Genomic DNA, 45,017 nt, shown 5'->3' on the forward strand with positions numbered 1-45,017 from the left:
AGCGGGGGTAGCCCGTACCGCCGGGGGGAGCCTGAGCGCGGGGCGGGAGTAGCCCGCACCGCCGGGGGCGGGGGGCGAAGCCGTAGCGCGGGGTGCGGGGCGCGGCCCGCAGCGGGAGGCGCAGCCCACAGCCGGAGCGGGGGTAGCCCGTACCGCCGGGGGGAGCCTGAGCGCGGGGCGGGAGTAGCCCCCACCGCCGGGGGCGGGGGGCGAAGCCCCCAGCGCGGGGTGCGGGGTGAGGAGCGGTGCCCGCGGCCCACAGCGCGGCCGGCGCATGAACCAAGCCCGCACCGCCGGAGCCCGCAAGGGGCGCGGGCGGGGGGCGGAGCCCGCAGCGCAGGGGGGCAAGGCCAAGCCCGCACAGCGAGAGCCGTGACCGTGGGAGGCGGGGGGCGGAGCCGACAGCGCAGGGCGGAGCCCACAGCGCGGGGGGCGGGGTGGTGTCCGCAGCCCGCAGCGTGGGGGTCGAGCCCGCACCGCGGGAGCCCGCAAGCGGTGGGGGCGGAGGGCGGAGCGGCAGCACGGGGGCGGAGCCCGCAGCGGGGGGCCGAGGCCGCAGCGTGGGAGCCGTGAGGGGAGGGGTCGGGGGTCGGAGCCCGCCTCGCGATGGGCGGGGCGTGACCGCCCCCGAGCGTGCGGACGGCCCACCGACACACGTCGCGGCGCTGGGACGGCACGGGGGTCGCCAGCTGCGTGCGAGCGGGTGAGCGCTCCCGTGGGAGCAGAACCGCCGGTGCCCCGAGCCCCCCGCGAACGCGGGACGCCACCCGGCCCACCGTCCCCCGCGGAAGCGGAAGCGGAAGCGGGAACGGGAACGCGCCCCGCCGGCCTCCGCAGGAGCGGGACAGGCCCCTTGCCGCCAGGCCCCCCGCGGAAGCGGCCGCGGACCGCCCCGCCGGGGCACCGTGGGAGCGGGACGGACCCCTCGGCGCAGCCAGTCCCCCGCGAAAGCGGACCGAGTCCCGGCAGCTGCCGGTCCCCCCGCAGGTGCGGGAGCGGGACCCGCGCCCCGCCGGGCCCCCGCGCGAGCGGGACAGACCCCTTGGCGGCACCGTCCCCCCGCGGAAGCGGACCCCGGCAGCCACCGGCCCCCGCGGAAGCGGGAACGGGAGCGGGACCGCGCCCCGCCGGGCCCCACAGGAGCGGGACAGGCCCCTCGGCGCCGCCAGTCCCCCCGCGGAAGCGGGCCCCCTGGCAGCCGCGGGTCCCCCGCGGGAGCGGGACGGAGCCCGGGGGAGCCTGGCCCCCGCGGGACTGGGTCCCGGGCACCGCCGGATCCCCCCGCGGGAGCGGGATCGCTTCCGCGGGGGTGAGGGCGTTAGCCCTCGAGGTCCGGGCGGTGGGTTATTCGGAGGGTGTTGATCAGGGACTTGCCGGTGAGTTCCACCAGGCGGAGGTTCAGTTGGCCGTCTGTCACGGTGATCGTGAAGGTGCGGTCGTACGCCTTGTACGAGCCGCCCGCCTCCAGGGCCACGTCGACGTTCGCGAGCTTCTCCGTGCCCTCGGCCATCACGTCGAAGACGCGCGCACCCGGCTTGGTGCCGCTGATCTCCGCGAAGCCGAGCTCGACCTGGTAGACGCCGTCCGCCAGTCCGTCGAAGCGGTACTCGAGCGCGCCCGTGCGGGCGGTGCGGTACAGCTCCTGCTCCGAGGTGCCGGCCACGGACTTCGACGTCCGCAGCAGACCCGCGTTGCCCACGTAGCCGTACGAGCCCGCGGCGTACGCGGCGTCCGACGTCCACGTGTCACCGAGGCCGTCGGTCCGCGGCACCACGCCCTCCGCGCCCGTGTCGAGCGCCGCCTGGTACGCGGGCACGACCACGGTCACCGGCAGCTCCTGGACCGGCGCGCGACCGCTCTCGGAGGTCACCGCCAGCGTGCCGCGCAGCACCGACCCGGGAGCCGCGCCCGCCGTGTCGAAGGTGAGCGTCACCTGCTGCGAGGCGCCCTTCGCCAGCGAGCCGGAGGCGGGCGCGGCCGTCAGCCACGGGGCCCCGCCCTTCTCGGCCACCGAGAAGGAGGCCGCCGACCCGGTGTTCGACAGCGTGAAGGTGCGGGTGCGCTGCTGGCCGGCCGGGATCGCCAGGGTCAGCGCCGGCAGCGCGGACGCCTTGACGACACCGGTCTTCAGCACCGTCCCGGCCCGCGAGACGCCCTGCGGCTCGACGTCCGCGGTGCGCGCGCCCGGCTCGTAGTGCGCGGCGGAGACCGCCACGTCGTACGACCCGGCGGACGTCGCCGGCACCTGGACCAGATAGGCGCCGGAGGCGTCCGTGGTGTCGGTGCCGGCGGTGACCCCGTCGCTGCCGACGGTGACGGCGGCGCCGGCGACCGGCAGCCCGTCGTTGTCGTCCGTGACGGTGCCGGAGACCACGGCGCTCTTGGTGGTGCGGAAGGAGATGGACATGCCGTCCTTCACGGCCGGCTGGTTGTAGGAGTACAGCAGCGCGTCCGTGCCGGTGGCGTTCTCGGTGCCGATGGTGGCCGCGGAGCCGTTCTCGTAGCTCCCCTCACCGATGTCCTTGTAGTGGTAGGAGTACGTGCCGTCCTCGCCGATCACCACGGAGAAGGTGACCCGCTGGGTCGAGGCCAGCGAGAAGACCGCGTTGCGCCACTCCACCACGACCTCGCGGTGCGGGGCGGTGCCGCGCTGGGACCAGTAGACGCCCGCGGAGGCGTCGACCGACATGTTGTCCCAGAACGGGTACAGCGCGCCGTTCGGCGTCCCCGTCGAGGGCAGCGAGACGTTGGAGGAGCTGGTGGAGCTGGTGCCGAAGGCCAGCACGCCTTCCGTGGTGGCGGTGGCGGTGCGGTAGGTGCGCCCGTACAGCGCGACGGGGAACGGCAGCGGGACGCTGCCCGAACCGGTCGTCGTACTGCTCATCGTCACCTTGGTCTCACCCTCGGGGAACGCCCCGCCGGTGCTCTCGCGGCAGCTGGTGCCGGCGGTGTCGAGCCGGTCCGCCAGGTCGATGTCCTGGACGGCGTCCGCGGAGAGCTTCACCGAGACGGTGGTGGGCGCCGCGCACCGGCCCGCCGGGGTGATGTTCAGCTCGTACGCGCCGAACGGCAGCGTCATCGCGTACGAGCCGTCGGCGCCCGTCGTGGCGGACACGGGCGTGCCCTGGGCGACGAGCTTCGCGCCCGCCTCGGGGCCCGCGCCGGAGCGCACCACGCCGGTGAGCCTGCCGCTCGGGGCGGCCTCGACCGCGATGTCCCGGGTGGCGGTCTGGCCCTCGAGGATCGTCACGGACGCCTCGGCCGGCAGATAGCCGTACTTGGTCACGCTGACCGTGTAGTCGCCGACCATGACCTTGGGCAGACCGTACGTGCCGTCCGCCGCGGTGGTGAGGGTGGCCTGCATCGGGCCGGAGAGCTTCACCGTCGCGTCCGCGAGCGGGGTGCCGCCCGAGGTGACGGTGCCCCCCACGGCGCCGAGGGGGCCGCGCGGGGTGGCGTTGACGGCCGCGAAGGCGTCGAGCTTGCCCTCACCCCACACGTTGTTGTTGGCCGCGGTGCCGCCGCAGGTGGTGTCGCCCGTGTCGACGGCGGTCTGGTTGAGCAGCGCCTCGGTGGCCGCCACGTCGCCGCGGATCGCGGGGGACGCGGACCACATCAGCGCCACGGTGGCGGCGGTGTGCGGGGACGCCATCGACGTACCGGACTTGGAGCCGTAGCCGCCGGGGATGGACGAGCGGACGTTCTCGCCGGGCGAGGCGATGTTGGGCTTGATCCCGCCGCTCTCACCGGTGCCCCGCGAGGAGAACGAGGCGATGGCGCCGCTGCTGTTGAAGGCGCCGGAGGAGTACGAGTTGACGTACGAGCCCGGGGAGCCGGAAGTGTTGCAGCCCGGGCCCGCGTTGCCGTTGGAGAACGCCGGGAAGATGCCGGCGTCGCGCCAGGACTGGACGGTCTGCTTGTACCAGGTGTCCAGGACGTTGGCGCCCCAGGAGTTGTTCACCACGTCGGGCGAGAGGTCCGGGCGGGGGTTCTGGCCCGCGGAGTCCGTGGGGGCCACGACCCACTGGCCGGAGGCGAGCAGCGATTCGCGGGAGCAGCTGCTGGTCTCGCAGCCCTTGGCGGCGATCCACTTGGCGCCCGGGGCCACGCCGACCTGGTTGCCGGCCCCGTCGTCGCCGACCATGGTGCCCATGGTGTGGGTGCCGTGGCTGTTGTTGTCGCAGGGCACGCCCCCGGCGCAGACGCTCGCGGGGTCGAACCAGTTGTAGTTGTGGTCGTAGGTGCCGTCGGACTTCAGCCCGCGGTACTTGGCGGCCACGGCGGGGTGGTCGAAGGCCACACCCGAGTCGATGTTGGCGACGACGACGCCCTCACCGCGGACGCCCAGCTCGCTCCAGACCCGCGGGGCGTTGATGCGGTCGACGTTCCACTCGACGCCGTCGACCGTGGGCTCCTCGTCGCTGGGCAGCGGGTCGGGGAGCTCGACCGGGTCGTCCGCCTCGAGGGAGGCGACGTCGGAGCGGGCGGCGATCTTCTCGGCGAGCGCCTTGTCGGCGGTGACCTTCACGGTGTTGGCGACCCAGAAGCTCTTGTAGCGGGCGCCGGCCTTGTCGAGCAGGGCGCGCAGCCCGGCCTGGGAGCGTTCGGCGTGCGCCGTCTCGGCCTGGTAGACGGCGCGGGCCTTGGCCGTCTTCCCCTTGGCCGCACGGGCCTTGGAGGTGTCGGCGGTGGAGTCGAGCTGGACCCAGAAGGTGACCTCGTCCTGCCGGTCGAGCTGTCCGAGGACCTTGCTCTCGGCCTTGCTCTGCAGGGTGGTGGCGGTCGGCGGGGTGCCGGCGAGCGCGGGAACGGTTCCCAGGGCAGTCATGCTCATGACAGCCGAGAGGCCGACGGCAAGGGACGCGCGCCGTAATGCGTGACGTCTGGACACGAACTCTCCTTCGCGGGAGGCGGGGATCGCCCGCCGGAACGGGGGAAGGAACCTGAAGCGCCCGTGCGTTGGACAACGCTCATGCCGCCGGCGCCCGTGGAGTGGGGGGTGCGAGCCGCGGTGCGAGCGAGGTGGTTGGAGTATGCAGGAAGCGCTTGTGGCGCGGTAGGCCACCGGCACATCGCGCGCGGGGCGGCAAAGGCGGGGCAAAGAACGGTAAGCGGAAGGCAATGTCGGCCGCCGCGCGTCCCGTCATCCCCCGCGGGGACCGGGAAGCGGAACCGACGGCTCACCGGGCGCGACGGCCTCCGGGGGGCGGAAGTGGCGGGAATATGCCATGTCGTCAAACCGCCAACTCGACTTGTCAGCCCGACACTTGACGCGGGCGCGATGGGGGCACGGGCGCCGGCGGCGGCACACGCTCACCCTGCCGATCGGCGGCTACCACCTCGAGCCCGCCCGGCGGGTCGTTCGCCGGACGGGCTCACGGGGCGGTCGGCTGGCCGCTATCCGAGGTGCGTCACCGCAGATCGGGCCGCTGGGTCACGCGGATCGAGTTGACCAGCGTCTGTCCGGTGACGGCGGCGAACTCCACGTTCAGCTGACCGTCGGTCACCGTGACCGTGAAGGTCTTGGTCAGCGCCCGGTAGGGGCCGCCGGCCTCCAGGGCGATGTCGACGTTTGACACCTTCTCGGCGCCCTCCGCCAGCACGTCGAACACCCGGCGCCCCGGCTTGGCGCCGCTGAGCTCCGCGAAGCCCAGCTCGACCTGGTACACGCCGTTCGGCACGTTGTCGAAGCGGTACTCCGTGGCGCCCAGCCGGCCGGTGCGGAACAGCTGCTGCTCGGTGGTGCCCGCGATGTCCTTGCTGGCCTCGCGCCATTCGGTGCTGCCCACCTGGCCGTACGAACCGGCGGTCCACGGCTGGTCCGTGGTCCAGGTGTCGGCGGCGGCGTCGAGGACCGGCTGGGTGCCGTCCGGGCCGGCGTTGACCGCCGTCCGGTACGCCGGGACGATCACCTTCAGCGGCAGTTCGGTGGTCGGGGCGCGCCCGCTGGCCGAGGTCACCACCAGGGTGCCGGTCAGCACGGTGCCGGGCGTGGCGTTCGCGGTGTCGAAGGTCAGCGTGACCTGCTGCTTCGCGCCCGCGTCCAGCCGGCCCGCCGCCGGGGTGGCGGTGAGCCAGGTCCGGCCGCTCTTCTCCTTCACCGTGTAGTCGGCGGCGGAGCCGGCGTTGGAGAGGGTGAAGGTCCGCTGCCGGTTCTGCCCCGGCGGGACCACCAGCGTGAAGCCCGCGGTGTTGTCCGAGGTGACGACCCCGGTGCGCAGGGCCGCCGCCGTCCACAGCACGGACAGGCCCTGGAGCGTGGCCGTGCGGGTGACGGGCTCGTAGTTCGGCGCGGCGATCCGCACGGTGTACTCGGCCGGCTCGCTGACCGGGAGCTGCGTGAGGTACGCGCCGTCCGCGCGGGGGGTGAGAGTCGCGACGGTGGTGGTGCCGCGGGTGACGGTGACGGTGGCGCCCGGTATCGGCTTGCCGTCGTTGGCGTCGGCGACCGTGCCGGAGACCGCGGCACTGCGCTCGGGGCTGAACTCCACCGACATGCCGTCGCGCAGCGACACCTGCTTGAAGGAGTACTGGAACGCGTCGGTGCCCTCGCGGTTCTCGGCACCGACGGTGGCGAAGGCGCCCAGCTCGTCGTCCAGACCGCCGGCCTCGACACCCTGGTAGTGGAAGGAGTACGTGCCGTCCTCACTGATCACGGCGGCGAAGCCGATCCGGCGCTCCGGGGTGCGGCTCACCATCATGTTCCGCCACTCGACGACGAGTTCGCGGTGACCGGCGGTGCCCCGGGTGGACCACAGGACGGCCGAGGCGTCGTCCATCCGCAGGTCGTCCCAGAAGGGATAGAGGGTGCCGTTGGGCGAGCCCGTGGTCGGCAGCGGGCCGTTCGCACCCGTCAGGTTCGGCAGGTCGAAGGTCAGCATGCCGTCCACGGCGACGGCGGCCTTCTGGTAGGTGCGGCCGTACAGGGCGATCGGGAACGGCAGGTCGATCGAGGCGTAGCCGCCGTACGGGCTGGACATCGCCAGCACGGTGCCGCCGGTGGGGAACGGATCGGCGGTCTGCCGGCAGGTCGTGCCGAAGGCGTCGGTGCGGGAGGTCAGGGCGAGGTCCTCGGCGCTGCCGGCCGTCGTCATGCCGACCGCGAACTGGGTGCCCGCGGCACACTTGTTGCGGGGCGTCGCCGTCACCTGGTAGTCGCCCACGGGCAGGGTGAGGGTGTACGTGCCGTCGGCCCGCGTGGTGGTCCTCGCCGGGGTGCCCTCGGCCCGGATCACCACGTCGGCCTCGGCGCCGGAGGCACTCGTCACCTTGCCGGTGAGAGTGCCGGTCGGGGCGACGACGAGTGCGGTGTCGCCGTTCGCCGTCTGGCCGGTGGTGACGGTGACGGTCCACTTGGCGGTGGTGAAGCCGAACTTCGCCACCGAGACCGTGTAGTCGCCGGCGATCACCCGCGGCAGCGTGTACGTGCCGTCCTTCGCCGTGCGCGCCAGCGCCTTCGCCACGCCGTCCAGGCGCACCTCGGCATCGCCGACCGGCTCCCCGCCGGACGTCACGGTGCCGGTGAGGGAGCCGAGCGAGGCGCGCGGGGCGGCGCTGACGGCGGCGTAGGCGTCGAGCCGGCCGTCGCCGTAGACGTTGTTGCGGGCCGCCGTGCCGCCGCAGCCGGTGGCGTCCACGTCGATCGCCGTCTGGTTGAGCAGCACCTCGGTGGCCGCCACGTCGCCGCGCAGCGAGGGGGACGCCGACCACATCAGCGCCACGGTGGCGGCGGTGTGCGGGGACGCCATCGACGTACCGGACTTGGCCTCGTAACCGCCGCCGGGGACCGCGGAGCGGACGTTGACGCCGGGGGCGGCGATGTCCGGCTTGACGGTGCCGTTCTCACCGGGGCCGCGGGAGGAGAACGGTGCGATCTTGTTGGCGATGTCGAAGGCGCCGCTCGCGTAGCTGTTGGTGTACGCGCCGGGGGCACCGGCTCCGTCGCAGGTGGGGCCGAGGTTGCCGTTGGAGAAGGCCGGGAAGATCCCGGCGTCCCGCCACGCCTGCACCATGGCCTTGTACCAGGTGTCCAGGGTGGCGCCGCCCCAGGAGTTGTTGATGACGTCGGGCGCCAGGTCGGGGCGCGGGTTGCGGCCGTTCGCGTCGGTGGGGGCGAGCATCCACTGGCCGGACGCCAGCAGGGCGCTCTGCGGGCAGTTGTCGGTGCCGCAGCCCTTGGCGGCGATCCAGGTGGCGCCGGGGGCCATGCCGATGCGGTTGCCGGCGCCGTCGTCGCCGACCATGGTGCCCAGGGTGTGGGTGCCGTGCCCGGCCGGGTCGCAGGGGTCACCGCCGCCCTGTTCGGCGCAGACGCCGGTGGGGTCGAACCAGTTGTACGCGTGGTCGACGGTGCCGTCCGACCTCAGGCCCCGGTAGCTGTGCAGCAGGGCCGGGTGGTCGTGGTCGACGCCGGTGTCGATGCTGCCGATGACGACGCCCTCGCCGCGGTCGCCGAGTTCGTCCCACACCTTGGGGGCGCCGACCCGGTCGATGTTCCACTCGATCCCGTCGACCTTCGCCTCGTCGGTGCCCGGCAGCGGGTCGGGCAGCTCGATCGGGTCGTCGGCCTGGATGGCGGCGACGTCGTCGCGGGCGGCGATCTTCTCGGCGAGCGCCTTGTCGCCGGTGACCTTGACGGTGTTGCTGATCCAGTACGACTCGTAGGGCGCGTGGGCCTGCTTCAGCAGCGCCTTCAGCCCGGCCTGGGACCGCTCGGCGTGCTCCTGCTTGGCCTGGAGCACCGCCCGGCCCTTGTCGGCCTTGTCCTTCTGCTTCCGGGCCGCGGAGGTGTCGGCCTGCGAGTCCAGCTGGACCCAGAACGACACCCGCTCCTTCGCGGCGAGATCCGCCAGGACCCCGCTCTCCGCCTTCCTCTGCAGCGCGCTCGTCTCCACCGGGGCGGAACCCGCGTAGGCCGGAACGGCCCCCAGCAGGGGCACGCCCAGGGCGGCTGCCAGTACGGCCGCGAGTACCACTCGCTGCCGCGAACGGCGTCTGTTCACCGTGAACTCCTCTTTCCGCCGGGCAGGGGTCGCCCGCCCGGTTCGCTCTGTGATGGTTCGGTCGCCGGACCGGCGCACCGGGTGCCGGTGCGCCGGTCGCGGGTCAGCCGGCGAGGTCCGGCCGCTGGGTCACGCGTACGGCGTTGACCAGCGTCTTTCCGGTGTGGGCGACCAGGCGCAGATTGAGCTGGCCGTCCGTGACGGTGACCGTGAAGGACTTCGTCAGGGCCCGGTAGCCGCCGCCGGCATCCTTGGCGATGTCGAGGGCGGTGATGCGCTCGGTGCCCTCGGCCATCACGTCGAAGACCCGCTGCCCGGGCTGGACGGAGCTGATCTCGGCGAAGTCCAGCTCCACCTGGTAGACCCCGTCGGGCAGGGTGTCGAAGCGGTACTCCACGGCGCCCTGCCGGGCGGTCGTGAACAGCGCCTGGTCGTCCGTGCCTTCGATCGTCTTGCGGGTGCTCGCCTTCACCGCGTTCCCGAGGTAGCCGTACGAGCCGTCGGTGTACGCCCGGTCGCCGCCCCAGATGTCGCCGGGCCCGTCGGTGTACGAGACGTCCTCGGCACCAGCGTCCAGCGCCGCCCGGTAGGCGGGCACGGCGACGGTGACCGGGAGCTTCAGCTCCGGCGCGCGGCCGCTCTCCGAGGCGACGACGACCGTGCCGCGCAGCACGGTGCCGGGGGCCGCGCCCGCGGTGTCGAAGGTCAGCTCGACCTGCTGCCCGCCCGCGGCGTCCAGCCGGCCGGCGGCCGGGGTGGCCCGCAGCCAGGCGGCGCCGCCCGCCTCGGTGACGGTGTAGTCGGCGGCGGAGCCGGTGTTGCCCAGGGTGAGGGTGCGCTTGCGGGTCTGGTCCGCCGGGACGATCACCGTCAGCGGTGCGGTGGGGGTCATGGTGACCCGGCCCGTGGTGAGGGTGGTGTCGGCCCGGTCCGCGGTGCGGGCGGCGAGCGTGGCCGTGCGGGTCCCCGCCGTGTAGTGCGGCGCGGCGACGGTGATGTCGTACCCGGCCGGGTCCGTCGCCGGGACCTGCACCAGGTACGTGCCGTCGGGGCCGGCGTTGCCGGTGGCGACGGCGGTGCCGCCGCGGCTGACGGTGACGGCGCCACCGGCGACCGGCTTGCCGTCGTTGGCGTCGGTGACCAGGCCGGAGACGGCGGCGGTCTTCCCGGGCCGGAAGACGAGGGCGGTCCCGTCGCTGATGGACGCCTCGTTGAGGGAGTACTGCAGGGCGTCGGTGCCGTCGGCGTTCTCCGCGCCGATGGTGGCGCCGAGGCCGAGGGCGTACTGGCCGCCGGTGGCGTTCTTGTAGTGGTAGGAGAACTCGCCGTCCTCACCGATCACGGCCGCGAAGGTGACTCGCTGCGTGCGGGCGTTGCTCGGCGCCATGTTCCGCCACTCCACGACGAGTTCGCGGTGCGGGGCCGCACCCCGGGTGGACCAGTAGACGCCGCCGTCGGCGGTGGCGAGCTGCAGGTTGTCCCAGAAGGGGAAGAGGGAGGCGTTGGGGTAGCCCGTGTAGGGCAGCGAGTGGTTCGTGGAGCTGTTGACGAAGGTGCCGAGGGAGAGGTAGCCCTCCACGCTGACCGAGGCCTTGCGGTACGTCTGGCCGTACAGCGCGACCGGGAACGGCAGCTGTATGGAGGCCGAACCGGCGTACGGGTCGACGACGTTGAGCTTGGCGGCGCCGGTGGGGAAAGCGGCGTCGCGCGTCACCCGGCAGGCGGTGCCGAACTTGTCGCTCCGGTCGGGCAGGGCGAGGTCGCGGCTGTTGGCGCCGGCCTCGATCCCGACGGTGTACGCGCCGACGGCCGCACACCGCGAGACGGGTGTGACGGTCAGCTGGTGCGTACCGGCCGGCAGTTCGAGGGTGTACGTCCCGTCAGCGCCGGTCGTGGTGGTCAGCGGCGCGCCGGACACCTCGATCCGCGCGCCGGCCTCCGGTTCGCCGCCGTGGCTGACGGTGCCGGTGACGGTGCCCAGGGGCGCGCGCTCCAGGCTGAGGTCGCGGGTGGCGGTGACGCCCTCGGTGACGGTGGCGGTGGTCTCGGCGGTGACGTAGCCGAACTTCGACACCGTGATCCGGTAGTCGCCGACCATCACCTTGGGCAGCGCGTACGTGCCGTCGTCGCGGGTGGTGGCCGTCGCGTACATCGGGCCGCGAAGCTCCACGGTGGCGCCGGCCAGCGGCGCGCCGCCGGAGGTGACGGCGCCGGTGAGGGCGCCCAGCGGGCCGCGGGGGGCGCTGTTGACGGCGGCGAAGGCGTCGAGCTTGCCCTCGCCGTAGACGTTGTTGTTCGCGGGCGTGCCGCCGCAGGTGGTGTCGTCGGCGTCTGCCGCGGTCCGGTTCAGCAGCTGTTCGGTGGCCGCCACGTCGCCCCGGACGGCCGGGGACGCGGACCACATCAGCGCCACGGCGGCGGCGGTGTGTGGGGACGCCATCGACGTACCGGAGTTGAGGGCGTAGCCACCCCCGGGCACCGAGGAGCGGATGTCCACGCCGGGGGCGGCAAGGTTGGGCTTCACGCCGCCGTCCTCGCCGGTGCCCCGGGAGGAGAAGTACGCGATGTGACCGTCGCTGTCGAAGGCGCCGCTCGCGTAGGTGTTGGTGTACGCGCCGGGGGCGCCGGCGGTCGCGCAGTCCGGGCCGGCGTTGCCGTTGGAGAAGGCCGGGAAGATCCCTGCGTCCCGCCAGGCCTGCACCATCGGCTTGTACCAGGTGTCGAGGGTGCTGCCGCCCCAGGAGTTGTTCACCACGTCGGGGGCGAGGTCGGGCCGGGGGTTCTGGCCGGAGGAGTCGGTCGGGGCGAGGATCCACTGCCCGGCGGCCAGCAGGTCGTCCTGCTCGCAGCCCAGCGACGTGCACGCCTTGGCCGCCATCCAGCGGGCGCCGGGGGCGACGCCGATGCGGTTGCCGGCGCCGTCGTCGCCGACCATCGTGCCCATGGTGTGGGTGCCGTGGCCGTGCTCGTCGCAGGGCGCGGCGCCGTCGCAGCTGCCGGTGGCGTCGAACCAGTTGTACGCGTGGTCGACGGTGCCGTCGGACTTCGTGCCCCGGTAGCTGTGCAGCAGGGCCGGGTGCTGGTACTCGACGCCGGTGTCGATGCTGGCGACGACGACGCCCTCGCCGCGGACGCCCAGCTGGTCCCAGACCTCGGGGGCGTTGATCGCGTCGACACCCCACTCCACACCGGCGGCGGTGGGCTGGGCGGTCGCGGGCTGCGGGTCGGGGAGTTCGACGGGGGTGTCGGCCTGGATGGCGGCGACGTCGTCGCGGGCGGCGATCTTCTCGGCGAGCGCTTTGTCGCCGGTGACCTTGACGGTGTTGCTGATCCAGTACGACTCGTAGGGCGCGTGAGCCTGCCTGAGCAGCGCCTTCAGCCCGGCCTGGGTGCGGTCGGCATGCTCCTGCTTGGCCTTGAGTACCGCCCGGCCCTTGTCGGCCTTGTCCTTCTGCTTCCGGGCCGCGGAGGTGTCGGCCTGCGAGTCCAACTGGACCCAGAACGACACCCGCTCCTTCGCAGCGAGGTCCGCCAGGACCCCGCTCTCCGCCTTCCTCTGCAGCGCGCTCGCCTCCACCGGGGCGGAACCCGCGTAGGCCGGAACGGCCCCCAGCAGGGGCACGCCCAGGGCGGCTGCCAGTACGGCCGCGAGTACCACTCGCTGCCGCGCTCTGTGTTGCCTCACGTACGGACTCGCTTTCACTTCATCAGGGGCGAAAGGGGTCTCCCGCCCGTCGGGCGGCCGGCGGTGCGCCGTCGCACCACCGGCCGCGTTCGGGGGCGTGCTCAGCCGGCCAGGTCGGGCCGGTGCGTCACGCGGAGGGTGTTGACCAGGGACTTGCCGTCGGTGCTGACCAGGCGGACGTTGAGCTGCCCGTCGGTGACCCGGACGGTGAAGGTCTTGGTGAGCGCCCGGTAGGTGCCGCCCGCCTCCAGGGCGATGTCGACGTGCCGGAGCTTCTCCGCGCCCTCGGCGAGGACGTCGAAGACGCGCTGGTCGGGCTTGGTGCCGCTGATCTCGGCGAGGCCCAGCTCCACCTGGTAGGTGCCGTCGGGCAGTCCGTCGAAGCGGTACTCGTACGCGCCCTGCGTGGCGGTGCGGTACAGCGTCTGCTCGTCCGTGCCGGCGACCGTCTTGTTGGTCCGCAGCACGCCCGAGCGGCCGAGGTAGCCGTACGAGCCCTCGGTGTACTCGCGGTCGGGGACCCAGGCGTCGCCGAGCGCGTCGGTCGCGGAGGTGTCGGCACCGGCGTCGATGCCGGTCGCGTACGCCGGGACGACGACGGTGACCGGCACCTCGACCGTCGGGTCGCGGCCGCTGCGGGAGGTCACGACGACCGTGCCGCGCAGCACGCTGCCGGGGGCGGCCGTACCGGGGTCGAAGGTGAGCCGGACGTCCTGCCCGGCGCCCTTGTCCAGCGTCCCCGACGCGGGGTCGGCCTTCACCCAGGCGGCGCCGCTCTTCTCCTTCACGCTGTAGCCGCTCTGGTAGCCGTCGTTGGCCAGGGTCAGGGTGCGGGTACGGGTCTCGCCCTTCGGTACGACGACGGTGAACCCGCCGGGTGCCGCGGTGACCCGGCCGGTCTGCAGGACGGTGTCCGTGCGGTACGCGGCGCCCGGCGCGAGGGCGATGGTGCGCAGCTCGGTGACGTAGTCGGTGGCGCTGGTGTAGAGCTTCCAGTCGTTCGCGGGGCTGACGTTCGCGACCTGGACCAGGAACGTGCCGTCCGCCGCGGCGACACCGCCGCCGTTGCCGGGGATCCCGCGGTAGACGGAGATCAGGGCGTACGGGACCGGCTTGCCGTCGTTGGCGTCGGTGACGGTGCCCGAGACGACGGCGCTGCGGGTGGGACGGAAAGCGATGGTGCGTCCGTCGGCCAGCACCGGCTGGTTGTACGAGTAGAGCAGCGCGTCGTCGCCGCCGGCGGCCTCGACGCCGACGGTGGCGCCCGTGCCGCGCTCGTTCGCGCCCGTACCGACGTCCTTGTAGTGGTAGGAGTACGTGCCGTCCTCCCCGACCACCAGGGCGAAGCTGAGGCGTTCGGCGGGCGCGGCGGCGACGGCCACGTTGCGCCATTCGACGACGAGTTCGCGGTGCGGGGCGGTGCCGCGGGCCGACCAGTACACGCCGCCGCCGGAGGGCACCGTGAGGTCGTCCCAGAAGGGGTAGAACATCGTGTTCGGGTTCGAGCCGGTCGGCAGCGAGGTGTTGGCGGACACCGTGGCGTTGGCGGCCTGGAAGCCGGCCATGCCCTCGACGCTCACCGTGACGCGCGAGTAGGTCTCGCCGTACAGCGGCAGCTGGAAGGGCGAGTCGAACTGGGCGGAGCCGGCGGTCCCGTTCAGCGCCAGCCGGGTCGTCCCGGTCGGGAACGCGGTGTCCGTGCCCTCGCGGCAGTCGGTGCCGAAGTCGTCGACCAGATCGGCGAGGTCCACGTCGTGGGTGCCGTCGGCCCGCAGGTCCACCGGGAAGCTCGCGGTGGCCGCGCAGTGGGTGCCGGGGGTGACGGCGATGACGTACGCGCCGAGCGGCAGGGTAAGCGTGTAGCGCCCGTCGGCGCCGGCGGTGGCGGTGACGGGCGTCCCCTGGACGGCGAGCCGGGCGCCCGCCTCCGCTCCGGCGGAGCTGCGGACGCTGCCGGTGAGGGTGGCGGTGGGGGCGCTGTCCAGCACGGCGCTGAAGGAGGTGGTCTGCCCCTCGGTGACGGTGAGGGTGGATGCGGCCGTCAGATAGCCGAACTTGGAGACGGTGGCGGTGTAGTCGCCGGCGCTGAGCTTCGCCGAGGAGAAGGAGCCGTCGGCGCCCGTGGTGAAGGAGGCGTCCAGCGGACCGTGCAACGCGACCGTCGCGCCGGCCAGCGGCTTGCCGTCGCTGCCGGTGACGGTGCCGGTGAGGGCGCCGACCGGGCCGCGCGGGGAGCGCAGGACGGCGGCGTAGGCGTCGAGCTTGCCCTCGCCGAAGGTGTTGTTGTCCGCCGCCGTGCCGCCGCAGCCCGTGGCGTCCACGTCGACGGCGGTGGTGTCGAGCAGCTGCACCGTCTCGGCGACGTCGCCGCGCAGGGCGGGGGCCGCCGACCACATCAGCGCCACGGTGGCGGCGGTGTGCGGCGAGGCCATCGACGTACCGGAGATCGCGCTGTACGAGCCGCCGGTCCAGGACGAGCGGATGTTGACGCCGGGTGCGGCGATGTCGGGCTTGATCGCGCCGTCCACGCCGGTGCCGCGGGAGGAGAAGCCGGCGATGGCGCCGGAGCTGTCGTAGGCCCCGGAGGCGTACGACTCCGGGTAGGCGCCCGGGGATCCAGCGGTGTTGCACTCCGGGCCCGCGTTGCCGTTGGAGAAGGCGGGGAAGATGCCGGCGGCCCGCCAGGACCGCACGGTCTGCTGCAGCCAGGTGTCCAGGACGTTGGCGCCCCAGGAGTTGTTGATGACGTCCGGGGCGAGGTCCGGGCGCGGGTTCGCGCCGTCCGCGTCGGTCGGCGCGATCATCCACTCGGCGGCGGCCAGCAGATGGGCGCGGTCGCAGGAGCTGTCGGCGCAGCCCTTCGCGGCGATCCAGGTGGCGCCGGGCGCGACGCCGACCTGGTTGCCGAGGCCGTCGTCGCCGGCCATGGTGCCCATGGTGTGGGTGCCGTGGCCGTGGTTGTCGCAGGGGCCCTGGCCGGCGGAGCAGACGCCGGTGGGGTCGAACCAGTTGTAGGCGTGGTCGAAGGTGCCGTCGGCCCTGGTGCCGCGGTAGTTCCGGACGAGCGCCGGGTGGTTGTACTGCACCCCGCTGTCGATGTTGGCGACGACGATGCCCTCGCCGCGGTCGCCGAGCTCCTTCCAGACCTTGTCGGCGCCGATCCGGGAGATGTTCCACTCCACCGCGTCGACGGCGGGCTCGTCGGTGCCGGGCAGCGGCGCGGGCAGCTCGACGGGGTCGTCGGCCTCGACGGCGGCGACCTCGGGCCGGGCGGCGAGCTTCTCGGCGAGCGCCTTGTCGCCGGTGACCCGCAGGCTGTTGTCGATCCAGAAGCCGCGGTAGGCGGCTCCCTCCTTCTTCAGCAGGGCCTTCAGCCCCGCCTGGGCGCGGGCCGCGTGCGCGGTCTCGGCCGCGAGGACGGCCCGGCCCTTCCTGGCCTTGGCCTTCTCGTGGGCGGCGGCCGCGAGGTCGGCCGTGGAGTCCAGCCGGACCCAGAAGGTGGTGCGGTCCTGGTCCGCGAACCGGGCCAGCACCCGGTCGTCGGCCTTGCGTGCGAGGGCGGACGCCTCGGCCGGGGTGCCGGCCGAGGCGGGAACGGCGGCCAATAGTGGCAGGCTCATGACACCTGAGAGCAGGGCGGCGAGGGTTGCGCGCCGCCGTACGGGGGCTTGCCTCAACACGAACTCTCCTTCACCGAAGGGGGATCACCGCTGCAGTATGCGATCCGGATCACATGCGGCGGGGCGCTGGACCATGGCGACATCGCGACATGTCGTCCCCTCGCCAAATCGCCCCGGTACGACGCGGGGCCCGCCCGGCAACTGCCGGACGGACCCCGGGCGTTGGGCCGCCGGCCGGGTCAGCCGGCCAGGTCCGGCCGGTGGGTGACGCGGATCCAGTTGACGAGCGGCTTGTCGGCCGCGCTCGGGAAGCGCAGGTTGAGCTGCCCGTCGACGACCTCGACCGTGAAGGTCCTGGTCAGCGCCCGGTAACTGCCGCCCGCGGCCAGGGCGATGTCGAGGTTGCGGATCTTCTCCACGTCCTCGGCCATCACGTCGAAGAGCCGCGTCCCGGCCTTGGCGCCGGTGATCTCGGCGAAGCCGAGCTCCACCTCGTACACGCCGTCCGGCAGACCGTCGAAGCGGTACTCGTACGGGCCCTGGTTGGCGGTGCGGAACAGCTCCTGCTCCCCGGTGCCCGCCACCGTCTTGTTCGTCTGCACCGTGCCCGTGCGGCCGAGATAGCCGTACGAGCCTTCGGTGTACGCCCGGTCCGGGCCCCAGACGTCGCCGGACGCGTCGGTCGCCGAAGTCTCCGACCCGGCGTCGACCGCCGTGCGGTACGCGGGCACGGCCACCGTCACCGGGATCTCGGTCACCGGCTTCCGGCCGCTCTCCGACACCACCTTCACCGTGCCGCGCAGCACCGAGCCCGGCGCGGCGTCCGAGGCGTCGAAGGTGAGCGCGATGTCCCGCTGCTCACCGGCGGCCAGCCGCCCCGCCGCCGGGTCGACGGTGAGCCAGCCGGCGCCGCTCGCCTCGGTGACCGTGTAGTCCGTGGCGCTGCCCGTGTTGTGCAGGGTGAGCGTCCGCTGCCGGGACTCGCCCGACGGGATCACCAGCGTCCAGCCCCCCGCCGGGTCCGCCGTGACCCGGCCGGTGTGCAGGGCGCTGTCCTCGCGGGAGACGGCGCCCCCGGCGAGTGTCGCCGTACGGGAGGCGGACTCGTAGTGCGCGGCGGTGATCTCGATCCGGTACGCGGCCGGGTCCTTGGCCGCCGGGACCTGGACGAGGTACGCCCCGTCGGCCCCGGTGGTGCCCGTGGCGACCGCGGCGCCGTCGCGGGTGACGGTCACCTTGGCCCCGGCGAGCGGCAGCCCGTCGTTGGCGTCGGTGGCCACGCCGGAGACGGACGCGGTCTTCTCCGGGCGGAACTCCAGGACCATGCCGTCCCGCAGCACCGGCTCGTCGCGGGAGTACTGGAACGCCTCGGTGCCCTCGTGGTTCTCGGCCCCGATGGTGGCGCTGCCGCCGCGCTCGGCGGCACCGTCCTCGATGCCCCGGTAGTGGAAGGTGTAGCCGCCGTCCTCGCTGATCACCGCGGCGAAGCCGAGCCGCTGGGGCTTGTTGTCGCTGAGGATCATGTTGCGCCACTCGACCACGAACTCGCGGTGCGGGGCGGTGCCCCGGAAGGACGTGTAGACCCCGGAGGAGTTGTCCATCAGCAGGTTGTCCCAGAAGGGGTAGAGCGCGCCGTTGGGGGCCAGCTCGATCGGCAGCTCCATGTTGATGGACGTGGTGCTGCTCGCCCCGAAGGCCAGCGCGCCCTCGACGCTCACGCTCGCACTGGTGTAGGTGCGGCCGTACAGGGCCACCGGGAACGGCAGGTTGACCGTGGCAGTGCCGGCCGCGCCCGACAGGCCGAGCCTGGTCTGCGCGGTCGGGAAGGGGGCGTCGACGGGGCGGCAGGTGGTGCCGAAGGTGTCGCTCCGAACGGCGAGGTCGACGTCCTTGGCGGTGGTGTCCGCGGCGACCTCGACCGTGACGATGACCGGCTCGGCGCAGTTGCCGCCCGGCGTGACGGCCAGCTGGTAGGCGCCGAGGGGCAGTTGCAGGGAGTATCCGCCGTACGCGCCGGTCGTGGCGCTCGCCGGGGTGCCCGACACGTCGACCTTCGCTCCGGCCTCGGGGCTGCCCTTGATGCGCACCGTGCCGGAGAGCGTGCCGACGGGAGCGGTCGCCAGGTCGGCGTCCGTGGTCGCGGTGTGGTCCTCGACGACCGTGACGGTCTTCTTCTCCGTGAGGTAGCCGTACTTGGACACCGTGACCGTGTAGTCCCCGGCCATCACCTTCGACAACGCGTACGTGCCGTCCTGCCGGGTACGCACGGAGGCCGTCATCGGCCCGTCGAGGCCGACCAGGGCGTCGGCGAGCGGCTGTCCGCCGGCGGTCACGGCACCCGACAGGGCGCCGAGCGGGCCGCGCGGAGTGGCCATCACCGCCGCGTAGGCGTCGAGCCTGCCCTGGCCCCAGACGTTGTTGTTGGCCGCGGTTCCGCCGCACGTCGGGTCGAAGGTGTCGATCGCCGTCGCGTTCAGCAGCGCCTCGGTCGCCGCGACGTCGCCGCGGATCGCCGGGGACGCGGACCACATCAGCGCGGCCGTCCCCGCGGTGTGCGGGGCCGCCATCGACGTGCCGTTCATGGACTGGTAGCCGCCGCCGGGCACGGCGGAGCGGATGTCGATGCCGGGGGCGGCGATGTTCGGCTTGACGCCGCCCGCCTCACCGGAGCCGCGGGAGGAGAAGTTGGCGATTCTGCCGTCGGCTCCGAACGCGCCCGAGGAGTAGGCGTTGTTGTACCCGCCGGGCGATCCGGCGGTGTTGCACCCGGGGCCGGCGTTGCCGTTGGAGAACGACGCGAAGATGCCGGCGTCCCGCCAGGCCTGGACGGTCTCCCGGTACCAGACGTCCAGCGTGGACAAGCCCCAGGAGTTGTTCACCACGTCCGGCGCCAGGTCCGGCCGCGGGTTGGCGCCGGAGGAGTCGGTCGGGGCGAGGATCCACTGCCCGGACGCCATCAGCGACGCGCGGGTGCAGGTGTCGCCCTCACAGCCCTTCGCGGCGATCCACTTCGCCCCCGGGGCCACGCCGATCCGGTTGCCGGCGCCGTCGTCACCGACCATGGTGCCCATGGTGTGGGTGCCGTGGCCCTCGTTGTCGCACGGGTCGTCGCCTGCGCAGACGTTCGCCGGGTCGAACCAGTTGTAGTCGTGGTCGTACGAGCCGTCGGCGCCCAGGCCGCGGTAGCTGCCGCTGAGCGCGGGGTGCTTGTAGTCCACGCCGGAGTCGATGTTGGCGACCACGACGCCCTCACCGCGCTTGCCCAGTTCGCCCCAGACCCGGGGCGCGCCCACTCGGTCGATGTTCCAGCCGACGGCGTCGGTCGTGGGCTGGTCCTCGCCGGGGGCGGGGGCGGGCAGTTCGATGGGGTCGTCGGCCTCCAGGGACGCCACCTCGGGACGGGCGGCGATCTTCTCGGCAAGAGCCTTGTCCGCCGTCACCTCGAGGGAGTTGGAGATCCAGAAGGCGGTGTAGCGCGCGCCCTCCTTCTTCAGCAGGGCGCGCAGACCGGCCTGGGTGCGGTCGGCGTGCCGGGTCTTCGCCTCGATGACCGCGCGGCCCTTGCCGGCCTTGGACCGGGCCTCGGCCGCGGCGGACGTGTCGGCCTCCGTGGCGAGCTGAACCCAGAAGGTGGCGCGGTCCTGTGCGGCCAGTTGGCGCCGTACGGATGCTTCGGCCTTCTGCCGCAGGGCGGTCGGCTCCTCGGGCGCTCCCGCCGCGGCGGGAGTGGCCGCCAGGAATGGCAGGCTCATGACACCTGAGAGAAGTGCGGCGAGGGTGGCTCGCCGCCGGAACGGGACTTGCCTCAACACGAACTCTCCTCCGCTGAAGGGGGATTCACAGGCAGCAGTATGCGAGCAAGATCACACGCCGCGTGGCGACCACACTTGGCGAGAACACGACATGACGCCCGCTCGCCACCGCGGGGCCCGCCGCGCCGGCCGGGCCCCGCCGTGGGCGGATCAGCCGGACAGGTCCGGCCGGTGGGTGACGCGCACCGCGTTCACCAGCGGCTTGCCGACCAGGGCGGCGAACTCGAGGTTCAGCCGCCCGTCGCTGACCGGCACGGTGAAGGTCCTGGTCAGGGCCCGGAACTCGCCGCCCGCGTCCCGGGCCACGTCGAGGCCCGCAAGCCGCCGGGTCCCCTCCGCCAGTACGTCGAAGACCCGCCGGCCCGGTCTGGTCCCGCTGACCTCGGCGAAGTCCAGCTCGACCTCGTACACCCCGTCGGGCAGGGCGTCGAAGCGGTACTCCGCCACACCCTGGGCGGCGGTGCCGAACAGCTCGCGCTCGTCCGTCGCGGCCACGCCCTTGTACGTCCGCAGCACGCCCAGCCGCTCCAGAGAGCCGTACGATCCCTGCCCGTACCGGCGGTCGCCCCCCAGGTGTCCCCGAGCCGGTCGACGGCCACGCCGCGAGAGGCCGGCCGGCGTCCGGCCGCGCGCGGCCCATTGGCGGGATTTCAGCATGTCCACATCACAGCGTCGGACGTTCCCTTCGCCCGGTTTCGGGCCCGCCGCCCGTCGCTCGTAGACTGCCTGCCATGCACAAGGAGCCCGCCGTCGAGGTGGCCGGTCTGATCAAGCGGTACGGGACGAAGACCGCGCTCGGCGGCCTCGACCTCACCGCCTCGCGGGGCGCCGTCACCGCGCTGCTCGGCCCGAACGGAGCCGGCAAGACGACCACCGTCGAGATCTGCGAGGGCTACCGCCGCCCCGACGCCGGCACGGTCCGCGTACTGGGCCTGGACCCGGTCGCCGACGCCGCCCGGCTGCGCCCGCGCATCGGCGTGATGCTGCAGGAGGGCGGGGTGTACCCGGGCGTGCGCGCCGCCGAGATGCTGCGGCACATGGCGAAGCTGCACGCCCGTCCCCTGGACGTGGACGGCCTGGTCGAACGGCTCGGCCTCGGCTCCTGCGGCCGTACGCCGTACCGCCGGCTGTCCGGCGGGCAGAAGCAGCGCCTCGCGCTCGCGATGGCCGTCGTGGGCCGGCCCGAGCTGGTCTTCCTCGACGAGCCGACCGCGGGGCTCGACCCGCAGGCGCGCCGCGCCACCTGGGAGCTGATCCGGGAGCTGCGGGCGGACGGGGTGGCCGTGCTGCTCACCACCCACTACATGGACGAGGCCGAGCAGCTGTCCGACGCCGTCGCGATCATCGACGAGGGCCGTCTCGTCGTGCACGGCACCCCCGAGGAGCTGTGCCGCGGCGGCGCGGAGAACACCATGCGCTTCTCCGGCCGGCCCGGGCTGGACACCGGCTCGCTGCTGAAGGCGCTGCCCACGGACAGCGCGGCGGTCGAGGTGACCGCGGGCTCGTACCGGGTGACCGGCGACATCACGCCGGAGCTGCTCGCCACGGTCACCACCTGGTGCGCGCAGAACGGGGTGCTGCCCGACCGGATAACGGTGGAGCGCCGCACGCTCGAAGACGTCTTCCTGGATCTGACCGGCAAGGAGCTACGCCCGTGAGCGGCCTGTACACCCCCGCCCCCGGGGCGGCCCCGCTCCCCCGCATGATCGCGGCCCAGGCGGCGCTGGAGACGAAGCTGCTGCTGCGCAACGGCGAGCAGCTGCTGCTGACGGTGATCATCCCGGCCGTGGTGCTCGCCCTGTTCAGCGCGGTCGACGTGATCGACACGGGCGCCGGCGAGCGGGTCGACTTCCTCGCCCCGGGCGCCATCGCGCTGGCCGTCCTGGCGACGTCCTTCACCGGCCAGGCGATCGGCACGGGCTTCGACCGGCGCTACGGAGTGCTCAAACGGCTGGGCGCATCGCCGCTCCCCCGTTCCGGGCTGATGGCGGCGAAGACCGCGTCGGTGCTGGTGACGCAGGTACTGCAGATCGCGCTGCTGTCGGTGATCGCGCTGGCGCTGGGCTGGTCCCCGCAGGGCTCCTGGCTGTACGCCGGACTCCTGGTCCTGCTCGGTACGGCGGCGTTCTCGGGCCTCGGCCTGCTGATGGCGGGCACGCTGAAGGCGGAGGCGACACTCGCCGCGGCGAACCTGGTCTTCGTCCTGCTGATGGTGGTCGGCGGCGTGATGGTCCCGCTGTCGAAGTTCCCGTCGGGCGTCCAGTCCTTCCTGGAGCTCCTGCCCATCACGGCCCTGTCGCAGGGCCTGCGCGAGGTCCTGCAGCACGGCTCGGGCATGCCGTGGTCCGAGGCCGGCGTGCTCACGGTGTGGGCGGTGCTCGGCCTCGGACTGGCGGCGCGTTTCTTCCGCTGGGAGTGACCCCGGGGCGGCTCTGGTCGATGCGCTCCATGAGCTGCGCGACGGACTGCTCGAGGCGCTCGCAGTAGAGGGCGAGGTTGTCCTCCAGGTTGTCCAGGAGGTCCATGCCCTGGGCGCCGGGCGCCACGGGGGCGGCGACGCCGACCACGGCGGCCGTGCGCTGGATCACGTCCTGGCTGGTGGTCCGGCGGCGCTGCGGGGCCGGCACCGTCAGGTCCCGGGCGTCGAAGGTGTAGTCGGGCAGCCGGCCCGCCGGGTCGCTCTCGCCGAGCATCCGGTTGACCTTCCGCAGGATGTCCGTCTTGAACTCGGCCAGCAGATCCGCCCAGAGGGTCGCGGGCCCGCTCGCGGCGTCCATCCAGGACTGGATCAGCTGGGTCTTGGCCACCTGGACCTGGTTCGCCCGGGCCGGCTTTCGTACGTCGGTGGACCGAATCCGCTCGTCGAGCGTGCCGTGCAGATGCGCCTCCAGGCGGATGAAGGGCCGGGCGGCCCGGTTCACCCGGTCGTGCAGCGTGCGCTCGAGCTCCTCGCGCAGCCGGGGCGTCTCGGCGTCCAGGAAGGCGAGCCGGTCGCGCTGGCTCTGCAGCATCCCGGTGAGCTGGTCCACCGGCAGCCGCTCGCTCTCCAGCCGCGCGCGCAGCGCCTGGTACCGGGGCCGGATGAGGGCCCGCGCCTCCTCGGCGACCGCCGCGATGTGCCGCGGGCCGGTCTCGCGGGAGATCAGGTCGGTGAGGGACTGCCGGAGCAGGTCCATCCGGCCCTCGGCCCGGTACTGGGCGGCCTCGGCGTCCCGGCCCTCCTCGGCGAGCCGGACCGACTTCGCCTCCAGCGCGGGCGAGACGGGGATGAACCCCTCGCCGATGAACCCCATGTCGGGCACGACGCGTGCCGGGCACGCGGTGGTCGGTACGGGGGACGACGGCAGCGGACCGACGTACTTGTCGCCGGAGAGCCCGCCGCCCGGGACCTGGACGAGTCCGAGACCGCCCTGGAGCCCGCTGAGCAGGAAGCTCTTACCGGAGTTCGGAGCCGTCCAGCACGGCACGCAGCCCGGACCGGAGTTCTTCCACACCATCGGTAATCGTCGACACCGTACGACTTATACCGGCACGGGACGAACCGGGGGGCCGGAACGGGAGGTTGGCCGTGCCGCTAGGTGTACGCCATGTCCCCGCCGCGCCCCGTCATCCGCTCGAGCAGCGCACTGCCCTCCGTGCCCTGGACGAACGTGCCCAGCGGCGCGAGGCGTTCGGTCAGGGCGTCGTAGGACCCGGGACGGGTGAAGAGCACCACGCCGGCGTACGGGTGCCGGTTGAGCGGGATCACCGGGGTGAGGCCCAGGTCGACCGCGAGTTCCACGTACAGGGCCGTGAGGCGTCTGCGGACGGCCTCCAGGGACGCGGAGTTCACCACGTCCAGCGACAGCGAGAAGTGGTCCTCCATCAGCTGCGCCGCGAGCGGCCACGCCTCGGCATGGTCGCCGGGGCCGAAAGCGAGGGCGAATCCCGAACTCCGTCGTAGAAAAGGCCGCACCAGTTCCGGCGCGGAAACCGCCGGCAACGGAATACGGCGGAAGACCGAATGCACGACGGGCTTTCCGGCGAATTTCGCCAGCCCGGCCCGGTGGCCGCTGCGTGCCAGCAGCAGCCCGTCGTCCTCGCTGCCCGCGACGCTCTCCGGGCCCCCCGCCGCCGGGAACCCCGCGGACCAGGTGTACAGCGAGTCACCGGAGCATCGGTCGGTGAGCCGCTGCCACAGTTCGTCCTCCCAGACCGGGTCGGTCAGCAGCCACACGGCACTGTTCCCGCCGAGGCCGCCCTCCAGCGAGGAGAGGGTCTCCCCCGGTCCCGATCCGTCCCACACCGGCTGCCCGACGAGCTGGACGGCTTCCTCCGGAGGAGCTCCCGGATCACCCGCCATCGCGCGGTCTCCCCTGCAGGCCGTAACCGGAATTCATGTCGCCGTAGTATACGTGCTCGCCATTCGGCCCGTGATAATGCGGAAGCGACCACTGGTTGGGCTCGACGTCCGTGAACAAATGCCCGTTCGCGTGATGGTGAATGGAGACGACGTTCCCGTTCGCGTCGATGGCGGTCAGTTCCTCCCACGGTTCGCCGGAGGGTCCGGTGAGGTTGGGGTTGCGCCCCCAGACGGGCTGGGCGTCGACCAGGTCCGGGTCGGTCACGTCGAACCGCCGCAGGACCTCGTCGAGGGCCTCCTGCTGGGATCCCCCGTGTACGTCGCCGCGCGCGGGGTCGAGGCGCAGATGCTGGTCGGGTCCGCCGACCTCGCAGTCGTAGAGCCCGAGGGGGTCCGCGGAGGTGTGCGGGTTGCGGACGTAGGCGGCCGGGTTCGGGGCGGGCGCCAGGCCCAGCGGATCGGGGGTGGTGTAGCGCCCCGTCTCCGGGTCGTAGTAGCGGTGCAGGTTGTAGTGGAGGCCGGTCTCCGGGTCGTAGTACTGGCCGGGGAAGCGCAGCGGCGTGTACGCCGTGGCGTCGCGGTTCCACGTCGTGGTGCCCCACAGGGTGGTGCGGGTGTGCCACGCCAGCGCCCCCGACTCGTCGACCAGTTCCGTCGGCGTGCCGATGAGGTCCGTGGCGATGGCGAAGAACCGCGCGTCGACCTCCTGCTGCGAGGCGCCGTCCAGCATCCGCTCGGTCTGCGCGAGCGGCGCGGTGCCCTGGTGGTCCCAGGTCAGGACCACCGGATGGGGCAGCTGGCCGGGAGCGGTCGTGGTCTGCTCGCACAGCAGGGTGTCGTCCCAGGTGAAGGCCGTTTCCTCGGCGACCGTCCGCCCGTCGGCCGCGAGGCGCTGCTTGGCGGTGCGGCGGCCCAGCGGGTCGTAGCGGTAGCGCCACACCGTGCCGTCGGGCGTCGTGACCGAGGTGAGCCGGTTCTCCGCGTCGTAGGCGTACGACCACACGTCGGGCCTGCGGGAGAGCCGGGTGCGTGTCCGGCGCACCAGGCGGCCGGCGTCGTCGTGCTCGTAGCGGTTCGCGCCTGCGCGCAGCACCCGTGTGCCCCGGTAGACGCGCTCCCCCTGCGCCTCCACGCCGGGGTGGGCCGACGGCCAGGCCGCCAGGGTCTGGTTGCCCGCGGCGTCGTAGGCGTAGGACTCCGTCCAGCCCTCCGCGGTGACGGCCGTGACCCGTCCCATCGCGTCGAGGGAGAACTCGCGCCGTCCGCGCAGCAGATCGCGGGCCGAGGTCATGAGGCCGTCGGCCTGATAGGTGTAGGCGCGCTCGTTGAGCAGCCCGCCGTCGCCGCCCGTCAGCCGCTGACCCGTCAGCCGGCCGGGCTCGTCCCACACCGACGCGACGGTCAGGATCTCGCCGTAGCTCCGCGACACCTCCCGGCCGGCCGTGTCCCGGACGAAGTCCACCCGGTGCCCGCCCGTGGTCAGATGGGTGCGCCGGCCGGCCTCGTCGTGGCCGTAGACGGTCACCTGTCCGGTCGGGGTGACCCGGCGGGTGCGCCGGCCGGCCGCGTCGTACGTCCAGCTCGTCGCCCGGCCGCCGACCAGCTCCGTCTTGAGCAGCCCGCGCCGGTCGTACTGGCGCACCAGGTCCGTGTCCGGACCGGCCGCCTGCACCAGCCGCCCGGCCGGGTCGTACGCGTACGTCGTGACCGAGCCCGCCGCGTCCTGGCGGACCACCCGGCCCAGCGGGTCGCGCTCGTAGCGGATCTCCTCGCCCAGCGCGGTGGTGCGCAGCTGCGGCCGGCCCGCGGCGTCGGGCAGGTAGCGCAGGGTCCGCCGGTCGAAGTCCGTCTCGGTGACCAGCCGCCCGGCCGCGTCGTACTCGTACGACCAGGTCAGACCCTGCGGGTTGGTGACCGAGGTGAGGCGCAGCACGGAGTCGTAACCGAACTCGTACCGCTCCCCGTCGGGGGTCACGCGGGCCGTGAGCCGGTCGAAGGGCCCGTACTCGGCGCGGGTGGTGCGGCCCGTCGCGTCCGTGTGCGCGGTGCAGTTGCCCTCGCCGTCGTACGTCCAGGTCTCGCGCGCCCCGTCGGCAGTGGTCCGGCGGGCGAGCCGGCCGTCCGGCGTCCAGTCGAGCCGGGTCGTCGCCCCGGTGGGGCCGGTGAGGGCCGTGACCCGGCCGAGGGCGTCGCGTGCCACGCGCGTCACGCCGCCGACGGGGTCGGTGATCTCCTCGGGCAGTCCCGCGGGGGTGCAGCGCAGCCGGGTCACCGCGCCCAGCGGGTCGGTCACGGCCGTCGGGAGACCGCGTTCGTCGTAGGTGTACGTCGTGGCGTGGCCCGCCGCGTCGGTGACCGACGTGCGGTTGCCGCGGGCGTCGTACGCCACCCGGCGGCGGGCGCCGTCGGGGCCGGTGAACTCGACGGGCAGCCCCGAGTCCCCGTACACCGTGCGCAGTTCGGTGCCGTCGGGACGGGTGACGGAGGTCAGCCGGCCGTCCTCGTCGTAGCCGAAGCGGGTGGTGTGGCCGAGCGGGTCGGTGTGGGTGACGAGCCGGCCGTCCTTGTCGTACGCGGAGTGGCTGGTGTGGCCGAGCGGGTCGGTCGTGGCCACTACGCGGCAGCGGTCGTCGACCAGATGCCGGGTGGTGTGGCCCGCGGCCGTGGTGAGTTCGGTGATCCGGTGGCCGGTGGCGGGGTCGGGCTCGCCGTAGGCGAGGGTGAGCTGGAAGTGGCCCGCCCCGCCGCCCTCGGCGATCACCCGGTGGCGGTCGTCGTAGACGTAGTCGTAGCGGTGGGTGTTGGAGTCCACCCAGGACGTGATGCGGCCCTGGGCGTCGTGGGTGAAGGTGAGCGCGGCCCCGGAGGGCCTGGTCACGGTGGCGAGGTTGCCGGCCTCGTCGTAGCCGTGGCGGACGAGGGCGGTGCCGTCCAGGGACAGGGCGGTGACGCGGCCCGCGTCGGAGGTGGTGACGGTCAGCCGGTAGCCGCCGGAGTGGGTGAGCGCGAGCGGGGTGCCCTCAGGGGTGCGGTCGATCGTGATCCGGTGGCCGTTGCGGTCGGCGGTCTCCGCCAGCCAGGCCGTGCCGTCCTCGCCCGGCCCGGTGCCGGGCGGGGCGGTGAAGTGGCGGACGAGGCCGGTCTCCGGGTCGGTGAGGGTGTAGTCGCCGTCGGCGGTGCGCTCCAGCCGGGACCGGCCGATGCCGGTCTCGGGGCGGGTGGAGAGGCCGGGGACCGGATGCGGATACGTGATCAGCAGCCCGTCCGCCGTCACGTGCACCACGCCCATGGCGTCCACGAGCAGCCGCTCGTCGACGGTCGAGGACCACGACGGGCCGAAGAAGCGGCCCAGCGTGTAGCCGGACTCGAAGCGGCGGGTGACGGCCAGGGGCAGCAGACCGGGCAGTTCCACGTCGGTCTGGGGCAGGAACATCCGCCCCGTGGCGAGGTCCACCGGCTCGGTGCCGTTCGTACAGCGGTTGCAGTCCGGCCGGTTGTGCCCGCCCGGCACGTCGTCGACGAGCCGTCGCGCCCGGTTGGCGTCCTGCGCCAGGTCCGCCGCGTCCGCGGCGACGCGGGTGGCCCGCACTCCCGCGCCGGCGCCGCCGGTGGCGGCGGTCAGGGCGAGGTCCGGGACCAGCCGGCCGAGGCCCTCGGCCGGGTCCTTCATGAAGTCGGTCACCATCTGGCGGCCGGCGCCCCAGGGGTCGTTGGCCACGGTGACCAGGCCGGCCACGGTGCCGTTGAGGTTGGTGAGGTACTCGGCGGGGTGGGTGAGGTTGTACGGGTCCGTCGGGTTGATCTGCCGGGCGAACTGGACGATTCCGGCCGCGCCCTTGATGATCCCCGCGTTGAAGTGGTCCCGCATCACCTGCCACTCCTCGAGGCCGTCCGACAGCTGCTCGCTGTAGTCCGGCTTCGGCGGGGCGGCGTCGCGGGCCGCCTGCACGGCGCCGCGGGCCGTCTCCGCGGCGGCGTTGCGCTGTTCGCGGGCCCTGGTGAGGATGTCCTGCGCCTCCTGCATGGTGGCGATGCCCGGGTTGGTCTCCCCGGGGCGCGGCGGCAGGGAGGAGGGGTCGCGCGACTCGGGCGGGGTGTCGTTGTAGCTGCGGACGGCGTCGTTGTACGCCTCGACCTTGGCGTCGTGCTCGTCGGCGGCCCGCTGACCGGACTTCCACTTGTCGATGGCCAGCTGGGCCTGGCCCTGGGCCCAGGTGACCGTGCCGGCGAAGTTCTCCAGCGCGCCGGCGGCCTTCTCGCTCGCCTGCGCCGCCCGGAACCACTTCGGCGGCTCGATGGTGACCCGGTCCCGGAACGCGTCCGCCGCGGCGCCCTTGAGGTGGGCGGAGTCCAGGCCCTGCAGCCCCCGGCCGACGTTGTCGAACGCCCGGCCGAAGTCCCGCAGATGGCTCGCGGTGGCGGTGAGCTTGTCGGAGCTGCCGTAGACGAGCTTGGTCCTGTCCTCGGTCTCGCCGAGCTGCATCTCGTCGACCTCGGCGCCCATCTGGTTGGCCAGGGAGCGGGAGTTCTCCCGTACCCAGTCCGCGCCGGACTCCCAGCCCACCTCGTCGAGCCGGTCGGCGGCCCAGTTGCCGACGCCCTCGACCTTGTCGCCCGCCCACTCGGTGGCGTCCTCCACGGCGTCCTCGACGACGTCGGGCGTGATGTCGCTGACGAAGTCCCCGAAGCCCATCAGTTGCCCCCGTCGCCCGGCTGCCGCTGCGCCCGCTCCTCCGGTGACGGACCGAAGGTGTCGTCCAGGGCCCGGTCGAACTGGTCGTCGCTCACGCCGAGCATGTCGTTCATGAGGTCCGCCTGGCGGCCGCCCTGTCCCTCCGTCATCAGGGTGCGGCCGGTGTCCTTCCACGTCTGCGCCATCTCGTCGCCCGCCCGGTCGAACGACTCCGCCGAGTAGTCGGGGGCGTCCGGGGTGACGATGTCGCCCCAGCTCTGCCCGGCGACCTCGTCCTCGGTGAGGTGCGGGTTGCCGACGAGGGAGTTCAGGCCGACCTTCAGGGCGTTCTCCGCGTACCGGTCCTCCTCCCAGATCAGCCCCGCGGCCAGCCCCAGCCGGGCGGCGATCTGGTTGGCGTCCTGGACGAGCGCCCGTACGCCCCACTCCCAGCGCTCGCAGAAGTCCTCGAAGTCGACCGACAGGGCGTAGTGCCCGGCCTCCATCCCGGTCATCGACAGATCGGAGAAGCCCTTGCCGAGGACCGCGCCGGTGGAGCTGCCGACGTCCTTGAGCTCCGCGACGGCGTCGCGCAGCCCCTTGGTGATCAGCTGGACGGACTGCGCGTCGATCCGCAGGTCCTCGGAGCCGCCCATCAGTTCCGCCCCCTCGCGTCGTCCGGCTTCCCGTCCTCGTCGGCCCGCGCTGTGCCCGGACGCCCGTCCTCGTCCCGCGCGTCCACCGCGACGTCGTCCGGCACGATGCCCCGCACCGGCGGGAAGAGCATCGCGGTGTCCTCGTCGCCGATGTCGACGGCCACCCCGGCGGGCACGCCCATCGCGGGGATGATCTCGTCGAGCAGCCGGGCGCCGAGGAAGACCGCGTACTCCCACGCGCGCGCGGTGCTCTGCCCGTCGCCGGTGTCCCGGGCGCGGGCGAACCGGGCGAGCGCCTCCTCGTCCGTGAAGCCGCAGATCCAGCGGATGCCGCCGAACTCGGCCGTCCACAGCCCGCCGCCCTCGAACGGGACCAGCACGGTGGCGCGGCGCAGCTCGCCGACCATCGCCCTGCCGTCGCCCATCCCCGCCCGTCGCTCGGCGATCCGCTCCGCCAGCGCCCCCGCGCTCATCGCGGCACCTCCCGTGCGTTGTCACTCTGGTCGTCCCCGGCACCGTAGGACAACACGCGGTATGCGGGGTGGGCGGTTCCGGTCAGGGTCGCCTGCAGCCGTTCGCCGGGGGGCGATTCCGGCCGTTTCAGGACGGATCCGCGTCGGGACCGCCCGGCGGGCCCCACAGCAGGCGGTACGTCGCGGGCTCCCGTTTCCAGCCGCGGCCGGCGAACCCCAGCCGCAGCTCGCCGCCGCGCCAGGTGCCGGTGCACTCGATGACCTCGCCGTCCCGCAGATGGCTCGGGCTGCGGAACGTGAGCACGCCGTCGAGCAGCTCGTAGCGCGCCGTGTGCACGCCGCGCGGCGGCGACTCGCGGCGCAGCCAGCCCGCGATCTGCGCGCCGTGCTCGCGCCCCGGCTCGGGCTTCACCAGCACGTCCAGTACGACCCCGTCCGGATAGAACCGGAACACCTGTATCCCCGCGGCGAAGACGCCCTGCGGCGCCCCGTCCCCTGCTCTCCGCTGCCCCATACGGTCAACGTACTGCGCACGGCGGGGTTCGTAACCGGTGGGGCTGATCACCGACAAACCCGGGCATACCCTTACTTGACCCGACATCCGCCGCCCCCTCCGGTCCCCCGCCCGGACCCCGCCGCATACGATGGGCGCCGTGCTCAACCCTCTCGCGCTCATCGACCGCCGCTGGACCCCGTCGCCGAAGACCGTCCAGCGCGCCGCCCTGGCCGCGCTCGTCATGAGCGTGATCATCGTCGTCACCGGCGGAGCCGTGCGGCTGACCGGCTCGGGGCTGGGCTGCGACACCTGGCCGAAGTGCTCCGGCGACAGCCTGGTGGCCACGAAGGAGATGGGGCTGCACGGCGCCATCGAGTTCGGCAACCGGATGCTGACGTACGTGCTGAGCGCCGTCGTCGGCTGGGCCATCGTCGCCGCCCGGTGCGCCAAGCCCCGGCGCCGGGGTCTGACCCGGCTGGCCTGGGGGCAGTTCTGGCTGGTGATGAGCAACGCCGTGCTCGGCGGCATCACCGTGCTCACCGAGCTCAACCCGTACACCGTGGCCGGGCACTTCCTCGCCGCGAGCGGGCTGCTCACCGTGGCGTACCTCACCTGGCACCGGGCGCGGGAGGGCGACGGCGGGCCGGACCAGCTGGTCGGGCAGATCGTCCGCCGGCTCACCTGGGCGCTGGTCGCGGTCGCCGCGCTGCTGGTCACCGCCGGGACCGTCGTCACCGGTACGGGGCCGCACGCCGGTGACTCCAGCGAGGTGCCGCGGATGGAGTGGATCTCCTGGACCGACGCGGCCCACGTGCACGCCGTGACCGCCTGGCTGGTCGTGGCGCTGACCGTCGCCGTGTGGGTGACGGTGAAGGTGATGGACGGCCCGCCCGGTCCGCTGCGCGCGGCGCGCGATCTGTTCCTGGTGCTGATGGCGCAGGGCGTCATCGGTTACGTCCAGTACTTCACCGACGTCCCCGGACTGCTCGTCGCCGCGCACATGCTGGGCTCCGCCCTGGTTTGGATCGCGGTGCTGCGCGTGCTGCTGTCGCTGCGCCACCGCCCGGAGGTCCCGGCGGCGGACATCCCCCAGCCGGTCACCCCGCACAGCCACGCGGTCGCGGCGTCCTGACGCCCCGGCCCACGTTCCGAGGAACCGCCCCATGCCCGCGCGCACCGTCCTCATCCTGCAGCACGTCGAGGTCGAGAAGCCGGGTCTGATCCTCGACGCCCTCTCCGGCAGCGGGCTCGACGTGGACATCCGGAACCTGATCGACCTCCCGGGCGCCTCGGCCGCCGATCTGCCGCCGGTGGCGGACCTGGCGGGTCTCGTCGTCATGGGCGGCCCGATGAACGCGGACGACCTCGCCGGCCATCCGGCCCTGAAGGTGGAACGCGAGCTGCTGGCCGCGGCGCTGGCGGCCGGGGTGCCGACGCTGGGCGTGTGCCTGGGCGCGCAGCTCCTCGCGCGGGCGGCGGGGCTGTCCGTACGGACCGGTGCGGGCGCCGAGATCGGCTGGGCCCCGCTGGAGGGCGTCGACCGCACCGACCCGGTCGTCGGCCCGCTCGCCGACGCCCCCGCCGTCCTCCACTGGCACGGCGACCGCATCGTGCCGGGCCCCGACACGCGCGTCCTCGCCCGCACGGCGACCACCGAATGCCAGGCGTTCCGCGCCGGCCCGGTGGCGTGGGGCGTCCAGTTCCACCCGGAAATAACCCCGGACCTCCTCGACACATGGCTGACGGACCCCACCTTCACCACCGAGGCCGTAACAACCCTCGGCCCCACGGCCCCAACCCACCTCCGCACCGCCGCCGCAGCCGCGGCCCCAGCCTTGCAGCCCCTGGCGGGCCGGGGCCTGGCCCACGTGGTGCGCCTGATGCGGGAACGCACGGCACGCTAGCGGCCGGCAAAGCCGACGCTGAACCGCCCCCACGCCTCCGCCGCACCACCAGCCCCCGTGGGGGGTTGGAGGTCAGGTCAGGTCCGGTCCGGTCTGGGTCCGGGTCCGGGACGGGGGCCAAGCCCCTGGCACCCGCCGGAGCGAAGACCAGCGCTGAACCGCACCCACGCCCCCACCCGCCCCCAGCTCCCCAGGGGTTGTGGCGGCCCCGGCCCGGGGGCCCCGGGGGTTCGGGGGCCGGGGCCAGGAGGCCCCGGGGGCCGGGGTCCGGGGGTCAGGGCCCGGGGGCCGGGGGCCGGAGGTCCGGGGGCCAGGGCCCGGAGGCCCCGGGGGTCCGGAGGTCTGGGTCCGGGAGGTCCGGGGGTCCGGAGGTCTGGGTCCGGGGGTCCGGAGGTCTGGGTCCGGGGGGCCGGAGGTCCGGGTCCGGAGGGCCGGGGGCCGGGGGCCGGGGGTCGGGGGTCGGGGGCCCGGGGTCCGGGGGCCCGGGGTCCGGGGTCCGGGGTCCGGGTCCGGAGGGCCGGAGGTCCGGCGGACCAAGCCCGGCGCCGATCCGCACCCACCCCTCCCACCCACCCCCAGCTCCCCGGGGGCCAAAGGGACCAGGTCCGGGGGCCAAGCCCCCAGCGTCCATCGGGACCAAGGCCGGCCCCAATCCGCACCTGGGCCCTCACCCACCCCCCGCTCCCACGGGGCCCAGGGGCGAAGCCCCCGGCATCCGCAGCGAAGTCCGGCGCTGAACCGCACCCACTGCGCCCACCCGCCCCCACCACCACGGGGCCCGGGGGCGAAGCCCCCGGTGTCCGCCGGGGCGAAGGTCCGTCCGTGCTCACGCCCTCTTGCCCAGACCCCTGCTCCCCAGGCCGGGGGCCCGGGGATGGGGGGGCCGGGGGTCCGGGTCCGGAGGTCCGGGGGTCCGGGCCCGGGGGTCCGGGAGGTCCGGGCCCGGGGGTCCGGGAGGTCCGGGTCCGGGGGTCCGGGAGGTCCAGGGGTCGGGGTCCGGGCGGACCAAGCCCGGCGCCGATCCGTACCCACCCCTCCCGCCCACCCCCAGCTCCCCGGGGGCCCGGGGGCGGAGCCCCTGGCGTCCGCCGGGGTGAAGGCCCGTCCGTGCTCACGCCTCGCCCCCAGTCCTCTACTCCCCGGGGTTCGGGGGCGAAGCCCCCCGGGTCCGGCGGGGCGGAGCCCCGGGGCGTGCCGCGTCGGGGCGGCTAGTTCTCCGACAGGAACGCGTACACCGCCTGTCTGCCCTCGTCGTCCACGGACCTGCTCTGTACGGAGTGCGCGGCTCCGCGCACGATGCGCACCTCCGCGTCCGGGATCAGCGCACGCTGCTGGTGCAGCCACTCCACCGGCGTGGACAGGTCCCGGTCGCCGCCGAGCAGCAGCACCGGCACGTCCGGCAGCTTCGCGTCGTCGGGCGGCGACGGCGGTACGGGCGTGCGCGGCCAGTCCAGACAGCTGAGCAGCGAGCCCGTGCCCTTGGCGGTCTCGGCGTCGTACGGGCCGTAGTCCGCGGGGGTGAGCGCGGCCACCGCCCGCTCCAGGGCCGCGCGGCGGCCCTCCGGCGGGGTGTCGCTGGTCCCCCAGGGGAAGTGGCCGTCCAGGCAGAGCGTGGCGGCGTGCAGCCCCTGGCTGAGGTCCGCGGCCCCGGCCGCGCCGCCCTTGCGCGTCCCGGCGATCAGCGCCTCGAGCCGGTCCGGGCGCTCCTGCGCGGACTCGTGCAGGGCCCCGATCGGCTCGGTGTAGTCGGGGTCGGTGAACTCGTACGTGGTGAGCATGTCCAGGACCTCGGCCCCGTTGCCGTAGCGCCGGACGGTCTCCCGGAGATCGGCAACCGGATCCGTACCGCAGCCGGCCGCCGCGCACGCGGCCTTCAGCACCCGGGCCGTGGCCTGCATGGGCACGAGCACCATCGTGTCGTAGTCCGAGTGCGGGACGACGGAGTCGAGCACCAGCCGGGCGACGCGGTCCGGGTGGGCCAGCGCGTAGTGCTGCGCGGTGTACGTGCCGTACGAGACGCCGTCCAGCGTCCACCGCTCCGCCCCCAGGGCGCGGCGCAGCAGGTCGAGGTCGGCGACGGTGTCGGCGGTGCTGTAGTAGCGGCGGTTCGCGCCGAGGGAGGCCGCGCAGTCGCGCACCGCGGCGCGGGACGGGGCGGTCAGGTCGGAGGAGCCCATCTGGCGCTGCAGGGCCGGGCAGTCCAGCGCCCGCGGCCCCGTGCCGCGCTGGTCCATCAGCACCAGCCGGTAGTCGTCGAGCACCGGCTCCATCAGCTCGCCGAGGCGTTCCGCGTACGGCACGGCGGGCTGGCCGGGGCCGCCGGTGAGGAACACCAGCACGCCTTTCGGGGCATCGGCGTTCTCCGTCATGGCCACGGCGAGGTCGAGCGAGCCCTTCGCCTTGCCGCGGTGGTCGAGCGGTACGCGCAGCGTGGCGCAGGCGAAGGACTTCGGCGCGGCGCAGTCCCGCGCCTCGCCGAGCGTCGGGGCGCCCGGGTCCGTCGTGGTCGGCGCCGGTGTGCGGGACGCCCGCTCCGGGTCCTCCGACTCGCACGCGCCGGCGGTGGCCAGCACCGCCGCCACCGCCGCCCCGGCCGCGTACCGCCAGACCGTCCGCATCAGGCTCCCCCTTCGCCGTCCCGGAAGCACCATGGTGCGGCGGCGCGCCGCCCCGGGACGAGCACCGTTCGGCAACGACCCGGCCTCACACGTGGTACACCCGGCGGGCCGTCCCGCCCGCCACGGCCGCGCACATCCGCTGCGCGTCGCCCCGCGAGCACAGGCCCTCGGCGGGCCAGCCGGTCTGCAGCCGGTCCAGGGCCGCCGCGAAGGCCCGGGCGGCGACGACGTACAGCTCGGGGAGCACAGCCGCGCCGGACGAGAACAGCAGCTTGCCGGCCGGGGCGAGGGAGAGCGTGGCGGCGGGGTCGGGGCCCGCGTCGGCGTACACGTGCGGGTGGACGGCGGCCAGCCGGGCCGCCGCCCGGTGGTGCGGTGCGGCGGGGATCAGGACCAGGTCGCCGCCCTGGCCCGCGGTGTGGTCCAGGAACGCCGCCACGTCGTCCGGGTGGCCGCCGTGCAGCTGTACGGGGAGGCCGCTGGCCAGTGCGCTCCACAGCAGGTGCCGTACGAGGACGGTGTCCGGGGCGCCGCCCTGGAGCAGCCGCGCGGCGGAGCGGCGGACCTCGACGAGGCCCGGCGAGCGGTGCGCCGAGCCCTCCGCGGCACGGGCCCCGCAGGCGAACGCGACGGCGGACTGGGCGGCGGAGTGGACGGCTTCGGCGGCGTCGCGCAGGAAGCCGGCCACGGTGCCCGTCGTCTTCGCGACGCGGGCGGCGAGGGTCTCCAGGCGGACGATCTCGTGGGAGCGGGCGGCGGGGTCGGCCGGTTCGCCGTCGACCAGGTAGACCTCGATGCCGGCGCCGCGCAGCAGCGTGCGGCTCGCCCGGTAGGCGCCCAGCTCGCGGCGGCGCGCCAAGTACTGCGCGGGCGGGCAGTGGGCCGGCAGGCCCAGGAGCGGGGGGCACCAGCGGCGTACGGCGCGGCCCAGGGGGCCGTCGAAGAACGTCACGCCCTGCGGGGCGGGGGCTCGCGCTCCCTCCGCGCTCGCCAGGTGGGTCTCGAATGTGCCCAGGCCGAGTTCGCCGGGGGTGATGCCTTGGCTGTGCGTGTCGATGAGGGCGGGCTCCACGCACTGCCTAACGCTGCGGCGGGCGCCTGGTTGCGTCCCGGGCCATGGTCGCGTCACGCTGCGGGGGCTCCGCCCCCGAGCCCCCGAATCGGCGCTGCGCGCCTCTGGCCTCAAACGCCGGCCAGGCTCCGTCGGCGCTGCGCGCCTCGGCCTCAAACGCCGGACGGGCTCGAATGGCGCTCCGCGCCTCGTCCTCAGGCGCCGGACGGGCTTGATCGGTGCTCCGCGCCCCGGCCTCGAACGCCGGACGGGCTTGATCCGCGCTGCCCGCGCCCGTGGGGTCAGAGCTGGATGCCCGCCATCCTGCGCCACTCGTACGGGCCCGTCTCGACCTTCGCCGCGAACTCGCCCGCGAAGTCGTCGTGCAACGTGAGGGACGCGCGCTCGGCCGCGGCCTTGGCGATGTCCATCGACGGGGCCACGAGGTCGCCCCAGGCGCCGTCCGTGCCGACCAGCACGATGCGCGCGCCCAGTTCGCCGAGGTACGCGATCTGGCCTTCCGCGCCGCCGTGCTTCGACGCGAACGCGGTGATCTGCTTGGCCAGCCGGCCCGTGATCTTGTCGCTCATACGGCCGATGCTACCCATGGGTAGAGCCCCCCACCAGCCTCACCGGATGTGACCCGGCACCCAGCGGCCGTCCTACCGGAGGAACGGATCCGCCGCGACCGCGAGGAACAGCAGCGACACGTACGTGATCGACCAGTGGAAGAGCCGCATCTCCTTGAGCTTCGCGCCCGTCAGCCCCTTCTTCGCCCGGGACTGCAGCGCGTACGCCTCACGCATCCAGTACGCGCCCACGACCACGGCCACCGCCGGGTAGAACCACCCGGTGTACCCCAGCGGCCACAGCAGCAGCGAGACGGCGACCATCACCCAGCTGTACAGAACGATCTGCCGCGCGACGACCTTGTTCGACGCGACCACCGGGAGCATGGGCACGCCCACCCGGGCGTAGTCGTCCTTCACCTTCATCGACAGCGGCCAGTAGTGCGGCGGCGTCCAGAAGAAGATAACGAGGAAGAGGATCAGGGACGCCCACGAGACCGAGTTCGTGACCGCGGACCACCCGATGAACACCGGCATGCAGCCCGCGATGCCGCCCCACACGATGTTCTGCGCGGTGCGGCGCTTGAGGATCATCGTGTAGCCGACGACGTAGAACAGGATCGCGAGCAGCGACAGGGCCGCCGACAGGGGGTTGACCAGGACCGCGAACCACACCGTCGAGACCACCGACAGCGTGAGCCCGAAGACGAGCCCCTCGCGCGGCGAGACGATCCCCGTGACCAGTGGGCGCTGCTCCGTGCGGTGCATCAGCGCGTCGATGTCGCGGTCGATGTACATGTTGAGCGCGTTCGCACCGCCGGCGGAGAGGTATCCGCCGAGACAGGTGGCGACGACCAGCCACAGGTCGGGCACGCCCTCGGCGGCCAGGAACATCACCGGAACGGTGGTGATCAGCAGCAGCTCGATGATGCGCGGCTTCGTCAGCGCGACGAATGCCATGAGACGGGCCCGGAACGGCCAGCGGGCGGGGGACGCCGCGAGCGCCCCGGCTGGTCGGGATTCGACGGCCGTCACGGACACCTCTTGATCAAGAAGGTTGCGAAGTTCAGTAGCCCAACTTTAGACGCTGCCGACAGGGCCGCCCTCCCGGGGGTCCCTCGTGTGTCGGACGGGGTACGCGCACCTGTTCGCGCAGGCCGCACACCCCCTGCTCATCCGAGCCCGCAATCCCCCACGGGAGCACGCCGTCTCGCCTGTCGAGAGGCGGACCATGCCTGTCACCGGCAGTCTGTAAGTGAGGGATAGGCTCGATGGTGCCCGGTGCGCACACGTTCACCGGCCTTCGACATGTGGAGAGGAGCCCTGAGCAAGGGTGAGCACGCAGCCGACCACCACAGCGCTCGAGTGGACCGACCTGGACGACCGGGCGGTCGACACGGTTCGCGTCCTGGCCATGGATGCCGTCCAGAAGGTGGGCAACGGCCACCCTGGTACGGCCATGAGCCTCGCCCCCGCCGCGTACACCCTCTTCCAGAAGGTGATGCGGCACGACCCCTCCGACCCGGACTGGGTGGGCCGCGACCGGTTCGTCCTCTCCGCCGGCCACTCCTCGCTGACGCTGTACATCCAGCTCTACCTGGCGGGTTACGGCCTGGAGCTGGACGATCTGAAGGCGTTCCGCACCTGGGGCTCGAAGACCCCGGGCCACCCGGAGTACGGCCACACCAAGGGCGTGGAGACCACCACCGGTCCGCTGGGCCAGGGCATCGCCAACGCCGTGGGCATGGCGATGGCCGCGCGCTACGAACGCGGTCTGTTCGACCCGGAGGCGCCCGCGGGCACCTCCCCGTTCGACCACGACATCTGGGTGATCGCCGGTGACGGCTGCCTCCAGGAGGGCATCTCGCACGAGGCGTCCTCGCTGGCCGGCCACCAGAAGCTGGGCAACCTGACCCTGCTGTGGGACGACAACCACATCTCGATCGAGGGCGACACCGAGACCGCCGTCTCCGAGGACACCCTCAAGCGGTACGAGGCGTACGGCTGGCACGTGCAGCGCGTGGAGCAGAAGCCGAACGGCGATCTGGACCCCGAGGCGCTGTTCCGCGCCTTCGAGGAGGCGCGGCGCGTCACCGACAAGCCGTCCTTCATCGCCGCCCGTTCGATCATCGCCTGGCCGGCCCCGAACGCCCAGAACACCGAGGCCGCGCACGGTTCCGCGCTGGGCGCGGAGGAGGTCGCCGCCACCAAGGTGGTGCTGGGCTTCGACCCGGAGCAGCACTTCGAGGTCGCCGACGAGGTACTGGCACACGCCCGCGAGGTCGGCGACCGGGGCCGCGAGGCCCGCGCCGAGTGGGAGAAGCGGTTCGCCGAGTGGCGCACCGCCAACCCGGAGCGCGCCGCCGAGTTCGACCGGATGCAGGCGGAGAAGCTGCCGGAGGGCTGGGAGGAGAAGCTGCCGTCCTTCCCCGCCGGCAAGGACGTCGCGACCCGCAAGGCGTCCGGCGAGGTGCTGAAGGCGCTCGGCCCGGTGATCCCCGAGCTGTGGGGCGGCTCCGCCGACCTGGCCGGCTCGAACAACACCACCATCGACGCGGACTCGTCCTTCCTGCCGGACGACAACCCGCTGCCGGGCGCCCGGAAGTACGGCCGCACGGTCCACAACGGCATCCGCGAGCACGCGATGGCCGCCGCCATGAACGGCATCACGCTGCACGGCCACACCCGGGTGTACGGCGGCACGTTCCTGGTGTTCTCCGACTACATGCGCAACGCGGTGCGGCTGTCGGCGCTGATGGCCCTGCCCGTGACGTACGTCTGGACGCACGACTCCATCGGCCTCGGCGAGGACGGCCCGACCCACCAGCCCATCGAGCACCTGCCGGCGCTGCGGGCCATCCCCGGTCTGAACGTCGTCCGCCCCGCGGACGCCAACGAGACGGTCATCGCCTGGCGCGAGATCCTGCGCCGCTACACCAGGGCGTACCCGAAGGGCAACCCGCACGGCCTGGCGCTGACCCGGCAGAACGTGCCGACGTACGAGCCGAACGAGGACGCCGCCAAGGGCGGGTACGTGCTCTTCGAGGCGGACGGCGGTACTCCCGAGGTCATCCTCATCGGCACCGGCTCCGAGGTGCAGCTCGCCGTCGAGGCGCGCGAGCAGCTGCAGGCCGCGGGCATCCCGACCCGGGTCGTGTCGATGCCGTGCGTGGAGTGGTTCGAGGAGCAGGACCAGGCGTACAAGGACTCCGTCCTGCCCCCGTCGGTGAAGGCCCGCGTGGCCGTCGAGGCGGCCGTCGGACTCACCTGGCAGAAGTACGTCGGGGACGCCGGGCGCATCGTCTCGCTGGAGCACTTCGGCGCGTCCGCCGACTACAAGGTCCTGTACCGCGAGTACGGCCTGACGGGCGACGCCGTTGCCGCCGCCGCCCGGGAATCTCTGGAAGCCGCCGGTCGCTGAGGCGTACGTACAAGGAAATCAGGAGCTGAATCCCATGACAGACGCACTGAAGCGCCTCTCCGACGAAGGCGTCGCGATCTGGCTGGACGACCTGTCCCGTAAGCGGATCACGTCCGGCAACCTCGCCGAGCTGATCGACGACAGCCACGTCGTCGGTGTCACCACCAACCCGTCGATCTTCCAGAAGGCCATCTCCTCCGGCGACGGCTACGACGAGCAGCTGGCGGACCTCGCCGCCCGCGGCGTCACCGTCGACGAGGCCCTGCGCATGATCACCACGGCGGACGTCCGCGACGCCGCCGACATCCTGCGCCCGGTCTTCGACGCCACCGACGGCCAGGACGGCCGGGTCTCCATCGAGGTGGACCCGCGCCTGGCGCACAACACGACCGCCACCATCGCCGAGGCCAAGCAGCTGGCCTGGCTGGTGGACCGGCCCAACACCCTGATCAAGATCCCGGCGACCAGGGCGGGCCTGCCGGCCATCACCGAGGTGATCGGCAAGGGCATCAGCGTCAACGTCACGCTGATCTTCTCGCTGGAGCGCTACCGCGAGGTGATGGACGCCTACCTCTCCGGCCTGGAGAAGGCCAAGGCGGCCGGTCTGGAGCTGGGGAAGATCCACTCCGTGGCCTCGTTCTTCGTCTCCCGCGTGGACACCGAGGTCGACAAGCGCCTCGACGCGCTGGGCACGGACGACGCCAAGGCGCTGCGCGGCAAGGCCGCCGTCGCCAACGCACGGCTGGCCTACCAGGCGTTCGAGGAGGTCTTCTCCTCCGACCGCTGGGCGGAGCTGGAGAAGGCCGGCGCCAACAAGCAGCGCCCGCTGTGGGCGTCGACCGGCGTGAAGGACCCGGCGTACAAGGACACCCTGTACGTCGACGACCTGGTCGCCCCCGGCACCGTCAACACCATGCCGGAGGCCACCCTCGACGCCACCGCCGACCACGGCGCGATCACCGGCGACACCGTCCGCGGCGCCTACAAGGAGGCCAAGGCCGACCTCGACGCGCTGGCCGCGCTCGGCATCTCGTACGACGACGTCGTGCAGCTGCTCGAGGACGAGGGCGTGGAGAAGTTCGAGGCGTCCTGGACCGACCTGGTGAAGTCGACGCAGGCGGAGCTCGATCGCCGCGCCCCGAAGGAGGCGTGAGCCCGGTGACCGAACCGACGGGTGTGGCGGCGAACCCGCTGCGCGACCCGCAGGACCGGCGGCTCCCGCGCATCGCGGGGCCGTCCGGCCTGGTCATCTTCGGCGTCACGGGCGACCTCTCCCGCAAGAAGCTGATGCCGGCGGTGTACGACCTCGCCAACCGGGGTCTGCTGCCGCCGGGTTTCTCCCTCGTCGGCTTCGCCCGGCGCGAGTGGGAGAACGAGGACTTCGCCCAGGTCGTGCACGACGCGGTCAAGGAGCACGCCCGCACCCCCTTCCGGGAGGAGGTGTGGCACCAGCTGTCGGAGGGCTTCCGGTTCGTCCAGGGCGACTTCGACGACGACGAGGCCTTCGACCGGCTGCGCCAGACCATCGAGGCGCTCGACAAGGAGCGGGGCACGGGCGGCAACTTCGCCTTCTACCTCTCCGTACCGCCGAAGTTCTTCCCCCTGGTGCTGCAGCAGCTGCAGGAGCACGGGCTGTCGGACTCCTCCGGCCACGGCTGGCGGCGGGCTGTCGTCGAGAAGCCGTTCGGGCACGACCTGAAGAGCGCCCAGGACCTCAACAAGATCGTCCACCAGGTCTTCGAGCGTGACGCGGTCTTCCGGATCGACCACTACCTCGGCAAGGAGACCGTCCAGAACATCCTGGCGCTGCGCTTCGCCAACACGATGTTCGAGCCGCTGTGGAACCGGTCGTACGTCGACCATGTGCAGATCACGATGGCCGAGGACATCGGCATCGGCGGCCGTGCCGGCTACTACGACGGTATCGGCGCGGCGCGCGACGTGATCCAGAACCATCTGCTGCAGCTGCTGGCGCTGACGGCCATGGAGGAGCCCACCTCCTTCCACCCCAAGGCGCTGGTGGCGGAGAAGCTGAAGGTCCTCAACGCGGTGCGGCTGCCGGAGGACCTCGGCAAGCACACCGTCTTCGGCCAGTACGCGGCCGGCTGGCAGGGCGGCGAGCAGGTACCCGGTTATCTGGAGGAGGAGGGCACCGACCCCGACTCCGTGACCGACACCTACGCCGCGCTGAAGCTGGAGATCAACACCCGCCGCTGGGCGGGCGTGCCGTTCTACCTCCGTACGGGCAAGCGGCTCGGACGCCGGGTGACGGAGATCGCGGTGGTCTTCCAGCGCGCCCCGCACTCCCCGTTCGACGCCTACGACACCGCGGAGCTGGGTCAGAACGCCCTGGTCATCCGGGTGCAGCCGGACGAGGGCGTGACGATCCGGTTCGGTTCGAAGGTGCCGGGCACCTCGATGGAGATCCGGGACGTGACGATGGACTTCGCGTACGGCGAGTCCTTCACGGAGTCGAGCCCCGAGGCGTACGAGCGGCTGATCCTCGACGTGCTGCTCGGCGACGCGAACCTCTTCCCGCGGCACCAGGAGGTGGAGCGCTCCTGGGAGATCCTCGACCCGGTCGAGGAGTACTGGTCCAAGCGCAAGCCCGAGCCGTACACGGCGGGCACGTGGGGCCCGAAGGCGGCGGACGAGATGCTCGCGAGAGACGGACGGAGCTGGCGTCGGCCATGACTGCGTTCCTCCGGGGGACAACCCCCGGGCCCCCGGCCGCAAAGGCGGGCCCACCGAACCCGGGCCCGCCAGGCGGCGAGGCGATACTGAAGAACCCGAGCAACGGACGGAGCGGGCGGCGGCCATGAACATCGATCTGACGGACACCACGTCGAGCCAGATCAACTCGGCGCTGGTCAAGGCCCGCAGGGCCACCGGCATGCCGGCGGTGGGCATGGTGCTGACCCTCGTCATCGTCACCGACGAGGGCAACCACTACGACGCGCTGAAGGCCGCCGCGGAGGCGTCCAAGGAGCACCCGTCGCGCATCCTGGTCGTCATCCGGCGGCCCGGGCGCACGCCGCGCAACCGGCACACCGCACGGCTGGACGCCGAGGTGCGGGTCGGCTCGGAGTCGGACACCGGTGAGACGGTGCTGCTGCGGCTGCACGGCGAGCTGGCGGGCCACGCGGAGAGCGTGGTGCTGCCGCTGCTGCTGCCGGACGCGCCCGTCGTCGTCTGGTGGCCGGAGGACGCCCCCGAGGTGCCCTCGGAGGACCTCCTCGGGGTGCTGGCCCAGCGCCGGATCACCGACGCGGCGGCCACCGAGGACCCGGTCGCCTCGCTGGGGCTGCGGGCCCGGACGTACGCGCCCGGGGACACGGACCTGGCCTGGACGCGCGTCACGGGCTGGCGCAGTGTGCTGGCCGCCGCGCTGGACCAGCGGCACTCGACGATCAGGTCGGCGGTGGTGGAGGGCGAGGCGTACAACCCCTCGACCGAGCTGCTGGCGATGTGGCTGGCCGACCGGCTGAAGGTGCCGGTGGAGCGTTCGGTCTCCCCCGGCCCAGGCATCACGGCCGTACGTCTGCACACGGCGGACGGCACGGTGTGCCTGGACCGGCCGGACGGCGCGCTCGCGAAGCTGGAGGTGCCGGGTCAGCCGGAGCGCCATGTGGCGCTGAAGCGGCGGACGACGGCGGAGCTGGTCGCGGAGGAGCTGCGGCGGCTGGACCCGGACGAGGCGTACCACCACGCCGTGTCGTACGGCACGGACCGGCTGGGCGCCCCGGGCTCCGCCGCCGAGGAGGAGCCCGCGCCGTCCGCCAAGGCCGCGCCCGCGAAGAAGGCCGCGGCGAAAAAGACCTCGGCGGCCCGCAAGACGGCCGCGCGCAAGGTCGTGACGCGGAAGGTGACGAAGTCCAAGTGACCGCACCGCAGATCGTCGTGCACCGCGACAAGGAGCTGATGGCCCAGGCCGCGGCGGCCCGGCTGATCACGAGGATCGTCGACGCGCAGGCGGCCCGGGGCTCGGCCTCGGTCGTGCTCACCGGCGGGCGCAACGGCAACGGGCTGCTCGCGGCCCTCGCCGCGGCGCCCGCCCGGGACGCGGTCGACTGGTCCCGGCTGGACCTGTGGTGGGGCGACGAGCGCTTCCTCCCCGAGGGGAACCCGGAGCGCAACGTCACCCAGGCCCGTGAGGCGCTGCTGGACGCGGTACCGCTGGACCCGGCGCGGGTCCACGCGATGCCCGCGTCGGGCGGCGGTGACTGGGGCTCCGACGCGGACGCGGCCGCCGCCGCGTACGCCGCGGAACTCGCCGCCGCGGCGCGGCCGGAGGACCACGGGCCGGTGCCGTCGTTCGACGTGCTGCTGCTGGGCGTGGGCCCCGACACGCACGTCGCCTCGCTGTTCCCGGAGCACCCCGGGGTCCGCGAGACCGACCGCGCGGTGGTGGGCGTGCACGGCGCCCCCAAGCCCCCGCCCACCCGGGTCTCGCTCACCCTGCCCGCCATCCGCGCGGCCCGCGAGGTCTGGCTGCTGGCGGCGGGCGCGGACAAGGCGAAGGCCGTGACGATAGCGCTGTCCGGCGCGGGCGAGATCCAGGCCCCGGCGGCGGGCGCGCGCGGGCGCTCCCGCACGCTGTGGCTGCTCGACCGCGCGGCCGCGGCGGGGCTGCCGCCGCAGCTGTATCCGCCGGCTTCGGCGTAACCACGGGTGAGGGGCCGCGAGTCGACGACTC

Annotated in this window: 25 protein-coding genes; 9 read left to right on the top strand and 16 right to left on the bottom strand. The window is 73.5% G+C overall.

The genetic code is table 11. From position 1 onward, the window contains the following. Positions 1-1,318: 1,318 nt before the first annotated feature. From AB0M28_RS25180 to AB0M28_RS25205, 6 genes are all read right to left on the bottom strand, one after another. Positions 1,319-4,828, bottom strand: coding sequence for a S8 family serine peptidase (locus tag AB0M28_RS25180; RefSeq protein WP_365409149.1), 3,510 nt, complete (start codon positions 4,826-4,828; stop codon positions 1,319-1,321). 583 nt (positions 4,829-5,411) lie between these two features. Next, positions 5,412-9,002, bottom strand: a complete 3,591-nt coding sequence (locus tag AB0M28_RS25185) for a S8 family serine peptidase (protein WP_365409152.1) — start codon at positions 9,000-9,002, stop codon at positions 5,412-5,414. A gap of 103 nt (positions 9,003-9,105) precedes the next feature. Further along, on the bottom strand, positions 9,106-12,687 hold the full coding sequence (locus AB0M28_RS25190) for a S8 family serine peptidase (protein WP_365409155.1): 3,582 nt from the start codon (positions 12,685-12,687) through the stop codon (positions 9,106-9,108). A gap of 101 nt (positions 12,688-12,788) precedes the next feature. Next, positions 12,789-16,367 carry a S8 family serine peptidase gene (locus AB0M28_RS25195; RefSeq protein WP_365409158.1) on the bottom strand — a complete coding sequence of 1,193 codons (3,579 nt, stop codon included), beginning with the start codon at positions 16,365-16,367 and terminating at the stop codon, positions 12,789-12,791. A 179-nt stretch (positions 16,368-16,546) separates the two neighbouring features. Continuing rightward, entirely contained in the window at positions 16,547-20,059 is a 3,513-nt protein-coding gene (locus AB0M28_RS25200; RefSeq protein WP_365409161.1) for a S8 family serine peptidase, read from the bottom strand. Positions 20,060-20,269: 210 nt separating this feature from the next. Next, complete coding sequence (locus AB0M28_RS25205; protein WP_365409164.1) at positions 20,270-20,635, bottom strand: malectin domain-containing carbohydrate-binding protein; 366 nt, start codon at positions 20,633-20,635, stop codon at positions 20,270-20,272. A 215-nt stretch (positions 20,636-20,850) separates the two neighbouring features. Between AB0M28_RS25205 and AB0M28_RS25210 the strand changes: the two genes are divergently transcribed. Next, entirely contained in the window at positions 20,851-21,777 is a 927-nt protein-coding gene (locus AB0M28_RS25210; protein ID WP_365409168.1) for an ABC transporter ATP-binding protein, read from the top strand. A gap of 44 nt (positions 21,778-21,821) precedes the next feature. Further along, positions 21,822-22,538, top strand: a complete 717-nt coding sequence (locus tag AB0M28_RS25215) for an ABC transporter permease (protein ID WP_365409220.1) — start codon at positions 21,822-21,824, stop codon at positions 22,536-22,538. Here the strand turns inward: AB0M28_RS25215 and AB0M28_RS25220 are convergent. The 6 genes from AB0M28_RS25220 to AB0M28_RS25245 form a co-directional block, all read right to left on the bottom strand. Continuing rightward, positions 22,480-23,616: a hypothetical protein gene (locus AB0M28_RS25220; RefSeq protein ID WP_365409171.1), complete on the bottom strand. Its 1,137-nt coding sequence runs from the start codon at positions 23,614-23,616 to the stop codon at positions 22,480-22,482. The genes AB0M28_RS25215 and AB0M28_RS25220 overlap by 59 nt on opposite strands. 77 nt (positions 23,617-23,693) lie before the next feature. After that, positions 23,694-24,461, bottom strand: a complete 768-nt coding sequence (locus tag AB0M28_RS25225) for a hypothetical protein (RefSeq protein ID WP_365409174.1) — start codon at positions 24,459-24,461, stop codon at positions 23,694-23,696. Then, on the bottom strand, positions 24,451-29,154 hold the full coding sequence (locus AB0M28_RS25230) for a putative T7SS-secreted protein (RefSeq protein ID WP_365409177.1): 4,704 nt from the start codon (positions 29,152-29,154) through the stop codon (positions 24,451-24,453). The genes AB0M28_RS25225 and AB0M28_RS25230 overlap by 11 nt, the downstream gene beginning before the upstream one ends. Next, on the bottom strand, positions 29,154-29,789 hold the full coding sequence (locus AB0M28_RS25235) for a hypothetical protein (protein ID WP_365409180.1): 636 nt from the start codon (positions 29,787-29,789) through the stop codon (positions 29,154-29,156). The genes AB0M28_RS25230 and AB0M28_RS25235 overlap by 1 nt, the downstream gene beginning before the upstream one ends. Continuing rightward, positions 29,789-30,262 carry a hypothetical protein gene (locus AB0M28_RS25240; protein ID WP_365409183.1) on the bottom strand — a complete coding sequence of 158 codons (474 nt, stop codon included), beginning with the start codon at positions 30,260-30,262 and terminating at the stop codon, positions 29,789-29,791. The genes AB0M28_RS25235 and AB0M28_RS25240 overlap by 1 nt, the downstream gene beginning before the upstream one ends. 127 nt (positions 30,263-30,389) lie before the next feature. After that, positions 30,390-30,776 (bottom strand): hypothetical protein, encoded by a 387-nt coding sequence (locus AB0M28_RS25245; protein WP_365409186.1) that lies wholly within the window; start codon positions 30,774-30,776, stop codon positions 30,390-30,392. Positions 30,777-30,906: 130 nt separating this feature from the next. Here AB0M28_RS25245 and AB0M28_RS25250 point away from each other — a divergent pair, with 130 nt between their 5' ends. Together AB0M28_RS25250 and AB0M28_RS25255 are read left to right on the top strand one after the other, a co-directional pair. Next, positions 30,907-31,890 (top strand): COX15/CtaA family protein, encoded by a 984-nt coding sequence (locus AB0M28_RS25250; protein ID WP_365409189.1) that lies wholly within the window; start codon positions 30,907-30,909, stop codon positions 31,888-31,890. Positions 31,891-31,921: 31 nt separating this feature from the next. Beyond that, positions 31,922-32,662: a type 1 glutamine amidotransferase gene (locus AB0M28_RS25255; RefSeq protein WP_365409192.1), complete on the top strand. Its 741-nt coding sequence runs from the start codon at positions 31,922-31,924 to the stop codon at positions 32,660-32,662. Between the two features lie 1,208 nt (positions 32,663-33,870). On the opposite strand, the gene AB0M28_RS25260 is transcribed toward AB0M28_RS25255, so the two are convergent. The 4 genes from AB0M28_RS25260 to AB0M28_RS25275 all read right to left on the bottom strand — a co-directional run bounded on the left by AB0M28_RS25260 (position 33,871) and on the right by AB0M28_RS25275 (position 37,935). Next, positions 33,871-35,280: an alpha/beta fold hydrolase gene (locus AB0M28_RS25260; protein WP_365409195.1), complete on the bottom strand. Its 1,410-nt coding sequence runs from the start codon at positions 35,278-35,280 to the stop codon at positions 33,871-33,873. A gap of 85 nt (positions 35,281-35,365) precedes the next feature. Then, positions 35,366-36,352 carry an amidohydrolase gene (locus AB0M28_RS25265; protein ID WP_365409198.1) on the bottom strand — a complete coding sequence of 329 codons (987 nt, stop codon included), beginning with the start codon at positions 36,350-36,352 and terminating at the stop codon, positions 35,366-35,368. A 281-nt stretch (positions 36,353-36,633) separates the two neighbouring features. After that, the gene (locus AB0M28_RS25270) at positions 36,634-36,939 is read right to left on the bottom strand and encodes a hypothetical protein (protein ID WP_365409200.1); all 306 of its coding nucleotides are present in this window, start codon (positions 36,937-36,939) and stop codon (positions 36,634-36,636) included. A gap of 54 nt (positions 36,940-36,993) precedes the next feature. Further along, the gene (locus tag AB0M28_RS25275) at positions 36,994-37,935 is read right to left on the bottom strand and encodes a heme o synthase (protein ID WP_365409202.1); all 942 of its coding nucleotides are present in this window, start codon (positions 37,933-37,935) and stop codon (positions 36,994-36,996) included. A 298-nt stretch (positions 37,936-38,233) separates the two neighbouring features. Between AB0M28_RS25275 and tkt the strand changes: the two genes are divergently transcribed. The 5 genes from tkt (at position 38,234) to pgl (ending at position 44,986) form a co-directional block, all read left to right on the top strand. Next, positions 38,234-40,321, top strand: a complete 2,088-nt coding sequence (gene tkt, locus AB0M28_RS25280; RefSeq protein ID WP_365409205.1) for a transketolase — start codon at positions 38,234-38,236, stop codon at positions 40,319-40,321. Positions 40,322-40,355: 34 nt separating this feature from the next. After that, a complete protein-coding gene (gene tal / locus AB0M28_RS25285) occupies positions 40,356-41,474 on the top strand; it encodes a transaldolase (protein WP_365409208.1) in 1,119 nt (372 codons plus the stop codon). 5 nt (positions 41,475-41,479) lie between these two features. After that, positions 41,480-43,015, top strand: a complete 1,536-nt coding sequence (gene zwf / locus AB0M28_RS25290; RefSeq protein ID WP_365409211.1) for a glucose-6-phosphate dehydrogenase — start codon at positions 41,480-41,482, stop codon at positions 43,013-43,015. A 124-nt stretch (positions 43,016-43,139) separates the two neighbouring features. Next, positions 43,140-44,204 (top strand): glucose-6-phosphate dehydrogenase assembly protein OpcA, encoded by a 1,065-nt coding sequence (gene opcA / locus AB0M28_RS25295; RefSeq protein WP_365409214.1) that lies wholly within the window; start codon positions 43,140-43,142, stop codon positions 44,202-44,204. Next, on the top strand, positions 44,201-44,986 hold the full coding sequence (pgl, locus tag AB0M28_RS25300) for a 6-phosphogluconolactonase (protein ID WP_365409217.1): 786 nt from the start codon (positions 44,201-44,203) through the stop codon (positions 44,984-44,986). Before opcA ends, pgl begins: the two co-directional genes overlap by 4 nt. The last annotated feature ends 31 nt before the right edge of the window (positions 44,987-45,017 follow it).

The sequence above is a fragment of the Streptomyces sp. NPDC051940 genome, from assembly GCF_040680895.1.
Classification (GTDB): Bacteria; Actinomycetota; Actinomycetes; order Streptomycetales; family Streptomycetaceae; genus Streptomyces.

Bases quoted from the DNA above. Each gene is read 5' to 3' on its own strand.
- AB0M28_RS25180 (WP_365409149.1), bottom strand. From the start codon at position 4,828: ATGACTGCCCTGGGAACCGTTCCCGCGCTCGCCGGCACCCCGCCGACC.
- AB0M28_RS25200 (WP_365409161.1), bottom strand. From the start codon at position 20,059: ATGAGCCTGCCATTCCTGGCGGCCACTCCCGCCGCGGCGGGAGCGCCC.
- AB0M28_RS25210 (WP_365409168.1), top strand. From the start codon at position 20,851: ATGCACAAGGAGCCCGCCGTCGAGGTGGCCGGTCTGATCAAGCGGTAC.
- AB0M28_RS25215 (WP_365409220.1), top strand. From the start codon at position 21,822: ATGATCGCGGCCCAGGCGGCGCTGGAGACGAAGCTGCTGCTGCGCAAC.
- AB0M28_RS25220 (WP_365409171.1), bottom strand. From the start codon at position 23,616: ATGGTGTGGAAGAACTCCGGTCCGGGCTGCGTGCCGTGCTGGACGGCT.
- AB0M28_RS25225 (WP_365409174.1), bottom strand. From the start codon at position 24,461: ATGGCGGGTGATCCGGGAGCTCCTCCGGAGGAAGCCGTCCAGCTCGTC.
- AB0M28_RS25230 (WP_365409177.1), bottom strand. From the start codon at position 29,154: ATGGGCTTCGGGGACTTCGTCAGCGACATCACGCCCGACGTCGTCGAG.
- AB0M28_RS25235 (WP_365409180.1), bottom strand. From the start codon at position 29,789: ATGGGCGGCTCCGAGGACCTGCGGATCGACGCGCAGTCCGTCCAGCTG.
- AB0M28_RS25240 (WP_365409183.1), bottom strand. From the start codon at position 30,262: ATGAGCGCGGGGGCGCTGGCGGAGCGGATCGCCGAGCGACGGGCGGGG.
- AB0M28_RS25245 (WP_365409186.1), bottom strand. From the start codon at position 30,776: ATGGGGCAGCGGAGAGCAGGGGACGGGGCGCCGCAGGGCGTCTTCGCC.
- AB0M28_RS25250 (WP_365409189.1), top strand. From the start codon at position 30,907: ATGGGCGCCGTGCTCAACCCTCTCGCGCTCATCGACCGCCGCTGGACC.
- AB0M28_RS25255 (WP_365409192.1), top strand. From the start codon at position 31,922: ATGCCCGCGCGCACCGTCCTCATCCTGCAGCACGTCGAGGTCGAGAAG.
- AB0M28_RS25260 (WP_365409195.1), bottom strand. From the start codon at position 35,280: ATGCGGACGGTCTGGCGGTACGCGGCCGGGGCGGCGGTGGCGGCGGTG.
- AB0M28_RS25270 (WP_365409200.1), bottom strand. From the start codon at position 36,939: ATGGGTAGCATCGGCCGTATGAGCGACAAGATCACGGGCCGGCTGGCC.
- tal (WP_365409208.1), top strand. From the start codon at position 40,356: ATGACAGACGCACTGAAGCGCCTCTCCGACGAAGGCGTCGCGATCTGG.
- opcA (WP_365409214.1), top strand. From the start codon at position 43,140: ATGAACATCGATCTGACGGACACCACGTCGAGCCAGATCAACTCGGCG.